At 42.8% G+C, this 57429-nt stretch carries 56 protein-coding genes (2 of these 56 only partly in view); 33 read left to right on the top strand and 23 right to left on the bottom strand.

From position 1 onward, the window contains the following. From J7384_RS02370 to J7384_RS02335, 8 genes are all read left to right on the top strand, one after another. Positions 1-1531 carry the 3' portion of an RluA family pseudouridine synthase gene (locus J7384_RS02370; RefSeq protein WP_209110915.1) on the top strand. It extends 212 nt beyond the left edge of the window, so the window shows 1531 of its 1743 coding nt (coding positions 213-1743); the start codon falls outside the window, past its left edge; the stop codon is at positions 1529-1531. Between the two features lie 23 nt (positions 1532-1554). Then, on the top strand, positions 1555-2040 hold the full coding sequence (locus tag J7384_RS02365; protein WP_209110913.1) for a GNAT family N-acetyltransferase: 486 nt from the start codon (positions 1555-1557) through the stop codon (positions 2038-2040). A 50-nt stretch (positions 2041-2090) separates the two neighbouring features. Beyond that, positions 2091-2537 (top strand): GFA family protein, encoded by a 447-nt coding sequence (locus J7384_RS02360; protein WP_209110911.1) that lies wholly within the window; start codon positions 2091-2093, stop codon positions 2535-2537. Between the two features lie 99 nt (positions 2538-2636). Next, on the top strand, positions 2637-3665 hold the full coding sequence (gene msrP, locus J7384_RS02355) for a protein-methionine-sulfoxide reductase catalytic subunit MsrP (protein ID WP_209110905.1): 1029 nt from the start codon (positions 2637-2639) through the stop codon (positions 3663-3665). A 3-nt stretch (positions 3666-3668) separates the two neighbouring features. After that, a complete protein-coding gene (msrQ, locus tag J7384_RS02350; RefSeq protein ID WP_209110903.1) occupies positions 3669-4262 on the top strand; it encodes a protein-methionine-sulfoxide reductase heme-binding subunit MsrQ in 594 nt (197 codons plus the stop codon). A gap of 268 nt (positions 4263-4530) precedes the next feature. After that, positions 4531-5913, top strand: coding sequence for an amidohydrolase (locus tag J7384_RS02345; RefSeq protein ID WP_209110901.1), 1383 nt, complete (start codon positions 4531-4533; stop codon positions 5911-5913). A 10-nt stretch (positions 5914-5923) separates the two neighbouring features. Next, complete coding sequence (locus J7384_RS02340; RefSeq protein ID WP_209110899.1) at positions 5924-7198, top strand: amidohydrolase family protein; 1275 nt, start codon at positions 5924-5926, stop codon at positions 7196-7198. 163 nt (positions 7199-7361) lie between these two features. After that, positions 7362-8207 (top strand): D-hexose-6-phosphate mutarotase, encoded by an 846-nt coding sequence (locus J7384_RS02335; protein WP_209110897.1) that lies wholly within the window; start codon positions 7362-7364, stop codon positions 8205-8207. A gap of 106 nt (positions 8208-8313) precedes the next feature. Here J7384_RS02335 and J7384_RS02330 read toward each other — a convergent pair whose 3' ends face one another. Together J7384_RS02330 and mutH are read right to left on the bottom strand one after the other, a co-directional pair. After that, on the bottom strand, positions 8314-9747 hold the full coding sequence (locus J7384_RS02330) for a diguanylate cyclase (RefSeq protein WP_209110895.1): 1434 nt from the start codon (positions 9745-9747) through the stop codon (positions 8314-8316). A 161-nt stretch (positions 9748-9908) separates the two neighbouring features. Next, the gene (gene mutH, locus J7384_RS02325) at positions 9909-10598 is read right to left on the bottom strand and encodes a DNA mismatch repair endonuclease MutH (RefSeq protein ID WP_209110894.1); all 690 of its coding nucleotides are present in this window, start codon (positions 10596-10598) and stop codon (positions 9909-9911) included. A 127-nt stretch (positions 10599-10725) separates the two neighbouring features. Here mutH and rppH point away from each other — a divergent pair, with 127 nt between their 5' ends. From rppH to J7384_RS02290, 7 genes are all read left to right on the top strand, one after another. Next, entirely contained in the window at positions 10726-11232 is a 507-nt protein-coding gene (gene rppH / locus J7384_RS02320) for an RNA pyrophosphohydrolase (RefSeq protein WP_209110892.1), read from the top strand. Between the two features lie 78 nt (positions 11233-11310). Then, entirely contained in the window at positions 11311-13575 is a 2265-nt protein-coding gene (ptsP, locus tag J7384_RS02315; RefSeq protein ID WP_209110890.1) for a phosphoenolpyruvate--protein phosphotransferase, read from the top strand. Positions 13576-13608: 33 nt separating this feature from the next. Further along, positions 13609-14406 carry a sulfite exporter TauE/SafE family protein gene (locus J7384_RS02310; protein WP_209110888.1) on the top strand — a complete coding sequence of 266 codons (798 nt, stop codon included), beginning with the start codon at positions 13609-13611 and terminating at the stop codon, positions 14404-14406. A gap of 112 nt (positions 14407-14518) precedes the next feature. After that, the gene (lgt, locus tag J7384_RS02305; RefSeq protein WP_209110886.1) at positions 14519-15340 is read left to right on the top strand and encodes a prolipoprotein diacylglyceryl transferase; all 822 of its coding nucleotides are present in this window, start codon (positions 14519-14521) and stop codon (positions 15338-15340) included. 59 nt (positions 15341-15399) lie between these two features. Next, positions 15400-16233, top strand: a complete 834-nt coding sequence (locus tag J7384_RS02300; RefSeq protein ID WP_209110884.1) for a thymidylate synthase — start codon at positions 15400-15402, stop codon at positions 16231-16233. A 190-nt stretch (positions 16234-16423) separates the two neighbouring features. Beyond that, positions 16424-17023 (top strand): GTP cyclohydrolase II, encoded by a 600-nt coding sequence (gene ribA / locus J7384_RS02295; RefSeq protein WP_209110883.1) that lies wholly within the window; start codon positions 16424-16426, stop codon positions 17021-17023. Positions 17024-17201: 178 nt separating this feature from the next. Then, positions 17202-19217 carry a BACON domain-containing protein gene (locus J7384_RS02290; protein WP_209110881.1) on the top strand — a complete coding sequence of 672 codons (2016 nt, stop codon included), beginning with the start codon at positions 17202-17204 and terminating at the stop codon, positions 19215-19217. Positions 19218-19306: 89 nt separating this feature from the next. Here J7384_RS02290 and J7384_RS02285 read toward each other — a convergent pair whose 3' ends face one another. Together J7384_RS02285 and yegQ are read right to left on the bottom strand one after the other, a co-directional pair. Then, on the bottom strand, positions 19307-19552 hold the full coding sequence (locus J7384_RS02285; RefSeq protein WP_209110879.1) for a YfhL family 4Fe-4S dicluster ferredoxin: 246 nt from the start codon (positions 19550-19552) through the stop codon (positions 19307-19309). A 27-nt stretch (positions 19553-19579) separates the two neighbouring features. Continuing rightward, on the bottom strand, positions 19580-20953 hold the full coding sequence (gene yegQ / locus J7384_RS02280) for a tRNA 5-hydroxyuridine modification protein YegQ (protein ID WP_209110877.1): 1374 nt from the start codon (positions 20951-20953) through the stop codon (positions 19580-19582). A 184-nt stretch (positions 20954-21137) separates the two neighbouring features. On the opposite strand from yegQ, the gene J7384_RS02275 reads away from it, so the two are divergent. After that, on the top strand, positions 21138-21980 hold the full coding sequence (locus tag J7384_RS02275; RefSeq protein ID WP_209110876.1) for an HDOD domain-containing protein: 843 nt from the start codon (positions 21138-21140) through the stop codon (positions 21978-21980). Between the two features lie 130 nt (positions 21981-22110). Here J7384_RS02275 and rdgC read toward each other — a convergent pair whose 3' ends face one another. Together rdgC and J7384_RS02265 are read right to left on the bottom strand one after the other, a co-directional pair. Then, complete coding sequence (gene rdgC, locus J7384_RS02270) at positions 22111-23034, bottom strand: recombination-associated protein RdgC (protein WP_209110874.1); 924 nt, start codon at positions 23032-23034, stop codon at positions 22111-22113. Between the two features lie 164 nt (positions 23035-23198). Then, positions 23199-24929 carry an ATP-binding protein gene (locus tag J7384_RS02265; protein ID WP_209110872.1) on the bottom strand — a complete coding sequence of 577 codons (1731 nt, stop codon included), beginning with the start codon at positions 24927-24929 and terminating at the stop codon, positions 23199-23201. A 343-nt stretch (positions 24930-25272) separates the two neighbouring features. Here J7384_RS02265 and phoB point away from each other — a divergent pair, with 343 nt between their 5' ends. Then, a complete protein-coding gene (phoB, locus tag J7384_RS02260) occupies positions 25273-25965 on the top strand; it encodes a phosphate regulon transcriptional regulator PhoB (RefSeq protein WP_209110870.1) in 693 nt (230 codons plus the stop codon). A 61-nt stretch (positions 25966-26026) separates the two neighbouring features. Here the strand turns inward: phoB and J7384_RS02255 are convergent, their stop codons facing one another. Continuing rightward, a complete protein-coding gene (locus J7384_RS02255; protein WP_209110868.1) occupies positions 26027-27238 on the bottom strand; it encodes an HDOD domain-containing protein in 1212 nt (403 codons plus the stop codon). A 126-nt stretch (positions 27239-27364) separates the two neighbouring features. Further along, positions 27365-28207, bottom strand: coding sequence for a PPK2 family polyphosphate kinase (locus J7384_RS02250; protein WP_209110867.1), 843 nt, complete (start codon positions 28205-28207; stop codon positions 27365-27367). Between the two features lie 205 nt (positions 28208-28412). Between J7384_RS02250 and J7384_RS02245 the strand changes: the two genes are divergently transcribed. Beyond that, positions 28413-29216 (top strand): DUF2884 family protein, encoded by an 804-nt coding sequence (locus tag J7384_RS02245; RefSeq protein WP_209110865.1) that lies wholly within the window; start codon positions 28413-28415, stop codon positions 29214-29216. Between the two features lie 92 nt (positions 29217-29308). Here J7384_RS02245 and J7384_RS02240 read toward each other — a convergent pair whose 3' ends face one another. After that, positions 29309-29581, bottom strand: coding sequence for an antibiotic biosynthesis monooxygenase (locus J7384_RS02240; protein WP_209110863.1), 273 nt, complete (start codon positions 29579-29581; stop codon positions 29309-29311). Positions 29582-29640: 59 nt separating this feature from the next. Further along, positions 29641-30177 (bottom strand): GNAT family N-acetyltransferase, encoded by a 537-nt coding sequence (locus J7384_RS02235; RefSeq protein WP_209110861.1) that lies wholly within the window; start codon positions 30175-30177, stop codon positions 29641-29643. Between the two features lie 100 nt (positions 30178-30277). Between J7384_RS02235 and J7384_RS02230 the strand changes: the two genes are divergently transcribed. Next, complete coding sequence (locus J7384_RS02230) at positions 30278-31177, top strand: LysR family transcriptional regulator (RefSeq protein WP_209110859.1); 900 nt, start codon at positions 30278-30280, stop codon at positions 31175-31177. Positions 31178-31228: 51 nt separating this feature from the next. Here J7384_RS02230 and J7384_RS02225 read toward each other — a convergent pair whose 3' ends face one another. From J7384_RS02225 to J7384_RS02210, 4 genes are all read right to left on the bottom strand, one after another. Further along, a complete protein-coding gene (locus J7384_RS02225) occupies positions 31229-32023 on the bottom strand; it encodes a response regulator (RefSeq protein ID WP_209110857.1) in 795 nt (264 codons plus the stop codon). Positions 32024-32030: 7 nt separating this feature from the next. Further along, positions 32031-32354 carry a stress response translation initiation inhibitor YciH gene (locus J7384_RS02220; protein ID WP_209110855.1) on the bottom strand — a complete coding sequence of 108 codons (324 nt, stop codon included), beginning with the start codon at positions 32352-32354 and terminating at the stop codon, positions 32031-32033. Between the two features lie 367 nt (positions 32355-32721). Then, positions 32722-33648 carry an FAD-binding protein gene (locus J7384_RS02215; RefSeq protein ID WP_209110853.1) on the bottom strand — a complete coding sequence of 309 codons (927 nt, stop codon included), beginning with the start codon at positions 33646-33648 and terminating at the stop codon, positions 32722-32724. Continuing rightward, on the bottom strand, positions 33645-34397 hold the full coding sequence (locus J7384_RS02210; protein ID WP_209110851.1) for an electron transfer flavoprotein subunit beta/FixA family protein: 753 nt from the start codon (positions 34395-34397) through the stop codon (positions 33645-33647). The genes J7384_RS02215 and J7384_RS02210 overlap by 4 nt, the downstream gene beginning before the upstream one ends. A gap of 343 nt (positions 34398-34740) precedes the next feature. Between J7384_RS02210 and J7384_RS02205 the strand changes: the two genes are divergently transcribed. Beyond that, positions 34741-36390 carry an electron transfer flavoprotein-ubiquinone oxidoreductase gene (locus J7384_RS02205; RefSeq protein ID WP_209110849.1) on the top strand — a complete coding sequence of 550 codons (1650 nt, stop codon included), beginning with the start codon at positions 34741-34743 and terminating at the stop codon, positions 36388-36390. A 72-nt stretch (positions 36391-36462) separates the two neighbouring features. Here the strand turns inward: J7384_RS02205 and J7384_RS02200 are convergent, their stop codons facing one another. From J7384_RS02200 to J7384_RS02185, 4 genes are all read right to left on the bottom strand, one after another. Continuing rightward, positions 36463-37275, bottom strand: a complete 813-nt coding sequence (locus J7384_RS02200; protein ID WP_209110847.1) for a DUF2884 family protein — start codon at positions 37273-37275, stop codon at positions 36463-36465. A 146-nt stretch (positions 37276-37421) separates the two neighbouring features. Next, positions 37422-39110 carry a FapA family protein gene (locus tag J7384_RS02195; protein WP_209110845.1) on the bottom strand — a complete coding sequence of 563 codons (1689 nt, stop codon included), beginning with the start codon at positions 39108-39110 and terminating at the stop codon, positions 37422-37424. A gap of 31 nt (positions 39111-39141) precedes the next feature. Beyond that, a complete protein-coding gene (locus tag J7384_RS02190; RefSeq protein WP_209110843.1) occupies positions 39142-39468 on the bottom strand; it encodes a hypothetical protein in 327 nt (108 codons plus the stop codon). A 156-nt stretch (positions 39469-39624) separates the two neighbouring features. Then, positions 39625-40923: a CinA family nicotinamide mononucleotide deamidase-related protein gene (locus J7384_RS02185; RefSeq protein ID WP_209110841.1), complete on the bottom strand. Its 1299-nt coding sequence runs from the start codon at positions 40921-40923 to the stop codon at positions 39625-39627. Between the two features lie 150 nt (positions 40924-41073). On the opposite strand from J7384_RS02185, the gene J7384_RS02180 reads away from it, so the two are divergent. The 6 genes from J7384_RS02180 (at position 41074) to dapA (ending at position 44871) form a co-directional block, all read left to right on the top strand. Beyond that, complete coding sequence (locus J7384_RS02180) at positions 41074-41868, top strand: DUF4097 family beta strand repeat-containing protein (protein ID WP_209110834.1); 795 nt, start codon at positions 41074-41076, stop codon at positions 41866-41868. 108 nt (positions 41869-41976) lie between these two features. Further along, entirely contained in the window at positions 41977-42318 is a 342-nt protein-coding gene (locus J7384_RS02175; RefSeq protein WP_209110833.1) for a hypothetical protein, read from the top strand. A gap of 140 nt (positions 42319-42458) precedes the next feature. Further along, positions 42459-42920, top strand: coding sequence for a hypothetical protein (locus J7384_RS02170; RefSeq protein ID WP_209110831.1), 462 nt, complete (start codon positions 42459-42461; stop codon positions 42918-42920). Beyond that, positions 42910-43263, top strand: coding sequence for a cupin domain-containing protein (locus J7384_RS19640; protein WP_209110829.1), 354 nt, complete (start codon positions 42910-42912; stop codon positions 43261-43263). Before J7384_RS02170 ends, J7384_RS19640 begins: the two co-directional genes overlap by 11 nt. Before the next feature lie 288 nt (positions 43264-43551). Then, positions 43552-43935, top strand: coding sequence for a hypothetical protein (locus J7384_RS02160; protein ID WP_209110827.1), 384 nt, complete (start codon positions 43552-43554; stop codon positions 43933-43935). An 18-nt stretch (positions 43936-43953) separates the two neighbouring features. Further along, entirely contained in the window at positions 43954-44871 is a 918-nt protein-coding gene (dapA, locus tag J7384_RS02155) for a 4-hydroxy-tetrahydrodipicolinate synthase (RefSeq protein ID WP_209110825.1), read from the top strand. Positions 44872-45020: 149 nt separating this feature from the next. Here the strand turns inward: dapA and J7384_RS02150 are convergent, their stop codons facing one another. Then, positions 45021-45932, bottom strand: coding sequence for an RNA pseudouridine synthase (locus J7384_RS02150; protein ID WP_209110824.1), 912 nt, complete (start codon positions 45930-45932; stop codon positions 45021-45023). Positions 45933-46043: 111 nt separating this feature from the next. On the opposite strand from J7384_RS02150, the gene J7384_RS02145 reads away from it, so the two are divergent. From J7384_RS02145 to J7384_RS02135, 3 genes are read left to right on the top strand one after another with little or no spacing between them, the layout of a single operon-like run. Further along, positions 46044-46379, top strand: coding sequence for a ribonuclease E inhibitor RraB (locus tag J7384_RS02145; protein ID WP_209110822.1), 336 nt, complete (start codon positions 46044-46046; stop codon positions 46377-46379). A gap of 38 nt (positions 46380-46417) precedes the next feature. Continuing rightward, entirely contained in the window at positions 46418-46657 is a 240-nt protein-coding gene (locus tag J7384_RS02140) for a hypothetical protein (RefSeq protein WP_209110820.1), read from the top strand. A 12-nt stretch (positions 46658-46669) separates the two neighbouring features. Further along, complete coding sequence (locus tag J7384_RS02135; RefSeq protein WP_209110818.1) at positions 46670-47287, top strand: ACP phosphodiesterase; 618 nt, start codon at positions 46670-46672, stop codon at positions 47285-47287. Position 47288: 1 nt separating this feature from the next. On the opposite strand, the gene J7384_RS02130 is transcribed toward J7384_RS02135, so the two are convergent. Then, positions 47289-47963 carry a nitroreductase family protein gene (locus J7384_RS02130; RefSeq protein ID WP_209110816.1) on the bottom strand — a complete coding sequence of 225 codons (675 nt, stop codon included), beginning with the start codon at positions 47961-47963 and terminating at the stop codon, positions 47289-47291. A gap of 436 nt (positions 47964-48399) precedes the next feature. Between J7384_RS02130 and J7384_RS02125 the strand changes: the two genes are divergently transcribed. Together J7384_RS02125 and J7384_RS02120 are read left to right on the top strand one after the other, a co-directional pair. Further along, positions 48400-48924: an SRPBCC family protein gene (locus tag J7384_RS02125; protein ID WP_209110814.1), complete on the top strand. Its 525-nt coding sequence runs from the start codon at positions 48400-48402 to the stop codon at positions 48922-48924. Positions 48925-48982: 58 nt separating this feature from the next. Continuing rightward, positions 48983-49360 (top strand): PH domain-containing protein, encoded by a 378-nt coding sequence (locus J7384_RS02120; protein WP_209110812.1) that lies wholly within the window; start codon positions 48983-48985, stop codon positions 49358-49360. 121 nt (positions 49361-49481) lie between these two features. Here the strand turns inward: J7384_RS02120 and purL are convergent, their stop codons facing one another. Next, a complete protein-coding gene (purL, locus tag J7384_RS02115; RefSeq protein ID WP_209111288.1) occupies positions 49482-53441 on the bottom strand; it encodes a phosphoribosylformylglycinamidine synthase in 3960 nt (1319 codons plus the stop codon). 208 nt (positions 53442-53649) lie between these two features. Here purL and mltF point away from each other — a divergent pair, with 208 nt between their 5' ends. Next, positions 53650-55227 (top strand): membrane-bound lytic murein transglycosylase MltF, encoded by a 1578-nt coding sequence (mltF, locus tag J7384_RS02110; protein ID WP_209110805.1) that lies wholly within the window; start codon positions 53650-53652, stop codon positions 55225-55227. A gap of 80 nt (positions 55228-55307) precedes the next feature. On the opposite strand, the gene J7384_RS02105 is transcribed toward mltF, so the two are convergent. Beyond that, positions 55308-56522, bottom strand: coding sequence for a PQQ-dependent sugar dehydrogenase (locus J7384_RS02105; protein WP_209110798.1), 1215 nt, complete (start codon positions 56520-56522; stop codon positions 55308-55310). Here J7384_RS02105 and J7384_RS02100 point away from each other — a divergent pair. After that, positions 56507-56998, top strand: coding sequence for a hypothetical protein (locus tag J7384_RS02100; protein WP_209110796.1), 492 nt, complete (start codon positions 56507-56509; stop codon positions 56996-56998). The two genes, J7384_RS02105 and J7384_RS02100, sit on opposite strands and share 16 nt — an antisense overlap. Before the next feature lie 109 nt (positions 56999-57107). On the opposite strand, the gene J7384_RS02095 is transcribed toward J7384_RS02100, so the two are convergent. Beyond that, positions 57108-57429 carry the final stretch of a TonB-dependent siderophore receptor gene (locus J7384_RS02095; protein ID WP_209110794.1) on the bottom strand. It continues 1898 nt past the right edge of the window, so only the last 322 of its 2220 coding nucleotides appear in the window; the start codon falls outside the window, past its right edge; it ends in the stop codon at positions 57108-57110.

Below are 57429 nucleotides of genomic sequence, written 5' to 3'. Positions count from 1 at the left end.
AATGTTTGGTGTTTTGGTGGTAAAAAACTCAGATGGCGAACTTGGCTATCTCTTGGCATTTTCGGGTAAGCTAGCAGATAGCAGTGATGTACCTGGCTTTGTGCCGCCTGTTTTTGATATCTATCAGGATAAGGAATTAATCGCTGAGCAAAACCTTATTAATCAGTTAAATAGTGAAATAGCGTCATTGTCGGCTGCACCAGAGTTGGCCGCCCTAACTGCACGTTTATCAGAACAAAACCACAGCGCTGAGCAAGAAATATCAGAGCAGCAAGCGCATATGGTTGAACGCCGTAAGCAGCGCAAAGCCGCGCGCGCCCGTGCCAAAGGTGAATTGGCGTGTGGTGAATTAAGCTCAGATCAATTAACTAAGCTTGAAATTAGTCTAGCAGGGCAAAGTGTTAGTGATAAAAAACAGCTGTTATCTTTGAAAGAGCTGTGGCGGGAACAAATATCAACGACAAGTCAGCAATTAGACAGCCTTGTCGACGCCATTGATTCATTAAAACAGCAGCGTAAACAGCGCTCTAATCAACTACAGCAGCAATTTTTTAGTCGATATCAGTTTTTAAATGCACAGTCCGAAAGCCGAGATTTGGCAGATGTTTTTCGCGAATATGCTAACCATCCGCCACCGGCAGGTGCTGGCGATTGTGCGGCGCCTAAATTATTACAATACGCCTATTTACATCAATTGACACCGATTGCGCTGGCTGAATTTTGGTGGGGAAAGAGCCCTAGCTCTGAAATCCGTCGCCATCGACAGTTTTATCCCTCTTGTCAGGGCAAATGCTTTCCTATTTTGACGCACATGCTGAAAGGATTAGCGGTAGATGATAATCCTTTATTAGCCAATAGTGCTCAAGATAAAGAGCTAGAGATTGTCTACCAAGACGACGATATTCTGGTGGTTAATAAGCCGGCTGAGCTGCTTTCTGTACCGGGTAAAAATATTCAAGACTCGGTGTATAGCCGTATTAAACAGACATTCCCCGATGCGACTGGGTCTTTGATTGTTCATCGTTTAGATATGTCGACCTCGGGCTTGATGGTGTTGGCGTTAAACCCAAGAGCGCATAAGCACTTACAAAAGCAGTTTATTAATCGCGTCGTACAAAAGCGTTATCTTGCCTTGCTTGATGGTGTTTTGAATGTTGATGAGTACGGCCGAGAAGGAACGATTAACCTGCCCCTTATTGTCGATTTCGACGATCGACCAAGACAAAAAGTCTGCCAACAAACAGGCAAAAATGCAGAAACCTATTGGCAATTAATTGAGGTTAATCAGCAACAATCACGGGTGCACTTATACCCTAAAACAGGGCGTACTCATCAACTTAGAGTTCACTGCGCGCACCCGAAAGGGCTCAATTTACCCATGATTGGCGACGATTTATATGGTAAAAATAGCGCCGGTAAAACGCTAAACGGGATACGCGAGCAACGCTTGCATTTACACGCCGAGCACTTGAGCTTTATTCACCCTATTAGCCAGCAGCCGTTAACCTTTGAAGTAAGCAGTGATTTTTAGACATACCTAGGCAGGAGATTATTTTGGCCAACATTAACATTCGACCAGCAAATATTGATGATACTGCAACCATTTTGCACTTTATCAAAGAACTGGCTATTTATGAAAAGGCAGAGCATGAAGTGCTGGCAACAGAACAAACCATCAGGTCGACGATTTTCGCCGACGATGGTCACGTTGATGCGCTTATCTGTGAGCTCGACGGCCAAGCCATTGGTATTGCCGTTTACTTTTTTAATTATTCAACTTGGTTGGCAAAGCCCGGACTTTACTTGGAAGATTTATATGTCTCCCAAGAGCACCGCGGCTTGGGAGCAGGTACTTTGATGCTAAAAAAGCTGGCTAAAATTGCACTTGATAAAGGTTGTGGTCGTTTTGAGTGGAGCTGCTTAGATTGGAATAAGCCATCGCGAGACTTTTATCAGTCAATTGGTGCTGAAGCGCAACCCGAGTGGATTGGCTATCGCATGTCTGGGCAAACACTGACCGACTTTGCTAGTGACAAATAGCGGACTTCGAGCTAGATTGACGGTTTAGTGTCGCAGGAGAGCCCTAAAATATGTCAATTGAAACTGCTTGCCAATGCAAAAAATCGAGTTTGGCGGTCAATGGTCAGGTCCTGACTCGATTTATTTGCCACTGTAAAATTTGTCAAAAGGTCTACAAACAACCGTTTGCTGATGTCGTAGTGGTTAAATCACAAGATCTCGCTCAAGTGGACCAATCATCGCTTACTTTTGCCAAACACAGATTGCCGCCAGCGGTCAACCGAGGCGTTTGTATGCATTGCTCACAACCTGTGTTAGCGACCTTAAATTTCCTACCAAACTGGGGTTATAGTTTTATTCCCGCCAGTAATTTTGACTCAGCAGAGTTACCTGAACCTAGCATGCACCTGTTTTATCACCGCCGCGTACAAGATAAACAAGACTCGCTGCCGAAACACTCTGGCTATTGGCAAAGTCAATTGGCGTTGGTCAACAAGCTGGTTTTTACAAGTAACTAGCGTGTTGAAATATCAAGGCTAATTGCTTTTAGGTGAAATAATCTGGCTCGTTCAAGGTCTTATTGACTATGAATTTTGCAATGAGTTAGGTACAGGTTTATGTTGATCAAGTTTAAGTCGTCAGATCACATCGGAGAAAATCAGGTTACAGACGAGTCGGTTTATCACAATCGTCGTGATATGTTGAAAAAAATGGGCTTTGTTGGTACCGGTGCATTAATGGCTGCTACAACCCCTAGCCGAGCGGCAAGTCTGAGTTTATTTGGTGGTGATCAAGCACAAGGTGCCGTTAACCCTAACTTAAAAGCACTCGACTTTAGCGCTGAAAAATCAGCACAAGCGCTGGGGCAAGTGCAAACGCCAGAATTAAAAGCAACGACTCACAACAACTTCTACGAGTTTGGGACGCAAAAAAATCAACCGTCAGAGCTTGCACAAAACTTTAAAGTTAATCCTTGGCAGTTGAAAATCTCTGGTCATGTTGAAAACGAATTGACTTTAGATTATGACGATTTGTTCAACAAATTTGCCTTGCAAGAGCGCATTTATCGCCTGCGCTGTGTTGAAGCTTGGTCGATGGTGATTCCGTGGATTGGCTTCCCGTTAGCAGAATTAATTAAGTTAGCAAAACCAACTTCTGACGCTAAATATGTTGCCTTTAAAACCTTATACGACCCTGAGCAAATGCCTGGACAGGCGAGTCGACGCATTGGCGGTGGTATCAAGTATCCGTATATTGAAGGCCTGCGCCTTGATGAAGCAATGAACGACCTTACCTTGATGTCGGTGGGAATGTACGGCAAAGCGTTACCAAACCAAAATGGCGCGCCAGTGCGATTAGTGGTGCCTTGGAAATACGGCTTTAAGAGCATTAAGTCAATTGTCTCTATCGAATTAACCAAGCGTCGTCCAAAAACTACCTGGAATATTCTGGCGCCAAATGAGTATGGCTTTTACGCCAATGTTAACCCTGATGTTTCGCATCCGCGTTGGAGTCAAGCCAGTGAAAGACGTATCACAACTGGTGGCTTGTTTGCTCGTAACCGCATTGAAACCTTGCCGTTTAATGGCTATGGCGAGCAAGTAGCGCACCTATATAAAGGTATGAATCTGCGGAAAAATTACTAGCTTATGGCGACTAAAACCAAAGTCTGGTTATTGAAAACGGTTATTCATTTAGCGGCACTTATTCCACTAGTTTATACCTATTACTTAGCGATTATTGATCAGCTTGGCGGCGACCCAGTCGAGGCTATTTTGCACTTCACTGGTATTGGCGCCCTCAATATTTTGTTGTTGAGTTTGTTGATTAGCCCGTTGGCAAAACGCTTTAAACAAGCATATATACTGCAAACAAGGCGCTTAGTCGGTTTGTATGCATTTGCTTATGCCTTGTTCCATATCCTGAGCTTTTTGTTCTTCGAAGTGCAGTTTAACTGGCAACTGTTTGTTGATGAAATAATTCAACGTCCTTATATCACGGTTGGTATGCTGGCGTTTACCGTTTTGTTACTGCTTGCGGTTACGTCTGTGAGCGCGTTAAAGCGCAAAATGGGCAAGCGTTGGCAGCAATTACACAACTGGGTTTATCCAGCGGCAATACTTGCGGCAGTTCACTTTTACTGGTCCGTAAAGTCTGAGCTAATTGAGCCGTCAATTTATCTGGTTATGGTCGCAGTGCTACTGGCGCTTAGAGCCGATAAGTTTAAACGTTGGTTTCGCTGAGTAAACAGTGGTCTTAATTTTGGTGGAGTTTGTGATTAACACAATCCGCCACCGCTCTTTTTCTCCTTTCGAACTTTTTCCTTTCGAACTGTATTAATGGTTTCCGCCGTTGGTCTGATTTATTGGTTACTTATCTCGTAGGTGCTTGTTGTTTCTAATTTGTTATAATAATGTATCTCGTCATTGTCTTGTTTAGCTAGCGCCAAATTGTTAGCTAAAACTACTAAATTATATTTTAATAAAATTTAAAAAAAACAGGAACTTAACTATGCAAAAATTGGCACCATCGCTATTGGTTGCTGCTGTTGCAATTGGCCTGACTGGTTGCGGCCAGCAAGAGCGCCAAGACGCTAAAGTTACGGTTAACAAAGACCCGTATCCGAGCACCTATCAACCATTGCCAGCGGCAAAAACGCTTATTACTAATGCAACAGTACTGACGGGTACTGGCGAGCGCATCGATAACGCCGATGTCTTGTTTGCCGATGGTAAAGTAGTCAGTGTTGGTCAATCGCTAAGTGATGCCGATGCGACAGTTATTGACGCCAAAGGCAAGTGGTTAACACCGGGAATTATTGATGTTCACTCGCACTTAGGTGTTTATCCAAGCCCGAGCGTTGAGTCCCATGCCGACGGTAACGAAATGACCGCGCCAGTGACTGCTGAAGTGTGGTCTGAGCACAGTGTTTGGCCACAAGATCCTGGTTTTCAAGCAGCTCGCGCTGGCGGTGTGACAACCTTACAGATTTTACCGGGTTCAGCGAACTTAATTGGTGGTCGCGGCGTGACTTTGCGCAACGTGCCAGGTCACACCATGCAAAGTATGAAGTTTCCAAATGCGCCTTACGGTTTGAAAATGGCTTGTGGTGAAAATCCAAAACGAGTTTATGGCAGCCGCACTGAGGCACCACAAACTCGTATGGGTAACATGGCAGGTTACCGCGAAGCTTGGCATTTAGCGACAGAATACAAGCGCGCGTGGGACAAATATGAAGCGGATTACGCTGCGGGCTTAAACCCTGAAGCGCCAGAGCGCAATGTTCAGTTAGACACGTTAAAAGGTGTACTCGACGGTGAAATTCTGATTCACAACCACTGTTACAAAGCCGAAGAAATGGCGATGATGATTGATTTAGGCAAAGAGTTTAACTACCACGCCGGTACTTTCCATCACGCAGTTGAGGCATACAAAATTGCTGACTTATTAGCTGATAATGGTAATTGTGCAGCGATGTGGCCAGATTGGTGGGGCTTCAAAATGGAAGCTTACGATATGGTATTGGAAAATGTAGCTATTGTTGATGCGATGAAAAACTCGTGTGCAGTTGTTCACTCTGATTCATCTTCAACCATTCAACGATTAAACCAAGAAGCGGGTAAAGTGTTATATCGCGCTCAAGATGCTGGCTTTGAATTAACGGAACAAGATGCCATTGTTTGGATTACTTCAAATGCCGCTAAATCGCTGGGTATTGAAGACGTGACGGGTAGTTTGGAAACAGGTAAAAAAGCCGATGTTGTGCTTTGGAACATGAACCCGTTTAGCGTATACGCGCAAGCAGAACAAGTGTTTGTCGATGGCGCTAAAGTATACGACCGCTTTGATCCTAAATATCAAGCGAAAAGCGATTTTCTACTAGGCCAACCATAGGGAGTGAGTCATGACAATGTTTAAAAAATCACTATTAGCACTTGCTCTAGCACCGAGTTTAGCGGCATTTTCGAGTTTGGCAGCAAGCTTGGCAATTACTAATGCCAAAGTCTATAGCGCCACTGAGCAGGGAGTCCTTGAAGGGGCAACCGTTATTGTTGATAACGGTGTGATTAGTGCAATTAACCCTGCGTCAGTAGAAGCGGATCAAGTTGTTGACGCCAAGGGCAAGGTATTAACACCGGGCTTTATTGGTAGCATGAATCAATTGGGCTTAGTCGAGGTTGGCGCAGTTGCTAACAGTCGCGATGCCCGAGATAAAAAGGCTGACATCACCTTTGATGCCAGTTTGGCCTTTAACCCTAAAACGAGTGTGATTCCATATACGCGTAAGGGTGGTATTACTACTAACGTTTCAGTGCCTCAAGGCGGTGATAGTATCTTTAAAGGCCAAGCTTTTGTTACTGAGCTGACTGGTGACTTTGACAGTGTGATTGCGACAGATAAAGCGGTAATCGTCAGCTTAGGTGCTAAGAGTAAAGGCTCACGCGCGATGGATTTACAAAATCTAATCGACGAGTTAGAAAGTGCTGAAAAAGCTCACAGCAAGATGGCTAAAAGCCAATCCTCAAAAAAAGCTGATAAGAAAAAGTCGAGTGAGTCGGACAAGGAACCAAGCAAAAAAGAACAGCTAATGGCGAAAGTTATCACGGGGCAATTACCTGTGATTGTTTATGCTGATCGCGCCATTGACTTAGTCCAGTTGATCAAGCTAAAAGACAAGTTTGGCATTAACTTAGTTATCGCTGGTGCAGAAGACGGTGCAGTGGTTGCAGATAAATTGGCGAAGGCGGAAATCCCTGTCATTATTAACCCAATTAGCAATTTGCCGGGCGGTTTTGATAGCTTGCACAACTCGTTGAAAAACGCTGAACTACTGACGAGTGCAGGTGTGAAAATTGCCTTAACTGTTGGCGGTGATACCCATAACTTGTATCAACTTAGATACAACGCGGGTAACGCAGTTGCCAATGGCTTGACCAAAGAGCAAGCTATTGCTGCTATTAGTGCTAATGTTGCCGATATTTTTGGCTTGGATACCGGACGCGTAGCTGTTGGTCAAAAAGCTGACTTAGTGCTTTGGAGTGCAGATCCTTTAGACTTAAATAGTCACGTTGAGCAAATGTGGATTTCAGGCCAAGAGTACGGTACCGAAAGTCGCCAAGATGCCCTGCGCAAGCGTTATACTGCAGATACCGATATGCCTCGCGCTTATACCAAGTAACGCTTTACTTATGCGTTGTAGTCACCTAAAAAGCTGCTGATATAATATCAGCAGCTTTTTTGTACAGGGAAGTACTTATCCAGCGATGCCATGGAAGGCAAAGAGCGGATTTGTACAGGGATTTTATTATTAAGTTGATTTAGAACTCTCAGAGGAATTTGCTTTGTCTCATACTAGTTCAGTAAGTTGGCGCCAGATAAATGGTTTGCCAATTTTAGATATTGTTCACCCTAATTTTGTTGCCAGTGTCAGTTTATATGGTGGCCAAGTGCTGACCTGGCAGCCTAAAGATCAGGAGCAAGTATTTTGGCTTAGCAAAGCGGCATACTTTAACAAGGGCAAAGCTATTCGGGGCGGTGTACCAATCTGCTGGCCTTGGTTTGGGCCGTATCAAGACGGTGGTAATCACGGTTTTGCTCGTAACCAGTTATGGAAAGTTGCTTCAATTACCACGACTGATGATGTGGTTGATATTAGGCTAGTTTGGCAGGGTCAAAATACGCATGCGCTTTGGCCAGCAGCGGCTAAATTAGAGCAGCATTTGAGCTTTGGTGTCGAGTTCAGCCAACAGTTGCTTATTACCAATTTAGCTGAACATGCCGTTGAGTTTAGCGGTGCGTTACACAGTTATTTTACTGTAAGCCACCCGGAAAATTGTCAGATCCCTGAACTGAGTCAGGTTGATTACTACGACCAGTTGACCGAACAAGAGCAACCAGCGGGTGAGGTCAATAGTTGTATGGGGGCGATAGATCGCATTTATCACAGCGGCCAATCAATGAGATTGATTGATAAAGGCTTAAAACGCGTTATTGCGATTGAGCCAACTAACATCAGCCAATGGGTACTTTGGAATCCTGATGCAACGATTGCCGCCAGAATGAAGGATATTAGCGAAAATGGCCAATTGGAGTACGTTTGTTTAGAGGCCGCGCGCACTGAACTAACGACAATTGATGCTGGCCAATCATTTAGCTTAGGACAAAGAGTTTCCGTTTTATCACTCTAATATTTGTGCTCTCTAGTATCTATGTTCAAGTATCGACGCTTAAGTCTCGATACTGAAGTCTAGATACACAGGCAAGTTAAGCGCTGATTAAAATACGATTGAAATTTTAGTCAGCGCTTGGCTGGCAAATCACTTGATTACGGCCTGCTTTTTTCGCTTGATAAAGGGCGTTGTCGGCATTTTCGATTAATGATTCAATATCAGTATTGGCTAAATTGCCATGGCTGACACCAAAGCTGACCGTGGTAGAAAAGCTTTGGTTGTTGAGTTTGTTTTTAAATGGCAATTGCTCAATATTGTGTCTGATCCTTTCAGTGACTTCGATCACTTGATCTATTTCAGTGTCAGGAAATAGTAAGATAAACTCTTCGCCACCCCAGCGACCAACAATATCCATTTTACGAACATTACTGCTCAGCGTTTCTGCAACTGATTTTAAAACATCGTCACCGATTAAGTGGCCATGAGTGTCATTGATGGATTTAAAGTGGTCAATGTCGGCCATTACTATACTCAGACTAGTATGCTCGGTCTTGATACTATCAAACCACCAGTTAATGTATGTCCGGTTTGGTAATTTGGTTAAAAAGTCAATTTCGGCGTCGGCAACCAGGCGTTTTTGGTATGCCTTAAGTGATTTTAGAAATAACCAATATAAGATTGTTGCTACTACAACGAAAATACTAAAGCGGCTGAAAAATATCTGCCAGTAAGCATTTTGTTCGCTCGCCGGTGGCGCAGTAATATAGACTTGCCAGTTAAGCTCTTTCACCGGGAGCACAGAGACCGATAAGCTTTCAGTGCCAGTGTCGATGACAGTGCCTTGTGATTTATCTGTTTGCTTTTGATAGTGCTGAAACCATTCGAGCTCATTTAAGTTAACTATTTGTTCGCGTCGGTGGTGACTTTCGGTTTTCATTATCGCATCAGAAGACAGTGTTACTTCATTATTTTCGTCGACAAAGTAAAGGTTAAAACCGTATTGCTGCTTTAGGTTGGCAAAGGTATCGGCAAAATAATTCAAATCTAAGCCAACGCCAGCAAAACCAATAAACTTGTCGGCATTATACATTTTGACATCGAAGTACAGGTGTGGGTCTTCAGCGTTGCCGATATCGGCAAATTGATCTTTATCTTGCGCTTTTAACCTGTGATACCACTCAGAATCCTCAACGCTTAAACTGTGTACTTGATTACCTGAGTCAAGTCTAAAGTTGTGTTTATCGATGGCGATAAACGTAAGCATGCCGTATTCGTTTGATAAGCGTTTTAGGTAGGTCAGTAACTTCTTTTTATCGACGCTGTCTTGCTCAATGTGGTCAATCAAAAATTCATCATTGGCCATGTAGTGCGATGCAATCAGCGGACGTACTATTTCAGCAGTCACTAAAGAGTACAGCGGTAGCATTATTTCTTGTTGCTGTTTGTAATGAACGCCTAAAACCGCCTTAAAAGCGAAATATGAGGTCGCAATTAGGGTGACGACGGTAAGAAAAAATATACCGGTAATGTAGCGATCAAATTTAGCGAATGCTGTCATGTAAAATACTAGTTATCTCGATTGTTTGGCCGTTACGATAATGATGCTTATTTTATCTGGTTTATCCGATAAGTAAAAAACAAATGTGGCATGACTTGTGGTGAGGACTTACTAACCTCTAATACAACAAATAAAAGTAAACTTGTAAAGTGACTTATTTATCAATTGATACGCAAATGAGCGTTTAAAAGTTGTTGGGTGAATTGAGTTTTTAAGTAAAAACCACGGGGCAGTGTCATAAATGGGCGTCCGTGTTGGTCAAAAGCCTGTGTTTTTACTTGGCTGTTGGCGGCTTTTGGGCGCAGTTGTAGCACTTGACCAATACGACCGTTTATTTGTTCAACTTGACCAAGGGCGATCATATCGGTGAGTTCTTGCCAGTCCTGTTTTAAAAGTTGTTCTTCCTGTGGTGATGGTGTCCATAAAAAGCTGGTTGCTATGGTGCGATCAGCCACAGCAAGTGTTTTATCGGCGATTATCGGTACCCATAGCACTCGCTTTAGTTTTCGGTAGATATGGCTCGTGTGCCAAGTTTCACCATTGATGCCAGTGAGTGGCGCAACACTGACAAAAGTGGTTTCAAGCGGTTTGCCCGTGTAGCTGATAGGTAGCGTTTTCAATTCGATGCCAAGCTCAGTAAAGTCAGGTTCAGCCTTGGTACCGGCATCAGCGCCGAGCAAGGTTTCTAACAGCAAGCCTATCCAGCCTTTTTCTTTGACTAGGCTTTTAGGCACCTTGACCTTAGCAAGCTCAGCAGCTTCAGCTAGGGTCATACCTGCGAGTTGTTGGGCCCTGTCGACTAATTCAGTAGCAGAGCTTGGTGTTGGAAATTTATTTGTCACGTCGGTCATTAGCACAGCGATTTTGGCTATTATCCGCAGTGGCTATCCTGCGCGCAAGCAAATATTCATTTGCTCAATACCAAAAGTTGTGGAAGAATCAGTGACATATTACTGAATATTTGAGTTGGGAGTTCCTGTGATCGATGCCGAAGGCTATCGCGCCAATGTCGGCATAGTAATAATCAATGACAGGGGACAGGTTTTTTGGGCCAGACGTTTTGGGCAACATTCTTGGCAATTTCCGCAAGGTGGCGTTGACGAAGGTGAGACACCTGAGCAAACCATGTATCGCGAATTGTACGAAGAAGTCGGATTAAAACCCGAACATGTAAAAATTGTTGCATCAACTAAACACTGGCTGAGATATAAATTACCGAAGCGTTTTGTAAGACACGACAGTACACCTGTGTGTATTGGTCAAAAGCAGAAATGGTTTTTACTAAAACTTACCAGCCACGAATCAGCGGTGAACTTATTACACTGTTCACATCCTGAATTTGATGACTGGCGTTGGGTGAGTTATTGGTATCCGGTCAGACAAGTAGTCTCGTTTAAACGGGAAGTGTATCGCAAAGTGATGAAAGAGTTTGCCCCTGTGGCATTGTCTATTCACCGCTATGATCGCCGAAAACGCCGACACTGATTATTATTATGCTTCGCCCATAGCGACTATGGGCGATGTTTCTTTTCTATTCGTCTTCTCTTTAACCTAAGGGGTACTATGCTCACTAAGTTGCGAAAAATTGTCTTAGGTTTCAGTCAAGAAGCTGATCTTGCTAAGGCATTACAGCAGCTAGTTGAGCAAGTAAAGTCTGCTATCAGTGCCGACTGTTGTTCGGTTTACATTGCCGACTACCAAGCGGGCCACTTTCGTTTGATGGCTTCAGACGGCTTTGCGCAAACTTCTATCGGCCAAGTTTGTGTTGGCTTTTCTGAAGGTTTGGTTGGTTTTGTCGGTCAGCGCGAAGAACCAATTAATGTCGCCGATGCACAACATCACCCTTATTTTAAATATCTGCCCGATGCCAATGAAGACGATTTTCAAGCGTTTTTAGGGACGCCAATTATACATCAACGCAAAGTACTTGGTGTTATTTCGTTGCGTCAATATCAGGTTAGGCAGTTTTCTGAACTCGAAGAAGCTTTTGTTGTCACGTTGTCGGCTCAAATTGCTGCGGTATTAGCAAATGCCGAAGCTCGCCACGCAAGTTTTACTAATCGCCAACAACAGCTCTATCATCAACCGTTGAAAGGCATTCCAGGCTCATCGGGTGTCGCCATTGCACCTGTTTGGATTTGTCAGCCAAAAGCCGAATTGAAAAATGTTGCCTTAACTCGTGACAGCAACCATAAAAAACAGCTGAAACTGCTTCGGATGGCGGCGAAAAAGACCCGAGCCGATTTCAACAAAATGAGCGCAGAGCTCAGTGGTTTGATTAGCGATCAAAGCTTAGATATTTTTGAAATGTATAAGCACATGCTCGACAGTCCAGCGTTAACTCAAGAAATTGAAAGCGAAATAAACGCCGGTTGGAATGTCGCTAGCGCGTTAAAATTGGTTTTTGAGCAGTACATTAGCAAGTTCAATAATCTCGATGATAGCTACTTGCGTGAAAGAGCGAGTGATATTCGCGACTTGGGTAATCGTTTGCTCAGTTATATTGAGCAAGCGCAAGAACAGTTGAGTTCACTACCTGAGCAATACGTGTTGGTGGCGCACGAAGTGACTGCCAGTATGTTGGCGGAGCATCAGCACCGAGGTATGAAAGCCATGGTCTCGCTAACGGGCTCGCAAAACTCACATGCCGCGATATTAGCGAGGGCTTTGGGTTTACCTGCTGTGATGGGGGTTGAACAGCTTAATTTAGCCGACTTATCACCGGTTACAACTATTGTTGACGGCTACAGTGGCGAACTCTTTATTGCGCCTGACGAGCACTTACTGAGTGCATATCAAGCATTGGTTGTCGAAGAGCACTTTTTAGCCGATAAAGTGAAACAGGTTGTTGATTTACCCGCGCAAACGCCAGATGGTCATATTGTTCAATTACAGTTAAACGCAGGCTTGGCCGTGGGGTTTGAGCACTCGAAAAACGCCGGTGCTCAAGGTATCGGTTTGTACCGCACTGAAATTCCTTTTATGAATCGCCAAAGCTTTCCTACAGAGCACGAGCAAACCAAGCTTTACAGCGAGGTTTTGTCGTCATTTGCCGAGCAAAGTGTGGTGATGAGAACCCTTGATATTGGCGGCGATAAAGCACTGCCATATTTTCCTATCGAAGAGGAAAATCCATTTTTGGGCTGGCGTGGTATCCGGATAACCTTAGATCATCCTGAGATATTTTTGGTGCAGGTTAGGGCGATGATGCGCGCTAATCAACCCTATGGCAATCTCGCTATTATGCTGCCGATGGTCGCCGGTGCTGAAGAAGTCGACGAAGCACTGCGCTTGATTAACCAAGCTTATCAAGAAGTTTCACAAGACTATCAACAGCTGTTAGCCAAACCTAAAGTCGGTGTCATGATTGAAGTTCCCGGCACTATTTTTCAGCTGGCGAGCTTAGCTGAGCGAGTAGACTTTTTCTCGGTTGGTAGTAACGATTTGACCCAGTATTTATTAGCCGTTGACCGCAATAACCCGAGAGTTTCGGCACTTTATGATTCATATCACCCGGCGGTCTTGCATGCACTCAACAGTATTTCGCAAGCAGCCAAGCGTTTATCTGTGCCATTAAGTTTATGTGGTGAACTGGCTGGAGAGCCAGCTGGTGCATTGTTATTGTTAGCGATGGGCTACGATAAGCTCAGTATGAACCCTCATAATGTGGCGCGAATAAAGTGGATTATTCGCCATGTTAACCTCACTGATGCACAAGCGCTGTTGAATTACGTCTTGAGTTTATCCAGTAGCCAACAAGTGCGAGAACACTTACATCAGACACTTGAGAACTGGCAGTTTGGCGGCTTTATTCGCGCAGGCATGTAGCGATTTTTCTTTTACTTTGAGCTTATTTGTTAAATGTTGTTAACTATTTTTGTTGTTTGTTTAGCACTTGGTGCCGTTGTTGGCGTGTTAGCGGGTTTGCTCGGCATTGGCGGCGGCTTAGTCATAGTACCTGCGTTGGTGTACTTGTTACTTGAGTTGGGTGTTGATCAAAACTTGGCAATGCCGATGGCGTTGGCAACTTCGTTGGCAACCATTATTCTGACTGCAACCTCAGCTTCTAGAGCGCATCACAAGAATGGCAATATTCCGTGGCATGTCGCCCGTCAGTTAATGGTGGGGATTGCTATTGGCGCGGCAGTTGGTGCTTTAATTGCCGACAACAGTTCAAGCGACGCGCTCACTAAGTTTTTCGCGGTTACCGTCAGCTTGTTAGCTATTTACATGATGTTGGCGGTAAAAGTTTCTGGTGAGCAGCCACTGCCAAGCAAAACTAAATTGCTGGTTATTGGTTTAGGAACAGGTATTTTATCGAGCTTAATGGGCATCGCTGGCGGCTCTATTTTAGTACCTGTTTTGACTTACTATTCATTGCCCGTTCGTCACAGTATTGGTGTTGCAACTATCTGCGGTGTCGTGGTCGCGCTATTTGGCACGCTAACTTTTGTTGTCGCTGGTATTGACCAAACAGGGCTGCCTCAGTGGAGTTTGGGCTATGTTTATTTACCTGCCTTGGTTGGCATTGTCTGTACCTCTGTTTTCTTTGCGCCAATAGGCGTGAAATTAGCTGCTAGGTTACCTGTTGCGTTACTCAAAAAGTGCTTTGCTGGCTTTTTGCTGTTAGTGGCAATAAAAATGTATTTCTCTGTTTAGGCACCAAGGTTTAATGGCTTGTTTTTCGCGATAGTATTTTCATCGCCCCGTAGTATTTTAACCCCAACTTGGGCATAATCTGAGCCTATTTTATTCTAGGACATGTGTTTTCATGACTGAGCGTTTTTTGCAGTTTCCTCAAATTGATCCGGTTATTTTTTCAATAGGCCCTATTTCATTGCACTGGTACGGCATGATGTACTTAGTTGCTTTTGTTACCGCTATGTTGCTTGCCAATAGGGCAGCTGATCGCAGCGGTGGTGTCTGGACTCGAGACCAAGTCAGTGACTTGTTATTTTTTGGTTTTTTAGGGGTTATTTTAGGTGGCCGTATTGGCTACGTATTGTTTTATCAGTTTGAACTCTTCTTGGCTGAGCCCGCTTATTTGTTTAAAATCTGGGAAGGCGGTATGTCGTTCCACGGCGGATTACTGGGTGTTATTTTAGCGATCTTTCTTTTCGCTCGAAAAACGCAAAAAGGCTTTTTACAAGTAGGTGACTTTGTTGCGCCACTCGTGCCGATTGGCCTAGGTGTAGGCCGCATTGGTAACTTTATTAACGCCGAACTTTGGGGCCGCCAAACGGATGTTTCTTGGGCAATGGTGTTTCCAACAGACCCATTACAGTTGCCGCGTCACCCTTCACAGTTATATGAGTTTTTTCTCGAAGGCTTAGTGTTATTCGCGATTGTTTATTTAGTCAGCATTAAGTCTAAGCGCTTGGGCATGGCGTCTGGTAGCTTTTTAATCGGTTATGGCATTTTTAGAATGATTGTTGAGTTGTTCCGTGAGCCGGATGCACATCTAGGTTTTATTTTCTCATATATTTCAATGGGGCAAATTTTAAGCCTGCCTATGGTATTGACTGGCGCCTTTATTATTTGGTGGGGTTACCGCCAGCCAAGCAATCAGGTTAATGGCCAAGCGGCTAACTAATTATTAGCACAACGAAAACAACAGCAGTTTACAAGAGATTTTAGGGCAGGGGATTTTACATGCAAACTTACTTAGATTTGATGCGCTATGTGCGAGATCACGGGGTTGAAAAATCAGACCGCACTGGCACAGGCACCAAGAGTATTTTTGGTTATCAAATGCGTTTTGATTTGAGTAAGGGCTTCCCTTTAGTGACAACGAAAAAATGTCACTTAAAGTCAATTATTCACGAGTTGCTCTGGTTCATTAAAGGTGAGTCTAACATTGCCTATTTGAAAGAAAACGGCGTTAAAATTTGGGACGATTGGGCAACAGAAGACGGTGAACTCGGCCCTGTTTACGGTGTTCAGTGGCGTAATTGGCCCGCCGCTAATGGCGAAACTATTGACCAGCTTGCGCAATTGATTGACGACTTGAAGACTAATCCCGATTCGAGACGCCATATTATTACTGCCTGGAACCCAGCAGTCTTACCAGATACCAGTGTTAGCCCGAATGAGAATGCTGAAAATGGCAAACAAGCATTGCCGCCGTGTCATACGCTATTTCAGTTTTACGTGTTAAACGGCAAGCTCTCTTGTCAACTGTATCAACGTAGTGCCGATATTTTCTTGGGAGTGCCATTTAATATCGCGAGTTATTCGCTGTTTACTATGATGATAGCTCAAGTTTGCGACTTGGAACTCGGCGAGTTTATTCACACCTTTGGCGATGCGCACTTGTATTTGAATCACCTTGAACAAGTAGATGAACAGCTGTCACGGCAGCCGCTATCATTGCCAACGATGGCGATTAATCCCGAGGTCAAGAGTATTTTTGACTTTACCTTTGACGATTTTGAGTTGAAAGATTATCAAGCACATCCGCATATCGCTGCCCCGATTTCGGTTTAGTTGGCAATAAACGCGTCTACTTATTCGTTTTATGGCTAAGCTAGTACTGTTAAATAGTGCTTGCTTAGCTTGAATTTCTCTTTGCCAGCCCCATTATCTTTGTATTCAATACTTTGTTACCCAGAGGTATAGGTCATCCATTTAGCGCTTGTACCTAGCCTTCATTTTTTAATCTAGTGAATTTGAGTTTATGACTGATGTAAGAGCCAGAGTGGCATTAAACGTTGGCACTAATAGTGATATTCCAGCAGAAATAGTAACTTTTAAGCAGTTTGATGTTGGCAATGAGCATATTGCGTTAGTGTTTAAACAGGCAGATTTAACTCAAGAAGCGCCACTAGTGAGAATGCACTCAGAGTGTTTAACCGGTGATGTTTTTCATTCATCTCGCTGTGATTGTGGTGAACAGCTCGACGAAACCATCAACAAAATGGCCGTTGAAGGTGGTATTATTTTGTACTTGCGCCAAGAGGGGCGAGGTATTGGTTTATACAATAAAATTGATGCCTATGTTCTGCAGTCACAAGGGATGAATACCTATGAGGCCAATCGACATTTGGGCTTTGGCGATGACGAGCGCAGTTTTGATGACGCTATCACTATGCTCAATGGCCTAGGTGTCACCAAGATTAAATTGGTCACTAATAATCCGAGAAAAATTAACGCGATTAAAGAGCATGTTGACATTGTTGAGCATGTTAAAACCAGTGCATTTGTCAAGAAGGGTAATGAAGGTTACTTGAGTACTAAAGCGCGATTTGGCGCTCATTTTATTGATCTCGACGACTAGTTTTTTACTACCTTTACTCTTTTTCTCCGCTACTAACATCGGCGTCATTAACGTCGATGTTTACTCCTTTGATTCTGACTTTATTAACAATTTTCGATAAGTTTTTACATTAGCTTAATTATCACGCAGAATAGTGTTAATGCTTTTGGTGGTTTAATAATAACGATAAAGGAACATTATGAACGCATTTAATAATAGCTCTGTGAATAAACAAGGGTATTTATTTTCATTGTTCTTATTGGTTGTGCTCTTGGTATCAGGATGTGGTGGTTCGAGTGACAACAACCCGCGATTCTCAATTTCGACAAATGTCTCAGAACTCAAGTTTAGCAATCAAGTTCTCAATAGATCCGATGACAGCTTTTCAGTCAATGTCAGTTTCCAAGGTGAAGGATTATTAGTCGGCTTTGCGCCCGGCGCTGATGTTGTGCCTTGGCTTGAGTTTTCCCTAGAAAATACAACGGACAATAGCGCCACCTTAAAAGTTGACGTTATAAACGAAGAGCGAATTGCGCCGGGGTCATTTAACACTGTAGTTCGACTTTCGACTGGCAGCGTTGCACAAAACACCTTTGAACATCAAGATATCGATGTTTCATTGCTTGTTTGGCAGTTAACACCTAATACCAACTTAGTCAGCTTTGGTGAAACATTTGGCGCCACCAGTATTGCTAGCCAGAGTTTTGAGTTGACCAGTGTCAGTGATAATCAGTGGCAGTTAAGTTCTGACTTACCTTGGTTGAGCTTTGACGCTAGCTCGGGTACAGGTACTAGCACTGTCACAGTAAACGTTGATTTGAGCGGTATAACAGCACCAGGCTTGTCACAAGGCAATATTACGATTACTGAAGTCACTTCGGGTGACACTCGTTTGTTACCAGTGGAACTAGGATTGGACAACCTCTACTTGTATGCAGAGCAGGCTCATGTTGGCCTAGTGAATACCGCTAATGTTAGTGAACTCAGCAGGCAAGTGGCGATTTTGTCTAACAATCTGACAGACTTTACTTGGCAAGCACAAACTGACGCTGATTGGCTGACGCTAACTCAAAGCAGTGATGGTCAATTTTTGACAATCACTGCCGATCCTAGCAGTGCTGAGATCAACAGTTTAAACCGGGCAACGATAACCCTCACTAGCTCTGATATCACCAATGTTCAAGCCCAGAATATCGATGTTCACTTTTATCACAGTGATCAAAGCAGTAGCGCAATTCGCCAGCAAGGGCTGACCATTAACACTAATACTTTGGTAACGGCACCTGATCAGCCGATTGTTTATTTAGCAACGGGTAATAAGTTACAGAGTTATCACTTGTATACGGGGACACAAGTCAGTGATATTGCCGTTGCGCCTGAAAATACCACATTAACCAATTTAATCGTTCACCCCAATGGGCAACTTATGCTGGCGCAAGCAACAGAAACTGTAACTGATGCTGATGGTAATGAACAAACTGAATTACGCCGTTATCAAATAAATCTAAGTGATAATAGTGTGACGACCTTAGACAATAGTGAAGTGACATTACAGGCAGCGCCATTCACGTTTGTTAATATTAAGGGGCGTTACTTTGTTGTTACACAAGCTTTAGAGCTTGGTAATGAGAATTTAGAGCGCTTGTTTGTTAATTTTGAAGATACTTTTGGCACTAACAGTGCTGATGTCAGCGCACAAAACAATGTTTTTTATGCGCTGCAAAATGCGACCAGTCAGCTGCGCCGTTATTCAACCGCAGTTAATGATTTTACAACCATTAACAAAGTTGGTTTGACCTTTATCGACCAGTATAGACCTGAAACACTCGGTGAAAACGATAATATTACGAGCTTTTTTGTTAATAACGCCGAAACCGATGTCTATTTACAAAGCCCAACCAGTAACCGTTTGAGCTATGATGGCACTACTTTTACCGATTTAGGGTTACTTGAGTTAGATACTGATAGGTTTGTTAGTTTACTCTTTAGTCCGGATAGCTCAAAACAAGCCCGTTACGCTAGATTTGATCGCACTCAAGGCTTTTTACTCGATAGTTATGATCAACAAGCAAATCTTGCTTCAAGATTTTTATTGGGTACACGGCAGCCGTTGTTTATGGCATTGGCGCAGGATCAGCAGCGGGTCGCTTACTACAGCCAAGGCGCAACAGAGGCTGAGAATAGCTTAGAAATTAATAATACCTCTGAGCCGTAATTTTGACTGAAAAACGACCTATAAAAATGCCAGCATTACGCTGGCATTTTTATACATAGGGTGCACGGTCACACTTCAATCACTAAAAGCTAAAAGTAGAGTTGCTCAAACTTTTTAGTCAAAGTCTCTTCAGTTTCTTGGTGGTTGGGATCCGGCACAATGCAATCAATCGGGCAAGCTTTAATACATTGGGGTTCATCGTAGTAACCCAAACATTCAGTGCACTTTTCGGGCTCTATTTGGTAAATAGATTTACCCATAGTAATAGCTTCATTTGGGCACTCTGGCTCACACATATCGCAATTAATACAGCTTTTTTCAATCAGTAATGCCATTTGTGCCTCAGTAACTACGCATCTGCGTTATAGCTCTTGTTTAAATGGGTGGCGGGTGGTTTGATCGTCACTCAAATAGCGCATAATAATGCCGTATTCTAAGTCGAGCTCAGTCTCAAGTGAGATAAAAACGGTATAGCCAGAGCCTTTGGCATCAAGGATTACTTCACTCTTTTTGTTTTCCATGTGAGTTAACAAAAAGGTTTGGTTGCCACTGGGTGTCATGAGTTCCAATTTGTCGCCAACTAAGAACTTATTTTTAACGGCGATTTCGACTAGGCCATTGTCTGGATTACGTCCGATAACTTCGCCGACAAATTGCTGGCTATCGCTTTTAGAGTAACCGTAATCGTAATTTTGCAGCTCACTTGGTTGTTTTTTCGGATGATGACGACGCAAAAAGCCTTCGGTGTAGCCGCGATGGGCGAGATGCTCAAGACTGTCGTTGAGCACTGGATTAAAATCTTTACCGGCTAGGGCATCATCAATTGCTTGGCGGTAAACCTGTGCGGTACGGGCGCAGTAGTAAAAAGATTTAGTGCGGCCTTCAATTTTAAGTGAGTGAACGCCAATTTTGACTAAGCGTTCGACTAACTCGATGGCGCGTAAGTCTTTTGAGTTCATAATGTAAGTACCGTGTTCATCTTCAAACGTCGGCATATACTCACCTGGGCGACCTTGCTCTTGCAGTAAGACCACGTCTTCGTTGTTTGGCGTGTAGGTCAACGGCACCTGATTTTGTACGCCAGGTAATGCGATAACATCGCCCGTTTCGGTCTCTTTGGCCTGATGGACATCGTATTTCCAGCGACAGGCGTTGGTGCATGTTCCTTGGTTCGGGTCGCGTTTATTGATGTACCCAGAGAGTAGGCAGCGACCAGAATAAGCCATACACAAAGCACCGTGCACGAACACTTCGAGCTCCATTTCCGGACAACGCATACGAATTTCTTCAATTTCATCAATGGCAAGTTCGCGGGATAAAATTACTCGCTCTACGCCTTGAGCGTGCCAGAACTTAACACTTGCCCAGTTAATGGTGTTGGCTTGTACTGATAAGTGAATTGGCATATCTGGAAATTGTTCACGTACTAACATGATCATCCCCGGATCTGACATGATCAAGGCATCCGGTTGCATAGTAATTAACGGCTTTAAATCTTCGATAAAGGTGGTTAATTTTTTATTGTGCGGGGCAATATTATTGACTAAGTAAAACTTCTTACCGAGCTGATGTGCCTCGTTAATTGCTTGTTCTGTGGTTTCTAAATTGAACTCATTATTTCTTACGCGTAATGAGTATCGAGGTGTTCCTGCATAAACAGCATCGGCACCATAAGCAAATGCATAACGCATATTTTTGAGGCTGCCTGCCGGCGAGAGAAGTTCTGGCTTAAACATTGTCAAACTATGTCGAATATATTGTCTAGTAAAAATGTTGGACATTGTATTGATGAAAATAAAGCCTGCAATCAAAGATGGTTAAAAGCACCATTTTTTCAAAGTTTTGTTGACGCAAGTCAAGTTTGTTAGTAGCGTGAAGTTATAGGTTATCAAGAATAATAAGAGCTACTAAGGAACACATATGGCAACAGAGAATGCGCTTTACACAATATTGTTAGAGAAAATTAAGCAGGACAGTTTGGTCTTACCAACATTACCTGAAATCGCGTTAAAAGTGCGTAAAGCGGCGGACGACCCAGAAGTAAATTTAAATGCAATGAGTGAAGTGATTAGTCAAGATCCGGCATTGTCTTTGGGTATGATTAAAGTAGCCAATAGCGCAATGTTGGGGCGTGCTATTAAAGTTGAAACCGTGCACCAAGCGTTGACGAGAATTGGTTTACGACAAATTAAAAGTATTGCTACGGCGATGGCGGTGAAACAGGTTTTTGTTTCACAAAACGAAATTGTTGCTATGTACTTGAAAAAATCGTGGAGCAGAACAATTGACGTTGCTTCTGTGGCAATAGCACTAATGAGCCGTTATTTACAAGATAATAAACACGCGCCATTTGCTTTAGATACACTAACGCTGGCGGCATTAGTTCACAATGTTGGTGTGTTACCTATTTTGACTGAAGCTGAAAAGCATCCTGATGTTTTTGCTAATCCAACCTTTTTACAACAAGCGATTGTCAAGCTAGCCAGTACGATTGGTGCCGAAGTGACTAAAGCGTGGGATTTTTCTGATGATTTGACTGAATTAGTTAAGAGTTGGAGTGACCTTTCTGTACTACCGGAAGAAATTCACTACGTTGACTTTATTCGAGCTGGTGCTATTTGTCATGATATTTTCAAAAGCGAGGCAACTAAAGCGACGTTAATTGCCAGTTATGTGAAAAAAGGCATATTGCCAGATGAAGAATATTTGGACAGCGACGAGTTTAAAGAGCTCGTCAGTGAAGTTAAAGCGAGTTTTGATTAAGTCTTAACACTTATGAGTATAGGAAAAGGCGCATTGTTACTATTTACAATGCGCTTTTTTGTATCTGAGTTTAATGTATTGGTAATGAAATATCGCTGCTATTGATGATCGCAGTGGCTTTTATGAGCGCTTAGCTGGCGTCTAAATAGTCAGCAGCTTTTACTGAAAACTCTGCGAGTAAATCACTGATGAAGCGATTGAGTTCACCGGCCATAAGGGCAAAGTCGGCATCGAGTTTAGCGATGACATCATCACTGTCGATATCATCGTTTTGCTCTTGAAGTACATCAAAGAATTTAATTCGTTTGATGGCCAAATCATCACATAAAACAAATGATAATGACTCATCCCATTCTAAAGCCAATTTAACTGCGTATTTGTCTGCTTCTAAGTGATGGCTAATTTCGTCGCTGGCCAAGTCTTGGTTTTTAACACGAACAATCGCCGCATCGTCGCCAAGTGCTCTGAATTCAGCTTCCATACCTATGGTGAACGAAGCTCCTAAACTGTTTTCAACCAGCCAATCGGTCATTTTTTCATCGGGAGCCATTTCTGGTGAGACACTAGTAACCGGCAAGGTACCTAACGACTTTCTCAGTAATGCCAGGAAGTCTTCCGCTTTGCCTCGACTGCTACTGTTAATGACGATGATGTTATCTTTGGCACTGATGTAACCATGAGTATCATTAATTCTAGAAAATGCGCGAGGTAATAATTCGAAGACGATATCTTCTTTAAATTGCTCTTTCTCTTTTTTAGTCGCTGAGCGACCTTGGTCTGCTTCTAAATGAGCTACTTTTTCTTCGAGTAGATCTTTAATGACCGATGCAGGTAGCATCTTCTCTTCTTTGCGAGCACACAGTAAAACGTTACCGTTGGCATTGTGCACTAAGCTTTGACCGTGCTTGCCCAATGCATTAACCCAGCCAAAATGAGCCATTTCAGTTGCACCACAAGGAGTAAACAAATTTTCGGCCAATTGTTTTTCTAAGTCTTGATCTTGCCATTCAAATGGACGAGTGAAGGCAAAGAAATAGAGATTTTTAAACCACATGAGGAAATTCCTAACTTAGGTAATTGAACAGCCAACAGGCTTGAATAACAAGTAAATATAACTGGTTGCGATTGTCGACTAGCCAGTTTTAGTGTGTTTCGTAAAAAGAGGGCAATGATAGCGCAAGAGCGGCAACAATAGCTACCGCTTGAGCTAAAATAGTATTAGCTCATGTCTTCAAATTCGATGTGGTAGTGCAGGCCTTGATTTGGCTCGCTAGTCGCTTTGACACTTCCGTTAAGGACATCGTGGACAAGGTTATAGACAATATGAGTACCCAAGCCGGAACCGCCAAGTGCTTCTTTAGTAGTGTAAAATGGGTCGAACAGTTTATCGAGCTGTTCAGGTGCCACGCCACAACCATTGTCACTGTAGTCAATGACAATTTTTTGTTGATAACGGCTAACACTTATATTGATTTCACCTCGGTTAATTTGTTCAAAGCCGTGGATGATAGAATTTATGATTAGATTACTAAATATCTGTGCAATGGCGCCGGCATGAACGTGAACGGTTAAATCAGTCGGACAGTCAATACTGATTCTATGGCTGGTTTTTTTCAGTTTGGGATGTAACGACTGAATAATTTCGTCGAGGTATTTTGCCATGCTGACTTGTCGAATTTTGTTGCTGGTTTGGTCAACGGCAATTTGCTTAAAGCTTGAGATTAGCTCCAGTGCTCTTTGCAGGTTGTTGACTAATAGTGATATCGACTGTTTGCTGTTGTCGATATATTCGCCCAGCTCTCTTTTCGACAGTGTTTGCTCGCTAACCGACAGCTCAAGCTTTTTCAACAACTCCTCAAGGTAAGAGCTTGAGGTAATACTGATGCCTATTGGAGTATTAATTTCGTGAGATATTTCTGCTGATAAGTTACCTAAACTTGCCATTTTTTCTGCGTCTAACAAACGCTCTTGAGCTTGATGCAATTCGCTAATCAGTGAGGTTAACTCCTGATTAGTTGCAATTAGTCGCGTTTCGGTTTGTTTGCGGCGATTGTTTTCCGTTTGCAGCTGTTCTTTTTGAGTTAAAAGCTCTCGCTGCTGTTGCTCCATTTCAAGCATAGTTGTACTGAGCGACGAGGTCTTACGGGCGACTTCTTGTTCAAGTAATAAATTTTGTTCATCGAGTTTTAAATTGGCGCTGACCAAATCTCCTTGAACATGAGCGAGCTTTTCTTTATGGATAACGAGTTCGTCAATAAGGTTGTTGTAGGCTGTTTCTAAAATAGTCAGCTCGTTCTTTTCGTAGCTACTTTGGTGAAGCTTGTATGCTTCAGGGTCTTCAATATCAAACTGATTGATTTGTTGGGTTAAATTGAACAAAGGTCTACTTAGAAGTTTTGAAAAAGCGAGTGAAAATAGCAAGATCAGTGCAGCCGTTTTGATCATTGCGTTGCCGATAAGAAAATAAATACCTACTTCTATACGATTAAAAACGACCTGATTACTCGATAATAACGTGACACTCCCAACTTCAGTAGTTCGCCCTGAAAATTCGAAAATGAGTGGGAAGGTATGACCAAAATAACTTTCTGAAAATGTCGAAAGGCCACCTTGTTGCGGATTAGCACTGTTTGGGTTAGTACCGTCGAATTGTTGACCAAGCTGGGCAATGATTTGCTGATTTTCATCTCGAACTGTGATGCCTTTAATCATAGGAATCGCGACTAGGCCTTCAGCGATGTCTTTGGCTTGTTGAGTGTTAAGTTCCCAAACAGCTCGGGTTAAACTGCTACTAAAGGTTTTTTCTAAGGTAAGTAATTCACTGTTAATGTGACTTTTGGTGTTGTAGTACTCGGCAAGTATTTGTAGACCTGTAACTAAGAACGTCAGGACAAAATAGAGTGATAACACCCGGGTCAATAACTTTTTCGATATGCTATTTTTATTCATTATCAGCGAAATTATCTTGTTATCTCATGATTTTACACATAAATAACGACAAAATGCGAGCCTCGTCGATAATAGCAATGATATTAGTGTAAAATCATTGACACTTTGTCTGCAAAGCTATCACTGTTTTGTCAGGTATTACTCCCCTTAGTCAGTTTGATTTTTAACTAATAAAAAGCTTTTTGTTATTGTTTTTACTACAATAATTCTAGCGGTTAGAGGTTTTAACAAGTAGACTTTATTTAGCTAACTAATTTGGTTTAATGTCATGAAACTGTCATTAAAGTGTATCACAATAGGCGCCATTACCGGACGGGTAGAATTAGGTTTCAGGAACGTTTAGATGAACAGACAGATTTTAGTTGTTGAAGACGAAGCTCCAATTCGAGAAATGATCAGCTTTGTCTTAGAGCAAAACGGCTTTAATACCATAGAAGTACAGGATTATGATGCGGCAGTTGCTGCGATAAAAGAACCTTACCCTGATCTTATCCTATTAGATTGGATGTTACCCGGGGGAACTGGGGTTAAATTAGCTAAATCCCTTAAGCAAAACGAATATACCCGCAATATTCCCATTATTATGCTAACTGCGCGTGGTGACGAAGAAGACAAAGTTAAAGGCTTTGATGCCGGCGTAGACGATTACGTTACCAAGCCGTTTTCACCAAAAGAGCTGATCGCTAGAATTAAAGCCGTTATTCGCCGCGTTTCACCGACATCTCTTGAAGAAGTGATCGAATTTCAAGGCTTAACTTTAGATCCAGTAGCGCACCGCGTGTCAATAAATGACAAGAGTTTAGATTTAGGGCCAACTGAATTTCGTTTGCTACATTTCTTTATGACGCATACCGAACGCGTTTACAGCCGTGAACAGCTACTTGATAACGTTTGGGGTACCAATGTTTATGTAGAAGATCGCACCGTAGATGTTCATATTCGACGATTGCGCAAAGCGATTACCGGTTACGGTCACGAGAACTTTATTCAAACCGTTCGTGGTTCAGGCTACCGCTTCTCAAGTAAGTTTAACTAGCAACTTGCCTGCAATATTAAGACATAAAAAAGCTCACCTGGTGAGCTTTTTGTATTGATGTTTATCTCAAAAGTTGTGTATACCAGTTAGTTGCTGCAACAAACTCTTTTTGTAACCCTTCTGTCGATAGCTCAAATTTTCCAACGCGCTCGTTAATATCTGACGTTCTACCCGTGATAAAGTCGCAGGTTAGCTGTAGGAGTTCGCCCAACAATCCTGTTTTTTCAATAAGCGCCTGCTCAATAGGTGCTGCAAGTGGCATGGTCTTTAAGATGTCTGCCATCGACATACTCAAAATTACTTCCATACTGCTCAGTAAGCCGGTAATAAAAGAGTATTCGTAAATTTCTCTAAACGGATTGCTTTTAGCAAGTGATGACATCATGCGAGCGGTAATAAGCGCTTGTTTGGAAATTTCATCTGAGTCTTCCGAACTCAGTTTAGACAGAGCAAGAATAGAGACAAACTGTCTTAATTTATCTTCACCTAAATATGCAGCAGCTTGCTTTAACGAGGTCACTTCAACCCTTGTACCCGTTGCCACATTATTGACCATTTTTAATAGGCCTAAGCTCAAGTTGACGTCTTGGCTAATGATGGTTGAAATGGCAGAAAAGTCGAGCGGCGATTTAAATGTTTCACTGATAAGGTTTAACATTTGCGTTTTAATTGGCGCTAATATTTGTCCTTCAATGATTTCAGGCTCAGCATAGAAGAAACCTTGAAAGTAATTAAAACCAATTTCTGCGAGCGCTTGACGTTGAAAACGGGTTTCAACTTTTTCAGCAACGAGCTTGATATTGAAAGGTTTGAGTTGAGTTCGAAGTGGTAACAATCGCTTAGGGTTGATCTTTTCTATATCGACTTTGATCATCGCTAAATATGGAAACAAGGCCTGCCAGTGATCTGCTACATCGTATTCAGTTAGTGCGATTTTATAGCCTTTATCGTGATAAAACTGGACTATTTTAAGCAAACCTTTCGTGGGATTTTGTTGGCCAGTTAATTCGATAACAATAGAGTCTTTGTCAAACATCAATGGAAATTTATTGACTAAACTGTGCTCAGTAAAATTAATAAATGCTGGTTTATTCATGCTTAGTGCTTGAATATCACCTAAAATATGGTTTTGCAGTATTAACTTTGATGTAGCGACGTCACCATCAATGCTGGGAAAACTGTTTTCAGGACTGTCTCTGAATAACAGCTCGTAGCCATAGGTATTTGATTTACTGTCGAAAATAGCCTGTCTTGCAATGTAAGCGCTTTGCATTGTTTGATCTTTATAGTTATTAATTAAGCAATTGTAATTATTCTAACCATAAAGTTGTGAAAATGGCAGCCGTAAATTCCTCAAACAGTTAATTTGTTGGCTGCCGATATGAACAAGCAACATGAGCTATAGCGTGAGTTTAAGGTGAGTTTTCGCCATTGCTCTAATGTCGTCAGTTAATGCCGGCGGTGTTAAATCAACATCACACTCAAGTACTTTGACGATGGTTTTTAGTACTTCAACTCGGGTGTACCATTTTCGATTGGCTTCGATCACTTGCCATGGCGAAGAGTTAGTCGATGTATATTTTAACATATCGTTGATTGCTGTTTGATAGCTTGGCCATTTATCTCGGTTGCGCAAATCTTCTTCTGTTAGCTTCCAACGCTTGTTAGGGTTTTTAATACGCTCTTGAAAACGTTTGAGTTGCTCATCTTGATCGATGTGAAGGAACAGTTTGATGATCTTGACACCGTCGTCAGTTAGTAAACGTTCAAACTCGTTAATCTCTTGATAGGCTCGCTGCCATTCACGCTCGCAAGCAAATTGTTCAACTCGTTCGACCAAAACCCGTCCATAATAAGAACGGTCGAAAATATTGATATTACCAGCAGCGGGAAGTTTAGTTTGAAATCGATATAGGTAGTGTTTACTTTGTTCTACCTGACTTGGTGCCGCAATGGGAAAAACAGTAAAGCCTCTTGGGTCGAGCTTTTCCGTCAGCCTTCTAATTGCGCCACCTTTACCACTGGCATCCCAACCTTCAAAAACAATGAGTGCTCGTAAGTTTTGGCGATAATAAGCCTGCTGTACAGTTAACATACGTTTTTGCCACTTGGTTAATAGCTTTTCATATTCAGTTTTACTGGCAAGCTTTTTATCAAGGCTCAAGGCTTCTAACTGGGTAGGAGAATCTGTCAGCTCAATCGTTGACGGTTGTGCAAAGCTATGGGGATATTGTCGAACCATATTGAGTACTTATCCTTGATTAGTGAAGGAGACTAAAAAATAGTTAATTTAACTAATAGTTACTTTTAAATTACTTTCTCTTGCTTGGTTTTTTATTTATCTTATTGAAAGATATGGCTTTTAATTTTGGCATTGGTTTTGTTAATAACAATTCAAAGCTACTCGCAACGCGGATAGTTCCATTATTTAATTAAAGGAAGACGTTATGAACAAATCAATTTTTTCAATGCTTATTGGTGCAACATTGATCGCAGGCTCTATGGCTATTCCAGTAGCCCAAGCACACAATTCTTGTAATGTTAACCTTAATGCCGATGTTAGAATATCACCAGAAAAAATTGAGTTTTTTGATAATGATCAAGCGCTTTATTATATCGAAGACGATCACAAGCTTTTTGTTAATGGTAAGCGCGTCTCGCTATCTCGTGGTCAGCAAAGTTTAGTTAATGAATTTTCAGAAAAAATTCGCGGCACTGTACCTGAAGTTAAAGCTGTCGCTATTGATGGCGTTGACTTAGCCATTGAAGGAGTTAATTTGGCCTTCAACGAGCTCTTGGGACAGGGCAACAAGGTTAGCACTGAATTGACCGAAAAACTAACTTCTATAAAGCTTAGAGTGTCAGAAAGGTTCGAGCAAAGTGCTACCTATACAATCGATAAAGACGGTAAAACCGTTGATAGTATACTGGGTGAAGATTTTGAACAAGAAGTGGAAGAAGTTGTTGAGGGAACCATCAAGCAGTCAATGGGCAGCTTACTAATTGCTGTTGGTCAGGAGTTGTTAACTGCGGGTGGTGATATGAGTTCGTTCGAGCAAAAAATGGAAGATTTTGGCCAACGCATTGAGCGAGAAATGGAGCAACGCGCAGAACACATCGAAACCAGAGCTGAAGCTTTGTGTCAAAGTGTTGTGGTAATCGATCAACTTGAAAATGAAATGTCTGACAACATTGATGAGCTATCTGGTATTAACGTAATCAGCGCATCTCACCATAGCCAAGAAATCTAAGAGTTTGGTAGCTAAAATTAAGCAAAGCGGCTGGTAGCCGCTTTTTTAATAAAGAATTTAATCCTTTAAAAAACGAGACGATGCTTATTCAATTAGTTTATGTTAAAGCTTCTCTGTACGTCTTTTGTCAATTTTCCCCAATTTGATTTTTTGATGCGTTTTTGGTGATGCTCAAAAGCTTGTTGATCAACGAACTCTTCGTAAACGTCAAATCGAGTGCTTAGCTCTTCGTTTTGAATGACGTTAAATACAATACAGCCAGCTTCTTGGCGCGTAAGTCGTATATGGTGGGCTAATTCTGCTTTTATCGTTTTTAGGTCTTGCTTTGGGACAATAATAAAGCCTGACAGTACTACTTTGCTCATTGTTTTATCCAGTATTCATTTGTTGAATTTGTTAGAGATAATCAATAAAGCCGCGAGTGTTACCTTAGTGATTTGGTATATTTGCATAAATCAACCGTTATTCCGTCAGGTTGAAGGTAATTGTTAACCAGTATCTCTTTGAATGAGAAACCCGCGCGTTCAGCCAATTTAACACTTCTTGTGTTTGATTCGTGTATACGACAAAAAGCGGTTTGTAAGTCAGTTTCAGTTGCTAGCCAGTTTAATACGTACATTAATCCTTGGTGCATGGCACCTGTGCCCTCTATGCAGCTGTCGGCAAAGTAGCCAAGTTCTGCTTCAGAGTTTTGCCAATCAATGTTTTTTACGTCGATGTAGCCAATCATATCGTTAGTTTCTAATGATGTTATCGCGAATACAAAGAATGACTTTTCAGCAGTTTTTTGAGTGATCTCGTCACAATATACTTTAGTCGATGCCAAGCTTTCTGTTTTTTTTAAGGTGGTGGTAAAAAAATTTCCCAATCTATTGCGATTTTTATCAACCAATTCAAAAAACTGTTGGTAATGATTAGTTTGGAATAAACCTATATCGCAGTGTGCTGTCATTGTTTTCATATCTAGAGCTTAGTTGTGGTCTGTGTTGGCATAATAAAGTTTGCTTATAGTTTCATAAATAGACATTATTGAAATGGTTCTTGTCTTAAATGGAAATAATGTGGACTTTGTCGATTGTTCAAAAGCTTTTTTACTGGTCTCAGAGCACAAAAATTTTAAAATTGCTGCTGAAAAAATGGGATCGTCAGCCTCTACAGTAAGTAAGAAGGTTCGCTATTTGGAAAACCAGTTAAAAACTAACTTGTTGGTAAGAACCACGAGAAGGGTAACGCTAACTGAAACTGGTGAGTTATTTGCCAAGAAAATGAAATACTTGCTCGCTGAGTTAGATGAGACCGTGGTGACGGTTAAGCAGCTGAGTAAGCAACCTCAAGGTAAACTAAAAGTAGCAGGCAACACCTTAATTGGTTCTAAAATTATTAGCCCCAGTTTGCCAAGTTTTTTGGCTAAGTACCCTGAGATTGATATTGAGTTATCGGTATTGCCAATTGGTAGCCCGCCTAGTAGTGAAAGTGATATCACAATCACGAGCAATAATTATGAGATAGACTCTCTTAGTTATCGCAGAATTCCGTTAGTCAGTTATGACATCGGGTTTTACGCGGCACCATGTTACTTAGAAGGGGTCACAAGGATAGAAAGTATTGAAGATCTCGAAGCACAGCCATTTGTATTGTCGAAAATCTATTATCAAAAGCGAGCATTTGAATTGTCTGATGGACGAAAAGTGAGGCTGAACAATGCGAGGTTTGTCTCAGATAACGTCGAAGCTTTGTTTGAAAATGTACTCGCGGGTGTCGGGATGTTTTTTGCGCCAGATATGTTTGTGAATCAATATTTGAAATCTGGGCAGTTGGTACGAGTATTACCTGAAATGAAAGGACCAAAGTCGAAGATGGTAGCGCTTTATCCTAATCTAGATTTTATCCCTCAAAAAACGCGATTGTTTTTGGACCATATAAAAGAATATACCAGTAAGGCCAAGCTCTTAGACGCGTGAAGGCAAAACCAAAAACGCTCAAAACTAATGGGTTTTGAGCGTTTTTATCAGTTATTCATTTAACAGTTTGTATAAAACTTGTTTAACAAACTTGGGTTCGAAAGGTTTATCACACAGAGCATTGACACCATCTTGTTCAATGTTGGCAAGGTGGCTCTCGTTACTTTCACTGGTGACCATTAATACCGGGATATGAGATTGCTGACTTTGTTCGCGAATGTATTTAGTCAGGCCTCGACCGTCAACTTCTGGCATGTTGAAGTCTGTTACCACTAAATCGAACATTTCTTCATTGATATACTCGATTGCTTGCTGACCATCGATTGCTTCAGTGACTTTTTCCAGTCCTAGGTTGTTGAGTACTCGGCGGATGTGGTTGCGCGCTAAGCGGCTGTCATCCACTAAGAGAACTCGAATTTCTTTAACGTCGAAATAATCTAAATCCATTTCGTCGCTAGAGAGTAGGTCGATAGTATTTTCAATAGCTGACGACAAATGCTCTGCGGTAAATGGCTTTGGTAACAGTGCGATAACACCCGATTGTTTAAACTCTTCAAGGTGTGCGGTTTTTACTTCGCTGGTCACTAACATAAATGGCGTGTCAGGATACTCACTCTTTCTCACTTGTTTGAGCAAATCCAATGCAGTGCCATTGTCGAAATACATTGCACTAGCAATTAGATCTCTAGGGTGCTTGCCGATAATGTCTTTAGCCTCTTCCATGGTGCTAGCGGTGACGATGTCAGTCAAACCCTGTTGTTTGAGTTTGTTGACGATTATTTTTTGTTGAGTGTCTGATGGTTCTACCAACAGCATGGAAAGTTCGTTAACGGCTATTTTACTCACTGGTTTACTATCCCCCGATAAATTTAACTTTAAAGCCTTCTTTTTCTAATACTTGTTTGATGGCGTCGCGTTTGTCGCCCTGGATTTCGATAGTTTCACCGACAACGCTACCACCACAGCCACAGGTTTTCTTGAGCTTGCTGGCAAGCGCTTTTAACGCTTTACTATCAAGGCCTAAGCCCGAAATAGTCATCACACCTTTACCTTTACGACCTTTAGTTTCGCGTCTTACTTTCGCAAAGCCGTCTGACGGTGTCACTTTTTCTGTTTTTTCTTGGTGAATGCGACCGCTTTCGGTTGAATAGACTAAGTTGTTGTCGTGGTTTGGCATGATAAGGTACTGACGATTATAAAACTGTGGATGCGGAAAATGCGCTATTTATCGTCATTTGTCAATCTTGTTGCTATCAGTTCTCGGTAATTTAAGACAAGGTACTGAATATATCCGCTCTTTGCCATCTGACGTATATGAATGCACTAATGTCTCGACAGCCAAGGATGGCGGTAGAGATCATGGCACCGCGTTATTGCCAACATGGATGTTGGTACTTAGACTTTGTCAGGAACAAAAAGTCTGACCGCTCTTCCTCGGCTCTGGCTTCCATGCTTCGCTTTACCTCGTAAGGTCTCTTTACTCGTGAACATAAAAAAAGGGATTGCAGTGCAATCCCTTTATCGATTCATTTATTTGTAATGAATTATAGCTTGCCTTCAAGTTCAGGTAAGGCGTCAAATAAGTCGGCTTCTAAACCGTAGTCAGCCACTTGGAAGATCGGCGCTTCTGGGTCTTTGTTGATCGCAACGATAACCTTAGAGTCTTTCATACCCGCTAAATGTTGAATTGCACCACTGATACCAACGGCAATGTACAAGTCTGGCGCAACGATCTTACCGGTTTGGCCTACTTGCATGTCGTTTGGTACAAAGCCGGCATCAACAGCGGCACGAGAAGCACCAATAGCTGCGCCAAGTTTGTCAGCAATACCTTCAAGTAACTTGAAGTTGTCGCCGTTTTGCATACCGCGACCACCAGAGATAACCACATTTGCAGCACCAAGGTCTGGGCGTTCTGATTCTGTAAATTCATCGCTCACATGGCTTGATGTTTGCGCGTCAGTCGCTTGGTCAAGATTGACTACTTCAGCACTGCCATCGGTAGCGACTGCATCAAATGCTGTTGCGCGCACAGTGATTACTTTTTTGCTGTCTTGACTTTCCACCGTAGCAATTGCATTACCAGCGTAAATAGGGCGAACAAAGGTATTGGCACTTTCTACTGCGATAATATCTGAAACCTGTGCAACGTCTAAAACTGCGGCAACGCGTGGCATAAAGTTTTTACCCGTTGTTAACGCAGTAGCTAAAATGTGGTCGTAATCGCCGGCAAGTTCAGTGACTAACAAACTAACGTTTTCCGCCAACTGGTTAGCGTAGGCAGCGTTGTCAGCGGCAAGTACTTTGCGTACACCGCTGATTTTAGCGGCTTGCTCAACAACTGCTTGGCAGTTTTCGCCCGCCACTAGCACGTCGATGTCACCACCAATTTGCTGGGCAGCAGCAACTGTTTTTAAGGTGTCAGCTTTAAGCTGATTATTGTCGTGTTCTGCGTAGACTAAAATGCTCATGAAATCACCTTGGCTTCAGTTTTTAATTTGTTAATTAATTCATCAATGCTTTCTACTTTAATGCCCGCTTCACGCTCTGCCGGTGGCGTTACTTTAAGTAGCTTAGTACGAGGAGTTAAATCAATACCAAAATCAGCTGTTGACTTTACATCTAGCGGCTTGCGCTTAGCTTTCATGATATCTGGTAATTTTGCGTAACGCGGTTCGTTTAAACGCAAATCAGTAGTCACAATAGCAGGTAAGTTTAAGGCAACTGTTTGTAAACCGCCGTCAACTTCACGAGTAACCGCAACTTTATTGTCTGCAACTTCAACTTTTGAGGCGAAAGTACCTTGAGGCATGCCGGTGAGTGCTGCTAGCATTTGACCGGTTTGGTTGTTGTCGCTGTCGATTGATTGTTTCCCTAAAATCACTAAGCCTGGTTGCTCTTCGTCAACAACTTTTTGTAGTAATTTGGCAACGTTTAACGACTCAACTTCTTGGTCGGTATCGATTTGAATCGCGCGATCAGCACCAAGTGCTAATGCTGTTCTCAATTGCTCTTGGCAGCTCTTTTCGCCAATTGAAACGGCGATAACTTCAGTCGCTACACCAGCTTCTTTTAAGCGAATAGCTTCTTCAACAGCAATTTCACAAAACGGGTTGATGGCCATTTTAACGTTAGCTAAATCAACATTTGATTGATCAGCCTTAACCCTTACTTTCACGTTATAGTCAATAACGCGTTTAATAGGAACTAATATTTTCATTACTATTTCGCCTGTATCTTTACGTTTACGTTTACGTTCAGCCTAATAAGTTGCCACAAATTAGTCAATTGTACTCAGAGTGTTAAACTCGACTCTAAGTAGGGTAAAAGTCTAGTATTAGTAAATTGTCATTTACGGTGCTATTAAAACCTAGCATTTAATCGAATAAAAAATCAAACAAGTGTTTGAATTTTTCATCGGCAACCGATATTATCAAACAAGTGTTTGAATACCAAGTTTAATCGCGATATTTTTATTTGCTAACGCTAAGTGCCTATTTTAATTAGGCTAGCGAGCTACTTTGGCAAGTAAAAGCGAGCTAAATTATTTTTAGGGGGGAATTATGGAACGTGAATCGATGGAGTTTGACGTTGTCATTGTTGGGGCTGGGCCTTCGGGTCTATCAACGGCATGTCGACTAATGCAACTTGCACAAGAAAAAGAACAAGAACTAATGATTTGCGTGGTTGAGAAGGGCTCTGAAGTCGGCGCACACATTTTATCAGGTGCTGTTTTTGAACCGACTGCATTAAGTGAGCTATTCCCTGATTGGCAAGAAAAAGGTGCGCCACTAAATACGCCAGTGAAAGGCGACGATATTTATTACTTCAACAGTGATAAAGGTGCCCACAAGTTACCCGGCTTTATGACGCCAAAAACCATGCACAATGAGGGCAACTACATTGTGAGTATGGGTAATGTATGCCGCTGGTTAGCGGAGCAAGCCGAGCAGCTAGGCGTTGAAATATTCCCGGGCTTTGCCGCGCAAGAAGTACTTTATAATGACGACGGCAGCGTTGCCGGCATTGTTACTGGTGATATGGGCTTAGACAAAGACGGCAACGAAAAAGACTCGTTTATGCCTGGCATGGAATTAAGAGCTAAATACACTGTATTTGCCGAGGGTTGTCGCGGCCATTTGGGTAAGGAGTTGATCAATAAATTCAACTTGAGCGACGGCAAATCGCCACAGCACTACGGCATTGGCTTTAAAGAAATTTGGGATATTGACCCAGAGAAACATCAAGAAGGTTTAGTCGTTCACTCTGCGGGCTGGCCGCTGGGCAATGACACTGGCGGCGGTGGCTATTTATATCACGCTGAAAACAATCAGGTTTTCGTCGGTTTAATCGTAGATTTAAGTTACTCAAATCCGCATTTAAGCCCGTTTGAAGAGTTTCAACGTTACAAACATCACCCAAAAATTAGTCAATACTTAGAAGGTGGTAAGCGCGTTTCATACGGCGCCAGAGCCTTAGCTAAAGGCGGCTTTAACTCATTGCCCAAGCAAGTTATGCCGGGTGCTATTATGGTTGGCTGTGATGCTGGCACCATGAATGCCGCTAAAATTAAGGGTAATCACGCTGCCATGAAGTCGGGCTTACTTGCCGCTGAAGCGATTGCTGAGGCATTGGTAAGCGGTGACGAGGGCGGTAAAGAGCTCACTAGCTATGAAGATAAGTTTAAGGCTTCTTGGCTTTATCAAGAGCTTTACGGGACTCGTAACTTTACTCCGGCAATGCATAAGTTAGGCACCTTTTGGGGCGGCGCTTATACCACCGTTGATCAGAACTTCTTTGGTGGTAAGTTACCGTTTAACTTTACTGACTATTCGCTAGATCACGCCCAATTGAAGCAAGTAAGTGATGCTCCAGTGATCAACTATTCAAAGCCTGATGGCAAGTTGAGTTTTGATCGACTGTCTTCGGTATTTTTGTCAAATACTAACCACGAAGAAGAGCAGCCATGTCATTTAAAACTTGCCGATGCGACGATACCGTTGTCGGTAAATATGGAAAAATACGCTGAACCTGCTCAGCGTTATTGTCCGGCTGGTGTATATGAAGTGCAAGAGACCGAAGAAGGGAAGCAGTTTGTCATTAACGCGCAAAACTGTATTCACTGTAAAACTTGTGACATCAAAGATCCGAGCCAAAATATTACTTGGGTAGCGCCTGAGGGCGCGGGTGGCCCGAACTATCCAAATATGTAAGCTATTGCTAAAGACGAAAAAGGCGCTAATTTTAGCGCCTTTTTTCTTATTAGTTTGCTTAGTCACAAATCATTATTGAGATTGGTGAGCGTCATCTTGGCCGGCATCAATTAGGTTGAAATTAGCCAGTTGAGGTATATTCATTTGAATATTGTCTTCGAGCTTGTCGAGTTCGAGTAATTTATCACAGAACATTGCCGCTCGGCTCTCAAGTGCTTTAGCTTTGTCACCTACCTCAAATTCGAGGTTTTGGCTCAAACTAGCAATGCGATCGTCAAAGGTATCAACCCTAGCTTCACTATTTTGATCTTCACTAGCGGTCATCGCTTCACCAACAGCGACCAAAATACTGCCCAGTGAACTACTGATGATTTCTTCTATTTCTTGTTCAAATTGGCCAGCAAAAATTTCGTCGAAGTCATTAAAGTCTTGTGGCGCAATATAGTAACTTTGATCGCTGTGATTAAAGCGTTTGCGCAGCCTCAAATGTAAATCATCAAACTTTTCTTGGAATTTTTGATGGGTTTGGCTGTTTTCGCCGGTTAGGCCACCGATTACTGTATTAACTGCTTTCAAGCCAATTTCGACTCCCTCAATAGCAATTGAAACAATAACTGGGACTTGGCTGCGAATACCTTGAGTGTATTGGCTGAGCTCTTTTTGTTGTAGTGTTGACAGTTGTATTTCACGACCGCTAATAAACAGCTGGTGGTCACCGTTTATTTGTACTTTGGTTTGACCGTGATCGAGAAAACGAACGTGTTTAGGGTCTATCACTACACCGTAGTTGAAGTTGACGGAGCAGTGATCGGCATAAGCACTAGAGGCCATTAAGCTAAGAGCTAAGCCCAAAATACGAGGTTTGGTAAATAAGCTGAATTTCACAACAATACCCTTAAAAACTGCGATGACGATAAACAGATATTGTTAAATTTTATCACTTATTTGCAGTGTCGTGGGTGAGCTAGTCGTAAAAAAATATGACTTGGGCGTGAAAAGTAGTCGTGTAGTTCGTTTATTCTAGAGAGTTGTTAGTCGTTAACAATAGGATCAACAATTATCTTACGGTCTTGATAACGCATTCTACTGGGGCCGTACTCTCGTTTACTGCGTTCACAAAGTTCACCTAAATGGACTTCTACGCCTTGAAATAGTTTTTCTCGGGCTTCGACAAAGGTATTGTTTAGGTAATCTTGGATACTCGCTTCTTGGGCTTGTTTTTGCAGCAATAATTCACCCATGAGCTTGGCGTGTTGTTTATAGGCGGTGACAATTTTGGTAAGTAATTCCGGCTTTGCTTTATCTTTTGGCAAGGCTTTAAGCTTTTTCACCGCGCCTTGCAGCTCTTCTACTTGGCTAGACTCAATGTGAAACTTTTCGTTGATAATCTCGAGTTCGGCGCGTAATGATGCCAGTTTGTCTTTAAATACGATGATCGTGGCGGAACCTGCGGTAGCACCTATGGTACCTGCGTAAACAGACTCGTTGGTGCTGATGTAGCCAGCGATGAGTTTACCATCTAGCTTTTCTTCTTCGCCGACCCATAAAGAGCCGTTTAGGTGAATAATGTTGTGCATCAATTGGTTTTCGATGCGCATATTTCCCTGACATTCTATTTGTGCATATTGACTGTACATCGCAAAAATATTGCCACCGGCTTTTAAGCAAGCACTCATGTGTATGTCTTCAACACTGGTGGTTTCAACGTCCTGTTTTTTACCAATAATGCCTTTCGCTATGGTGATATCACCACCTGCTTTTAACTCTGCCGATTCGACAAAACCGCCTACGGTAATATCTCCGCTAGCGCTAACACGCATGTTTTCTTTGACGTCGCCTTCGACGATAACGCTGCCTTCAAAATCAATATGACCACTGCCAACATCGACGTTTTTCGTAATAAAAACCTGATCGACTTCCATGCCGTTATTGGTAATTTTTGGTAAGCCAACTAATGTTGAAAGTAACAAGTTGTTATTTTTTGGATCGAGCTCTGTTCCTTCGCCTGGCACTAACTCTTTATCTTCACCTGGTTCTGGGTGTAAAACAGTGCCAGTTACTGTGTAGCCTTGAACACCCATTGTAAATGGGATTCGTTCGACCAGAGGGTCGCCAACCTTGACGCAAATAATGGCGCCTAAGTCGCGCATATCGACAGTGCCATCTTCTCGCTCTTGCGGTTTTAAAATTCGGTTTTGTGCGCTTTCTACCAGCGGTTTAATCCGAGTGTCTTTACCTTTTTCAGGTAGTTTACCAAAAGCGATTTCTGCGTTGACGCTAACACCTGCAGGGGAATTGTGCGCTTGCTTAGTTAAGTTGATTAGGGCTTGCTTGCGAAAGCCCTTACGAACGCCCAAGGCTTTCGCGCCGTCGAGAATTTCTTGTGCGGTGAGGTGCTTGCCGCCTTGTGCTGTTGTAATGTCAGCAATGGCGGTCATTTCGTCTTTGTCTATGGTGACAGAAAGCTTTGCAGGTAAGCGCTCGAGAATTTGGTAGACAATTTTTTTGCCTTGTTGTTCGCCTGTGAGGGTTTTAAGTTGCTCACTGAGTTCGGCAAGGGCATTTTTGATGTTATCGTCGAGGCGAGCGAGATCTTGATAGCCTTCTTGGTCAATAAGCTTGTCAATATCGGCAATAGTAATGAGCTCAGCGGTTTTAACTGGCTCTATTACTAGATCGATATTGTTTTGCTTGTTACTGACTAGGCTTACCGTGGTCATCGTTGCTGCCTCTATAATGACCTAACCTCGACTAAATGTAGCTGTCTTGGTGAATTTTGATAAAGTTAGGTGTACCTTCTTTAGTGTAGTCTACTTTGTACTCTTTGCCGTCAAGTGCTTGAACAAAAAGTAACTTTTTCTCTTCACCAAATACCTCAATCGACGCTAAATCAATGACTTCTTGATACGCTTTTTTGGCTTCAGACTTTTTAAATGGCACGTTGCCATTGTAACTACCTAAACCGCGATGGCTCACAATCACGACTTGATGACCACCGTTAACGATGAGCAAGTCGATTTTTTTTACTTTGTGAATGATCGTATTTCGACCACTTGTAATGTAATTCTTCTCGATCAAAACTGTCCCCTACCTATGGTAAATGCTGACTTAATAGTTATAGTTTACCCGAGCAAAATGGCAAACCCTCTACTCAACTTAACTAAGCAGCCTAACTTGCTGTTAGCGCACAATATATAGAGTTTTAAATATTGACGCAATGTCAATCATCTGTCGCTACTTGCTGTTGATGGCTCTTTCTTTAATATATATCGGCATTTCATTCGATTTTAATAGCCAACGACGCACCAAATCTAATGCTATGGTACTGACGCGTTGCTGAAATTGAATTCTTGGCCCAGGAATGCGCAAACACACTCGCTTGATGTCGTTTTTGTCACCCCAAGCTAGCCATACGGTGCCGACGGGTTTGTCTTCGCTGCCACCGCCTGGGCCTGCGATACCAGAGACGGCAACTGCGATATCTGCGCCTGATTGAACAAGTGCGCCTTGTGCCATGGCAACTACGGTTTGTTCGCTTACTGCGCCAAATTCAGTTAATACCTGCTCGGGAACAAACAACAACTTTTCTTTGATATTGTTGGCATAGCTGACAATACCCGCTTCAAAAACCGAAGATGAACCAGCAATTTGAGTGACTTGGCTGGCAATTAAACCACCTGTGCAAGACTCTGCTGTCGTTAGTTTGAGCTGTTGCTCTGCCAGCAAGTTATTAACAACTTGCGCAAGCTTAACTGGCTTATCCTCAACAACATTAACTAGGTGCTGGCCGACCAAGCCCAAGAGTTTCTCCAACCAGTGTTGATGTAAGTCTTTGTCAATTTGCCTGTGGCTAGTAATTTTCACTTCAAGCATAGGATGACTTGCGCGAAAACCCAGTTCCAGTGCTGCTGGCCAATCAGGACAGTGCTGGCTAATCACTTGTTGTAGCGTCGACTCTCCATAGCCAAATACTTGTAATCGTGTTGTTTTACTTTGCTGCTGAGCGGGTAACAATTGCTTAATATGAGGAATGATTTGCTCTGACAGCATAACCTCTAACTCTCTTGGCACGCCAGGCGTACAGATAACAAGGCATTGGTTAAGTGACAAGCTAAAACCTACAGCACTGCCGAGTCGGTTAGCAACTAAATCGCAGTGCTCAGGTAACATTGCTTGTTTTAAGTTGGGCTCGCTTAAGGCAATACCTCGTTGTTGGCACCAAGTTTCAAGGTGAGCCAGTGCTTGAGAATGTTCAGCCAAAGGGATTTGCGCGGCTTGCGCAAGGGCTTGAGCGGTTAAGTCATCAACTGTAGGCCCTAAACCGCCGTTAACGATGACAATATCAGCTTGTTTTGATAGGTGGATGAGCTCGTTGATTAACAGTGTTAAGTCGTCAGCGACTGCGACTCGGCGTCGCACTTCAATACCTATATCTTTGAGCTGCTGCGCGATCATCGCTGAGTTTGAATCGACAACATCGCCTGACATTATTTCGTTGCCGGTGAGTAATAACTGGACGTTCAGAGCATTCATAAGCTGTTGTTATCGTGTGTGATGGCGATAGCCTAAGCAAGTTACTGGTAATATGGAAGTAAAAAAATAAAAGAAAATTGAATCTCGGTTTAAACCCTATTTATCGGCGGTGCATCTAAGTGAGTAAATTGACTAAATGGAAAGATGACAATGACATTTTTAACATCGACTTTAACACCAATAAAAACAAGCGTGATCGCATTAACAGTAGTCGTTATGGGAGTTTCCGGCATAGCAATGGCTGACGCCGGGGTTAGCCGTGAAACAGTAAAAGATAGTTTTACCGTTGACCAAGGTAGTCAGTTTATTTTGGAAAACATCAATGGCAAGGTCACAGTGAGTAGCTGGGCCGGAAATACTATAGAAGTGGTTGCAGAAAAGGCAGCGAAAAGTCAAAAAGCACTCGAGCAAACTGAGGTGCAGATGAGTCAGCAGGGCAACAAGGTTTTTGTTAAAACTGAGTACCATAATGCTTCAAAATGGAGTGAAAGTGGTAATTACTCTAAAGTCACTTATCAAGTAAAATTGCCTCGCGGTATGGCGTTAACGGATATTGATTTAGTCAATGGTTCGCTTGTCGTCAATGGAATTGACGGTGAAATTCGCGCAGAATTAGTCAACGGCTCAATTAAAGCAAACGGTTTAACCGACAACGGTGATTTAGAGTCTGTCAATGGCAGCGTCAAAGTATCTTATGAGCAATTGAGCTCGGTAGATAAAATTAAACTCACCACGGTCAATGGCAGCATTAAGCTATCAGTACCAGATAATCTCAGTGCTGAAGTTGTTGCCGATACCAACCACGGCAGTATCAAAAATGACTTTGGTTTGGTTGCTGAAAAAGGCTTTTTTTCAGGACGTAGCTTAAAAGGTACAGTTGGCAGCGGCGATGCACGTATTATGCTAGAGAGCGTCAATGGCAGTATTAGCTTAAAAGCGGACTAGTTATTGATTCAAATTATAAAAAAACTAAGATTGAGCCAGTGTTTTATCACTGGCTTTTTTGTACACTGTTTTTTAGCTTGAAGCTTTGTTCGGGGAAGGCTGTCAGTAATGATCTACGAAGTGTTTTTAGTTATTTGTTCAGCAATCGTTTGTGCTTTAGCGACAGAACTTCACTGTAGATTGCAAATGAAACAAATCGCTAAAAGTAAAACGGCTAAAAATCTGTTTATTCATTACCTAATTGCTGTTGGTTGTTTTATCGTGACATTAGGAAGTGCACAGGTCCTTTTTCACGCTTATTCTTTAGCTGATATTCCAAACATGCAAAGAATGATATTTCTTGTTATTTCCAGTTTAGTTTTTGTCATGCCAATAGTATTTATTACTGGCTGGCGCTATCCAAATATTCTAGCAAAAATGGAGAAGTGGCGGGACTCAGAAAAGAGTTAACTACCTGAAACTCAGAACGCATGCTGTCGAAAATTACTATTTAAATAAGCTCTTAATGGTGATGTTTTTTAATAGTTTTAGTAACTAATGCACTCTAATTTTTACCAAGCTGAAGTTAAACACATGATAGGATTAAATTTATGGATGAAGTATTTGAGTTAGAATTATACTCCCGCCCAAATCGGCTACTAGATCCAGACTTTGGCAAATTATTATCTCATGATTTCGGCGACCTAGTGTTAGGTTTGTCGAATATCCCCTCTAAAGTTGATTCTGATAATTTAATCATTGCAATTGCTGAAGGGGAAATAACTGAGGCGGAATTTAATTCTTTTTGTATTATTAACAACCTTCAGTCGTCTGTTTATAACTGTGACAGTGCAGCAAAGTTTTTAGCGTTTTTATATGGTACTCCAGTGGCGTGGATACATTTACCATATGATGATTATGGTTTAGCCATGTTTAAAGATATTTTAAACTGGGCGTGCCAAAATGATTTAAACATTCAGTGCGGCAGTAATTTGCATTGTGAGTTATCAACAAACGTAAAGCCAGTTTATTGGGACAATATATCCACAGGAAGTATTACAAGTGATTCGTAATTTTTTAGAAACTGAAAAGCAAATACAACACTCTGCTCATGAGGGGGGTGGCTCTGTCGAACTATATGAAATATGGAGTAAGTCAGACTTTGTTAGCAACTGTGACTTTATTGATAGGCAAGTGATTCCGCCCAATAGCACTGTTGGCTATCACAAACATGGTAACAATGAAGAGATGTACATCATTTTGGCAGGCACTGGCACCATGACTATTGATAATCGAGAAGTGAAGGTTAAAAAAGGCGATATGATCAAAAACAAGCCTTATGGTGAGCACGGACTAATAAATGACTCAGATGCAGACATTGATTTGCTTATTATTCAGTTTAGTTTGGATAAGTAATGAGCCTTCAATTACGTAAACTTTACTTGTAGTTTGGCATTTCAAACCGAAGGTTATTAACCAACCTTCAATGAAGCCCTGAATGTAAACTCAATTTTGCGTGTTCTCAACGCATCTACTGGTGAGTTACGTTTGGGGCTATGTTATTATCGAGCCCAAGCAATCGTTAACTATCACACTGGCTGTAGCCAAATTAATATTGTGCTTTCTTCGCTTATTCTGGCGTTGTCACTAAGTCGTGTGATTTTTAAACGAAAACCACATACCTAATTACTGAAGAATTTAAAGATGATCACCTATTCACGAGACATGCTTATAGGACAATGGTATCGTACTGAATACGATGAAAATGGTTGTCAGATCAGTGAATACGCTCACATTTCTCCAGACGGCAGTTTTGAGTTTACCTTTGTCAGCCAAAACGCCAAAGGAGAAGTCGCCGAACAAATTATTGAGTTAGGGGACTGGGGCTTAGTGGGTGATATTCATTTTACCATGACCAAAAGTGAGTTTGTTGACGAGCAACACTACGCTGCTGACTTGGCAGATGAACAAAACTATCATGCGTACAAAGTTCTTGAATTGACTGGCCAAGTGTTTCGATACCAACACATTGTCACTCAAGAAATATATCAGTTGAAGAGAATTGCCGAACAAGCCGGCAACTGTTAGAAGAGAATAAACGAAATAATGAACCTAGAGCAGATCAAGCAAGCGAGTTTAATCACCGCCATCAAAACCCCTTATAATCAAAAAGGTGATATCGACTTAGCTAAATACGACTGGTTAGTTGAGCAACAAATTGCCGCAAAAGTTGATGGTATTATTGTTGGTGGCACAACAGGCGAAGGCCAGTTGATGAGCTGGGAAGAGCATCTCATGTTGATAGCTCACAGTGTCAACAAGTACGGCAAAGAGTTAATTATTGTTGGTAATACCGGCAGTAATAACACCCGTGAAGCGATTAAAGCAACGGAAAATGGTTTTGCAACAGGTATGCACGCGGCCTTGCAAATTAACCCTTATTACGGTCGCACGTCAGACGCCGGTTTAAAGCAACACTTTGAACGTGTTTTAGATATTGGCCCAGCCTTTATTTACAATGTTCCGGGTCGCACGGGGCAGGATTTAGGTCCAGATATTATCGAGCCACTCGCTGGTCATAAAAATCTCATTGGTATTAAAGAGTGTGCCGGTAACGAGCGTATTGGTCACTATGAAGCACAAGGTATTGCTTGTTGGTCAGGTAATGACGACGAGTGTTTTACTGGCCGCCATCAATACAAATCTCACGGTGTTATCTCTGTGACCTCAAACTTGGTACCGGGCCTAATGCGCACTTTAATGGATGATGCTAATGCAGATGCATTAAATAGCTCGTTAAAACCGTTGATGAACTGGTTGTTTAGTCAACCAAATCCAATTCCGCTCAATACTGTCATGGCGATGACAGATGCGGTTGCGCCTAACTTCCGTTTGCCTTATGTCGCCATGAGCCAAGCCGAGCGCGAACAAGGGTTAGCCTTGATGCAACAGCTTGCCAAAAGCGACTACCTTGGCGATAAGCTTGAACTATTAGCAGATGACGATTTTAACTATTGCGCATAATCTTACTCTTAGTTTTATTGCGTAACGCATAGTTTTACTGTTTAACGCTTAGTTAGGCGGATAAATAATTGAAAGGCACTGTACTTATCTAATACCAATACAGTGCCTTTTTTTGACTTGTTATTTCGTTCTTATTTTTGTTGGAATCGTTAGTCTGTTAGTTTGGCTAAACTAGGTTTTAGTACTTCGGGTAATTCTACAATTGTATTCTTTTGCGTTAATGGACAAGTAAACGCTAACTTCACTGCGCACAGTTGCAGATCTGGTTGGGCTTCACCAAATTCATTACTTTGAGACGCTGTTGGCTTGCCATGTAAACGATCACCAACCACTGGAAAGCCGATGCTAGCGGCGTGTTTTCTAATTTGATGCTTGCGGCCGCTATCTATTTTTACTAATAGCAAAGACATATCAAGCGCAGACTGATAACTAAGCAGTGAAAACGTACTCTTTGCTGGTTTGTCATCTATGTCGCTATCGACAACGTATTGTTCAAGCTCGGCATGTCCGTGCACAATTATCTGGTAATACTTAGCAAGTTGGCGCCGCTCGAACATTTGGCTAAGCGCTTTAGCAACGCTTTTTTTGTGGGCTATGATGATTAAGCCCGTTGCCGCTCGGTCTAACCGGTGCACGATAAACGCGGGCCGCTTTAACGAGTCATTTATCTCAATAAATCGATTTATCGTGCAATGGTCACTCCACTTTGAGCCTTGGCAAAGCATGCCATAGGGTTTATACCAAATACTGTAATCGCCAAAGTCTTCAATTAATTGCGCAGGTTCGGTTGTGCTGTTAAGAACGTCAAGGTTGTAGTAAAAGCTCAACTTATCTTTCGGCTGTAATGAGGTTTTTACTCGCCTTAGTCGACGGGTGCTGTTAGCTCGGGTTAACCACAGGGCGCCCTTGCTTATCGCGGATTTAATTTCTTGTTTACTTAATACTTGAACCGAGGCTTGTTCTTCTACTTGTTCAGATTGGTGATGCAGTTCGCGCTCTATTAATTCAATTAACCTGTCGGTGGCTTCGTTAATGTAAATGGTTAATTGAAATCGACTCATTGGTAAAAATTAGACTGTTAAATGAAGGTATATTGTAACAAATCAAAGCCGTGAAAGCTCAGCTCTTGTTGTGTTACTATGGCGTTAGATGTACTTATACAGATTTATTTTATGACCACACGTGATTTAACACTTTTTCCTGAAGATGAACTTGGCAATGCATTATGGCAACGAATGCTTGAAGGGGATGATTTAAGTTTAGAGCGAGAAGTCGAATTTTCAGTTATTTTTCCTACCGATGAACAAGCATTAAAGTTTGGCCAACTATTATTAGAAAATAATCAAAAGCTATCGTTTAGTCCATACCAAGGTAGTGATAGCCATCCGTGGGAAATTACCGCCTATCCTTTCATGGTGCCGAGTTATGAAAACATTATGGCTTATCAAAGCTTGTTAATTGAACACGCACCAACCTTTGCTGGTCAGTTTGACGGTTTTTACTTTTAACGCAATTCGATGTAACTGAAAGAAAAGGTTGAAAGCTGATGTTTGATCAAGCGCAACTGACGCAACTAAAACAGCAATTTAAAGGGCTAGAAAAAGCCAGCAGCGATACTTTTTTCAAGCAAAAAAATGTTATCAAGCAGGTGTTGGCAGGCAAGTCAGTCAATTGCTTAAACTGTCAGCAGCCCCTGGCGTTTTATCGCCAAGGTAAATCTGTTGAAGGCGGAGAAATTTGCTGTGCCAAGGGCTGCACCTCAATAGCCCTTGATTTCGAAAGTTAAGCCGTCAAAGCGATGAACTACCTCGCTCATTTGCTACTATCGCCCGCGGATACCGATGTGATGATCGGTAATTTAATGGGCGATTTTATCAAAGGACAGGCGATTGAACGTTTGCCAAATAAGATTGCTGCCGGCGTAAAGCTTCATCGCGCGATTGACAAATTCACCGATAATCACCCGCAAGTTCGAGCGCTCAAAGCATTGCTTACTCCTGAGCGTCAGCGCTTTGCGGGTATCATTAGTGATATTGTCTTTGATCATTTGATTGCGCTCAACTGGCGCGATATTAATACAAAGCATTGGTCGCTTCATCAGCAAGCGGAACTTGCCGAATTTAGTCGCCAGTGTTATTCGTTTTTTCCCGACTATTACGATGTTATGCCTAATGCTATGAATACCATGGTAAAGCGCATGGCCGCTGGCGATTGGCTGTTGGGGTATCAACATTTCGCGTCAGTTGATGGTGCGATAAACGGTGTTAGTCGAAGAATTCGATTTAAGAATCAATTGGCAGGGGCAAGTACAGAAGTCGCTGACCACTTTTCCTCGTATCAGGCGTGTTTTGAACAGTTCTTCCCTGAACTGTGTCAGTTTGTTGAGACCTATCTCAATGATTTATCTGATAGTTAGGTTACAAAAAGCTGGCGATATCATTTAGTGGCTTTTTGATTTGGGCGTGATGCGGTACGGTCGCATCTTCCGCAGGGTAGCCTGCAATGAGCAACATGTAAGCGCGATCGTTATCTGTACGTTGGCAGATTTTATTCAAAAACGACATTGGCTTTGGCGTATGGGTTAATGTCGCCAAACCAGCACTGTGTAAGGCGTTGATTAAAAAGCCGGTGGCAATGCCCACAGACTCGTGCACGTAATAGTTAGTGTTTTGCTCTTCAATGGTCAAGCCGCCTTTTTTCTGGCTAAAAATAGCAATCAACCAAGGGGCAATTTCCAAGTATGGCTTGTCGGCATCGGTGCCCAATGGTTTTAGTGCCTCTAACCATTCTTCACCAGCGCGTCCTTCATAAAAACCGCGCTCATGAGCTTCGGCTTGTTCTCTTACTTGACGCTTGATCTCTGGGCTGCTGATAGCGGCAAAGTGCCAAGGCTGGTGGTTGGCACCATTTGGTGCGGTGCCAGCGGCCTTGATACAGTTCTCAATAATCGCTCTGTCAACGGGGCGGTCACTGAATTTGCGAATACTGTGGCGGCGCTTAATGTTGTTGTAGAAATCTTCTGAACGGCGCAACATTTCATCGGCTGGGTATTCAATAAAATCTGTGAGTGGATCGCAATCGTGCTTTTGCATGTTTTTTCCTATTCTGTCTTGTATGGCTCAAGCCATTTATTATTAATGGTGATTATACCCAAACCACCTCAAAATGCATGATTCAGCGCTCTCACAGGGACTTAATATCAAGGCGCAGCTAGCAGGAATGGTCATTCCCTTTCAATTAGCTGCAACGCTGAGAGTAAGCCCCTGTGAAGCGCCCAAAGGATTGGTTTAAAAGACAATTTATTCTGCGTTATTGATTTTAACAAGGGACTAACCATTCTTTGCAATCAATGCCTTGCCTAAATTGTTTTTAATTCCAACTGAACAAGTATCTTGAGGTAGCTTGGGTATAGAACTTAGTTAGCCGTTTTTAGTTTCAGCTTTTTTTCACTTGCTAAAAATCAGTTTAACAGACTATCTTTGGCATGTAGTAAAGGCAAATAAAACAATAATTAACGAGAGGCCTAAAATGATTAAAAAGCTCATTATCATATTCTTTGGTATCGTCGCACTGTTTTTACTGGTCGGCTTTTTACTGCCGTCAGAGTTTCGCGTTGAAAGGTCAATAACCATTAATGCACCGGTTGAAAAAGTCTATCCAAAAGTTGCTGACTTAAAGCAGTGGCGGCAATGGGGCGTTTGGTTTCAACGGGATCCACAAATGACGGTAACGTATCAAGGTCGAGTTGCTGCTGTTGGCATGAAATCTAGCTGGCAAAGTGACAGTGAGGGCAGCGGTGAGATGCAAATTAAAACCCTCATACCCAATAAAATGATGGTATACAGCCTCTACTTCCCTGAGTTTGAAATGGGCTCTACTGGCGAGTTTGAGTTTATCGACCAAGGACAACAAACAAGAGTTATTTGGCTTGATTACGGCGATGTCGGCAGTAACCCCGTTAATCGCTATTTTGCGGTGATGATGGACAGCATGGTTGGGCCTGATTTTGAAACTGGGTTGGCAAATTTGAAAGTCTTAGTCGAATCGAACTAGTCGTTAATTGGTAGATGGTTTATGGTGTTAGTCATACTAGTTCTGGTAAGGATATTTAATGATTGATTTTAAAAATTCGTCGATTTTTAAGCTGAAACCGATTGAAAACGACAAAGCACGCGAAGATTTCCACAAATTTCTAATTGATGGCGAACATATATTTGCCGCTTTTAAAACAATTCGAGACCAAGTGGTGTTCACCAATAAACGGGTGATTGCGGCAAATGTTCAAGGAATAACTGGCTCTAAGGTTGACTATACGTCATTGCCATATAGCAAGATTCAGGCGTTTTCGGTTGAAACTTCCGGCACCTTTGATTTAGACAGTGAAATCGAGTTGTATATTAGTGAGCTTGGCAAAGTGCGCTTTGAAATTAGAGGCTCGTTCGATTTAGTCACGTTCAATCGATATATTAGTGAATATGTCTTGGCTTAATTGAAATTAATGTTTGTAGCTGATTGTCAGTAAAGTTAATGATTGGTCGTTAAGGTGACTGAGCGAGCAATAAAAAACCAGCACATTGTGCTGGTTTTTTTAGTTAACGAGTAAGTGTCAGTTAACCGACAAACTTACGGGCATTGCGGAACATGCGTACCCAAGGTGAGTCTTCACCCCAGTTATCCGGATGCCACGAGTTAGCGACCGTTCTAAAGACGCGCTCAGGGTGTGGCATCATAATGGTGACGCGACCATCAGTAGTAGTTAACGAGGTAATACCGTCTGGCGAGCCATTCGGGTTGGCAGGATAGGTTTCGGTAACATCACCGTAGTTGTTGACGTAACGCATTGCCACTGTGCCTGAATTGTTGGCGGCATCAACCGCTTCGTCAGAAGCAAACTCTGCGCGACCTTCACCGTGAGAAACGGCAATTGGCATTCTTGAACCAGCCATACCTTTGAAGAAGATTGACGGGCTTTCTTGAATTTCAACCAAAGAGAAACGCGCTTCAAAACGCTCAGATTCATTTTGGACGAAATGTGGCCAAGCGTCACTACCCGGAATGATTTCTTTTAGGTTTGATAGCATTTGACAGCCATTACAAACACCAAGTGAGAAGGTTTCAGGGCGTTCGAAGAAAGCCTTAAACATGGCGCGGGCATCGGCGTTGAACAAAATAGATTTCGCCCAACCTTCACCTGCACCCAATACGTCACCGTAAGAGAAACCACCACACGCAACTAAGCCAGTAAAGTTAGCTAAATCAACGCGACCAGCGAGAATATCTGACATGTGGACGTCAATGGCGTTAAAGCCGGCGCGATCAAATGCCGCTGCCATTTCAACGTGAGAGTTAACCCCTTGTTCACGCAAAATCGCAACTTTCGGGTTGGTACCCGCCTGGGCATCTTTAACAATTAAGTCAGCGACGATATCTTCGTTGATATCAAAGCTAAGCTTAGCGTTTAAGCCTGGGTCTTCAGTGTCAAACTTAACGTCGAACTCTTCTTGTGCACACTCTGGGTTGTCACGCATCGCCTGCATTTTTAATGTTGTTTCTGCCCAAACAGTGCGGAAGTAGGTACGGCTATTTTCCAATACAGTTTCACCATTACGGCTAAATGAAATCGTATCGGTATCATTTAAGCGGCCGATGTCGGTGCATAAATCGAGGATGCCATGGTTGGCAAAAACTTTGTGAACAGCGTCAACATCAGTTTCGCGAATTTGGATAACAGCACCTAGCTCTTCGTTAAACAGTACTTCTAAATCTGAGCCGCCCAGTTTGCTAAGGTCAATATCAACACCTGTGTGACCGGCAAACGCCATTTCAGCAACTGTTGTGAAGAGACCACCATCACTGCGATCGTGATAGGCAAGAAGTTTTTGCTCAGCCACTAAAGTTTGCATTGCGTTGAAGAAACCTTTTAGGGTTTCAGCGCTGTCGACGTCTGGCGTTTCGGTGCCAAGCTGTTTGTATACCTGCGCTAAACACGAGCCACCTAAGCGGTTTTTACCGCCTGATAAATCAATCGCGACAATGCGACTTTCGCCCTGGTCGGTGCGAAGCTCTGGCGTTACCGTTTTGCGAACATCTTCAACGCGACCAAAAGCGGTAATCACTAATGACAGCGGTGCTGTTACTGAACGATCTTCAAGGCCAGCTTTACCATCTTGTTGCCACTTGGTCTTCATCGACATTGAGTCTTTACCAACAGGGATGGTTAGACCTAACGCCGGACAAAGTTCTTCACCAACGGCTTTAACTGCTTCGTATAGGCCTGCGTCTTCGCCCGGATGACCAGCAGCAGCCATCCAGTTAGCTGAAAGTTTAATGCGATTTAAATCGCCAATATCAGCAGAAGCAATATTGGTTAATGATTCAGCTACCGCTAAACGGGCAGAAGCGCCATAGTTAAGCAAGGCAACCGGTGTGCGCTCACCCATAGACATGGCTTCACCGTGATAAGTATCAAGTGCTGCTGTGGTTACTGCACAGTCGGCAACGGGTACTTGCCATGGGCCAACCATTTGATCGCGTGCTACCATACCTGTGACACTGCGGTCACCTATTGTAATTAAAAAGGTCTTCTCGGCAATGGTTGGTAAACGCAGCAAGCGATCGGCAGCATCAGCGACTGAAACCTCGCTAAGCTCAAGTACTTTGCCAGTTTCGGTTTTACTCTCAACATCACGGTGCATTTTCGGCGGCTTGCCAAGTAAAATGTCTAATGAAAGATCAATTGGTTTACTTTTGGTAGGGCAGGCGTCAAAATGCGAGTCAGTGAGTGTTAAATGCTCTTCTTCAGTGGCACGGCCAACTACCGCAAATGGTGCGCGCTCACGTTGACAGATTTCAGTGAACAGTGGCAATTGCTCGTCGTTTACCGCAAGTACGTAACGCTCTTGTGATTCGTTACACCAAATTTCAAGTGGCGACATGCTGCGCTCGTCGTTTGGTACATTGCGCAGTTCAAAGTTACCGCCGCGACCACCGTCAGACACTAGCTCTGGGAAGGCGTTTGATAAGCCACCAGCGCCAACATCGTGAATAAACAGAATTGGGTTGTCGTCGCCTAGTTGCCAACAGCGATCGATCACTTCCTGACAGCGGCGCTCCATTTCTGGGTTCTCACGCTGAACTGAAGCAAAATCTAAATCTTCGGCTGATTGACCAGATGCCATTGAAGATGCCGCGCCGCCACCAAGGCCGATGTTCATCGCTGGACCACCTAAAGCAATCAGGTTAGCGCCAACGTTGATTTCACCTTTTTGCACGTGCGAGTCGCGAATATTACCCAAGCCACCAGCAAGCATGATTGGCTTGTGATAACCGCGCACTTCTTCACCGTTAAATGAGTGGACATTTTCTTCATAGGTACGGAAGTAGCCTAAAATATTTGGACGACCGAATTCGTTATTGAAAGCAGCGCCACCGAGCGGGCCTTCAATCATAATATCTAGAGCATTTACAATGCGCTCTGGCTTGCCGTAATCGGTTTCCCATGGCTGTTCAAAGCCCGGAATACGCAAGTTAGACACGGTAAAACCAACCAAGCCCGCTTTTGGCTTAGAACCAATACCCGTTGCGCCTTCATCGCGAATTTCACCACCTGAACCCGTGGCTGCACCCGGGTAAGGGGAAATAGCAGTAGGGTGGTTATGGGTTTCAACCTTCATCAAAATTTGAATATCTTCGTGGTTGTAACCGTATTCTTTGGTGTCAGGATTTGGGAAGAAACGACCGGCCTGAGAACCTACCATTACCGCAGCGTTGTCTTTGTATGCACTTAACACGTTATCGGGGTTGTGCTCATAGGTATTTTTAATCATTTTAAACAGCGACTTTGGCTGTTTTTCACCGTCGATAGTCCAATCGGCGTTAAAAATTTTGTGGCGACAGTGCTCTGAGTTCGCTTGTGCGAACATGTAAAGTTCGATGTCGTTCGGGTTGCGACCCAGCTTGGTGAAGTTCTCAACTAAATAATCAATTTCGTCATCAGCTAAGGCTAAGCCTAAATCGATATTGGCCTTAGCAAGTGCTTCGCGGCCATCCGCTAAAATATCGACTGACGTTAACTCACCGGGCTCAGCACTGGCGAATAACAATTGGCTGTCATTGCTGTCGGTTAATATCACTTCCATCATGCGATCGTGCAACAAGCCCTTTAAGGCGCTTAATTGGTTTTCGCTCAATTGGCTGGCGCGATCGCTGTCGCTGGTATCAATATCAATGTAGTAGGCTAAGCCGCGCTCTAATCTGATTACTTGGTTGAGGCCGCAGTTGTGGGCGATGTCGGTTGATTTAGAAGACCAGGGGGAAATGGTGCCGGGGCGAGGAGTGACGAGGAGAAAAAGGCCGTTGGGTTGGTGTTCTTCTATTTTCGGACCGTAGGTTAGCAGTTTGTCTAATACGGCTTGCTCGTCGGGGCCAAGGTCGGCAGATAAGTGGGCAAAATGTTGGTATTCTGCGTAGATATCACGTACCGGAAGGTCTAACTGAGCGCACTGTTTGAGTAGCTTTTCGACTCTAAAGTCAGATAAAGCCGGCGCGCCACGAAGTGTTTTAATCAACATCGACATATTGTAATTCACCAGGGTTGGATTTATACCAATAGCGTTTGCTACTAGTGTTGTTGGGTAAAAATCGCGCGTATTATAGTTGAATTCTCAGCCTTTGGTAAGCAGTAAAAACGACAATAAGTTGAAAAAATTACTTTGATAAAAGGCAAAATAACGAGACAATGAAAAATGGAATTTTATCAATCTGAGTCTCTGTATTAAGATGAGAAAAGCTTGTTTTGCGATTGTCTTTTGGTGTTTTGCTGGCTTGGCGTTATTCGCCTTATCTGGCTGCCAAGTGGAGCAGCAAACGCCAAGTATAAAAAGGATTCTCGATCGCGGTTACGTCACGGTTGGTACCTTATTTGGCCCCCATAGTTATTATATCGATGTCGAAGGCCCCGCCGGCTTTGAGTATGAACTCGCGCAAAAGTACGCCGATTATCTCGGCGTTGAACTGAAAATTGTCCCCAGTTACAGCTTGGCAGAGCTCTTTCCCAAACTCGACCGCGGTGAAGTCGACTTCCTCGCCGCCAATTTAACTGTTACCCCCAAGCGTTTAAAAAAATACAACTTTGCGCCAAGCTATAACGAAATCACCCAAAAGCTGGTGTTTAAACAAGGCAATATTCGCCCGCGCAAGTTAGCAGACTTAGCCGGTGGCAGCTTAATGGTGGTCGCAAACTCTAGCTACGAAGAACACCTCGAAACCTTAAAATTAGACAACCCTGAACTGGATTGGCAGTTGACCCACGAGCTTGATAGCGAAGAAATTTTATTAAAAGTATTGGCGGATGAGGTTAACTACACGGTTATTGATAGTCATTCGTTGGCAATTAATCGCCGCTATTATCCCGAAATCAGTATCGGTTTTACCATTAAAGAGCCTGAATCACTGGCTTGGGCGGTGTCAAAACAAGGGGATGATTCAATTTATGCCAGCTTGATTGAGTTTTACGGCAAAGTTCACCACGACGGAACCTTGCTGGCGCTCGATGATAAATACTACGGCCATGTTGAACAATTTAACTATGTTGATACCCGTACCTTTATCAAAGCCGTTGATAGCACCTTGCCTAAGTACCAAGCCCTGTTTGAACAGTACGGTCAAGATCTCGACTGGCGCTTGCTGGCGGCCATCAGTTATCAAGAGTCTCATTGGCGACCAAAAGCGCGTTCGTACACAGGTGTCCGCGGTATGATGATGTTGACTTTGGCGACCGCCAAGCAAATGGGGGTCAAAAGCCGCTTAGATGCTGAGCAAAGTATTCGCGGTGGCGCAAAATACTTTAAACAGCTCATTGACCGCATGCCCGATCGAATTCCCGAACCCGATCGCACTTGGTTTGCGCTGGCCTCGTACAATGTTGGTTTTGGCCATTTAAACGACGCCCGTATTATTACTCAGCAACAAGGCGGCGACCCCGACCGTTGGGTTGAAGTGAAAAAGCGCTTGCCGCTGTTAAAGCAAAAGAAATACTACAAAAAAACCAAATACGGCTACGCCCGTGGTGATGAACCCGTTCACTATGTAGAAAATATTCGCCGTTACTACGACACCTTAACTTGGATGGACGACAAGCGCCGTAAAGAAGCGCAGCAAGCGATGTTGGCGGAACAAGAGTTAGCCCAAGAAGCGGAAAAGCAGCGCCTGTTAGCGATTGAGCAACAAGCACAACAAGCGCAACAAAACACCCAAGTATCGCCTGAGGCTAGCCAAGAACCTACGTTGGAACAACCAGTATCAGAAGAAGTAGCTGATTCGACAGAGCAAACTGAACAAACAGCCAATGATAAGTGATTAACAGTTGACGGCTTTTGTCGTTAGCTAAAATCGCTTGCTACCGGCTTCATGGTACATCAAGTACTTTTTAATTGAACTCAGTTAGCTGTTATCACTATAAGCTCTGCCGCTTTTCCGTCGGTCAGCACTGCAACATTGCCATTTGCGGTGACAACAACATCCCTTAGCCGCCCAGTTACCTCTGGAAAGACATTGGCTTGGACAAAGTTTTCATCGTTTAAGTCAACAGCATAAAGTTTTCTATCAACTAGCGTTGTGACCAATACCTGTCCTTGTAGTGATGCAAAGCTTTGCTGATTTTTGCCGTAGTAAGCCATGCCCGAAGGTGCAATCGACGGTGTCCAGTTAACACTGGGTAGTTGCATACCCGGGTACTCGGTAAACGGCGAAATGCGCGCTTGTGAATAGTCTTTGCCATAAGTAATGACTGGCCAGCCGTAATTATTCCCGGCGCTAATGTAATTTAACTCGTCTCCACCTGCGGGACCATGTTCATGGCTGACAATTTGACCACTGTCATAATCGTAGACTAGGCCTTGTGTATTGCGATGACCGAGTGAAAATACCGCATGTGCGGCTTGATTTTGGTGTTCGATAAAAGGATTGTCATTTGGAATCGTGCCGTCGAGGTTAATCCGCAGTAGCTTACCCAACTGGCTCGTTTTTATCTGAGCTTGTTCTCGGTAGTCAAAACCGTCGCCACTTGAAAACAGCAAAGTGTTGTCGGGCAGCATTAATAGTCTGCCGGCATAGTGTTGCGGTGTACCTTTGTCGGTGGCAACTTGATAAATTACCTGCGGTTTAGAAAAGCTATTGCCATCAAAGGTTGCCTTGGCAACCACGAGGCGATTAGCGCTTAGTTGCCCTTGGGCATAAGTGAAGAAAAGCGTTTTAGACTCACTATAATCTGACGCTAATACGATATCGAGTAAGCCACCTTGGCCAGCAACAAATAAGCCTTGCAGTGCCAACTTTGTCCGCGACTGCGACTCTTCTTTTACGATCACGATATGACCATCGCGCTCGGTGATTAGCCAAGTACCATTAGGCAATTGCACTATGCTCCACGGCGAATTTAAGCCCGTTGCAACCGTTTTTACTCGGTAGTTTTCGGTTGGTAATGTCGTGCTCGATGTTTTTTGTGGCTCTGTAATCGCATGGGCAGAGTAGGGCAACAATAGTGACCACGTCAGCACAAAACTTGTTGCCAGCAATTGTTTACCCCGATTGGCTCTGATAGGGTAGTCGACAGCGCTTTTTTTGTGACGAGATAACCATGGGATTTGTAACACGCTATTTTCCTTCGTTTTTTGTTTCTTGGTTGCTGACTTTTTCTCTCGCTAGCTTGTTCCATAGCCAGTACATTGTCAATCAGTTAACCAACATCGATATTGCTGTTAGCTGGCAAGATCGCATTAGCTTGACGCTTGATGATTGGCTCGGTTTGTTGCCCACTTATGGTGTTATCATTGCGCTGGCATTACTGCTCGCTTTTTTATTTTCCGGTTGGTTGGTTAAGCAACTCAAAGGTTATTTTGTTAGTCGACAGAGCACAAAACACACGAATATAAAGCAGTACCGCACCATACTTTTTGCTGGCGCAGGCATTATCGCCTTGGTTATTGTCTTAACAGCTATTGGCTCAATCATGAATATTCATCTAATTGCTGGCGCACGAGGTTGGGGTTTTTATCTGCAGTTATTAGCTGGCGGGGTAGGAGGTCTATTATTTGGCAAAGCAACAGGCTTCAGAGAAGAGTATAACTAGTTGATCTAGTCACATGACTGAAGCAAGTATTTGCCTCGACTAAATTAACTAGTTAAGACAAACACTACGACTTCAATCAAAGATCAAATAATGTTGACCAAATGTTTGATTAGAATGAGTATGTTATGCTTGCATTCACTGTTCGGCGGACACCAGGGAAACAGTCGCCGCGGAATAAGCAACCTGTTTGATAGTCCTTATCTGCTAAGTTTCTCACGTTTAACGCAATGTCAAAGTTTTCATTAAAGCTATAGCCAATCAATAAATCAACCAAGGTGTAATCTGGCGTAACATATTCAAATGGACTAAGCCTTAGTGCTGTTGCAATACCATTATTAATGGCTGAAACACTCTCGCCAACATGACGAACACCAGTACCAACTCTAAAGCCTGGTAAAAGCTCCTCAGGTTGCCATACTACCCAAGCAGAC

Source organism: Endozoicomonas sp. G2_1, from assembly GCF_017744155.1.
Taxonomy (GTDB): domain Bacteria; phylum Pseudomonadota; class Gammaproteobacteria; order Enterobacterales; family Alteromonadaceae; genus JAGHQT01.
The sequence above is the reverse complement of the archived record's forward strand: the minus strand, read 5'-3'. Positions and strand labels throughout refer to the sequence as shown.

Excerpts from the sequence above, each read along its gene's own strand:
- J7384_RS02360 (WP_209110911.1), top strand. The coding sequence starts at position 2,091 with ATGTCAATTGAAACTGCTTGCCAATGCAAAAAATCGAGTTTGGCGGTC.
- msrP (WP_209110905.1), top strand. The coding sequence starts at position 2,637 with ATGTTGATCAAGTTTAAGTCGTCAGATCACATCGGAGAAAATCAGGTT.
- msrQ (WP_209110903.1), top strand. The coding sequence starts at position 3,669 with ATGGCGACTAAAACCAAAGTCTGGTTATTGAAAACGGTTATTCATTTA.
- J7384_RS02345 (WP_209110901.1), top strand. The coding sequence starts at position 4,531 with ATGCAAAAATTGGCACCATCGCTATTGGTTGCTGCTGTTGCAATTGGC.
- J7384_RS02340 (WP_209110899.1), top strand. The coding sequence starts at position 5,924 with ATGACAATGTTTAAAAAATCACTATTAGCACTTGCTCTAGCACCGAGT.
- J7384_RS02330 (WP_209110895.1), bottom strand. The coding sequence starts at position 9,747 with ATGACAGCATTCGCTAAATTTGATCGCTACATTACCGGTATATTTTTT.
- mutH (WP_209110894.1), bottom strand. The coding sequence starts at position 10,598 with ATGACCGACGTGACAAATAAATTTCCAACACCAAGCTCTGCTACTGAA.
- ptsP (WP_209110890.1), top strand. The coding sequence starts at position 11,311 with ATGCTCACTAAGTTGCGAAAAATTGTCTTAGGTTTCAGTCAAGAAGCT.
- J7384_RS02310 (WP_209110888.1), top strand. The coding sequence starts at position 13,609 with ATGTTGTTAACTATTTTTGTTGTTTGTTTAGCACTTGGTGCCGTTGTT.
- lgt (WP_209110886.1), top strand. The coding sequence starts at position 14,519 with ATGACTGAGCGTTTTTTGCAGTTTCCTCAAATTGATCCGGTTATTTTT.
- J7384_RS02300 (WP_209110884.1), top strand. The coding sequence starts at position 15,400 with ATGCAAACTTACTTAGATTTGATGCGCTATGTGCGAGATCACGGGGTT.
- ribA (WP_209110883.1), top strand. The coding sequence starts at position 16,424 with ATGACTGATGTAAGAGCCAGAGTGGCATTAAACGTTGGCACTAATAGT.
- J7384_RS02290 (WP_209110881.1), top strand. The coding sequence starts at position 17,202 with ATGAACGCATTTAATAATAGCTCTGTGAATAAACAAGGGTATTTATTT.
- J7384_RS02285 (WP_209110879.1), bottom strand. The coding sequence starts at position 19,552 with ATGGCATTACTGATTGAAAAAAGCTGTATTAATTGCGATATGTGTGAG.
- yegQ (WP_209110877.1), bottom strand. The coding sequence starts at position 20,953 with ATGTTTAAGCCAGAACTTCTCTCGCCGGCAGGCAGCCTCAAAAATATG.
- J7384_RS02275 (WP_209110876.1), top strand. The coding sequence starts at position 21,138 with ATGGCAACAGAGAATGCGCTTTACACAATATTGTTAGAGAAAATTAAG.
- rdgC (WP_209110874.1), bottom strand. The coding sequence starts at position 23,034 with ATGTGGTTTAAAAATCTCTATTTCTTTGCCTTCACTCGTCCATTTGAA.
- J7384_RS02265 (WP_209110872.1), bottom strand. The coding sequence starts at position 24,929 with ATGAATAAAAATAGCATATCGAAAAAGTTATTGACCCGGGTGTTATCA.
- phoB (WP_209110870.1), top strand. The coding sequence starts at position 25,273 with ATGAACAGACAGATTTTAGTTGTTGAAGACGAAGCTCCAATTCGAGAA.
- J7384_RS02255 (WP_209110868.1), bottom strand. The coding sequence starts at position 27,238 with ATGCAAAGCGCTTACATTGCAAGACAGGCTATTTTCGACAGTAAATCA.
- J7384_RS02250 (WP_209110867.1), bottom strand. The coding sequence starts at position 28,207 with ATGGTTCGACAATATCCCCATAGCTTTGCACAACCGTCAACGATTGAG.
- J7384_RS02245 (WP_209110865.1), top strand. The coding sequence starts at position 28,413 with ATGAACAAATCAATTTTTTCAATGCTTATTGGTGCAACATTGATCGCA.
- J7384_RS02240 (WP_209110863.1), bottom strand. The coding sequence starts at position 29,581 with ATGAGCAAAGTAGTACTGTCAGGCTTTATTATTGTCCCAAAGCAAGAC.
- J7384_RS02235 (WP_209110861.1), bottom strand. The coding sequence starts at position 30,177 with ATGAAAACAATGACAGCACACTGCGATATAGGTTTATTCCAAACTAAT.
- J7384_RS02220 (WP_209110855.1), bottom strand. The coding sequence starts at position 32,354 with ATGCCAAACCACGACAACAACTTAGTCTATTCAACCGAAAGCGGTCGC.
- J7384_RS02215 (WP_209110853.1), bottom strand. The coding sequence starts at position 33,648 with ATGAGCATTTTAGTCTACGCAGAACACGACAATAATCAGCTTAAAGCT.
- J7384_RS02210 (WP_209110851.1), bottom strand. The coding sequence starts at position 34,397 with ATGAAAATATTAGTTCCTATTAAACGCGTTATTGACTATAACGTGAAA.
- J7384_RS02205 (WP_209110849.1), top strand. The coding sequence starts at position 34,741 with ATGGAACGTGAATCGATGGAGTTTGACGTTGTCATTGTTGGGGCTGGG.
- J7384_RS02195 (WP_209110845.1), bottom strand. The coding sequence starts at position 39,110 with ATGACCACGGTAAGCCTAGTCAGTAACAAGCAAAACAATATCGATCTA.
- J7384_RS02185 (WP_209110841.1), bottom strand. The coding sequence starts at position 40,923 with ATGAATGCTCTGAACGTCCAGTTATTACTCACCGGCAACGAAATAATG.
- J7384_RS02180 (WP_209110834.1), top strand. The coding sequence starts at position 41,074 with ATGACATTTTTAACATCGACTTTAACACCAATAAAAACAAGCGTGATC.
- J7384_RS02175 (WP_209110833.1), top strand. The coding sequence starts at position 41,977 with ATGATCTACGAAGTGTTTTTAGTTATTTGTTCAGCAATCGTTTGTGCT.
- J7384_RS02170 (WP_209110831.1), top strand. The coding sequence starts at position 42,459 with ATGGATGAAGTATTTGAGTTAGAATTATACTCCCGCCCAAATCGGCTA.
- J7384_RS02160 (WP_209110827.1), top strand. The coding sequence starts at position 43,552 with ATGATCACCTATTCACGAGACATGCTTATAGGACAATGGTATCGTACT.
- dapA (WP_209110825.1), top strand. The coding sequence starts at position 43,954 with ATGAACCTAGAGCAGATCAAGCAAGCGAGTTTAATCACCGCCATCAAA.
- J7384_RS02150 (WP_209110824.1), bottom strand. The coding sequence starts at position 45,932 with ATGAGTCGATTTCAATTAACCATTTACATTAACGAAGCCACCGACAGG.
- J7384_RS02145 (WP_209110822.1), top strand. The coding sequence starts at position 46,044 with ATGACCACACGTGATTTAACACTTTTTCCTGAAGATGAACTTGGCAAT.
- J7384_RS02140 (WP_209110820.1), top strand. The coding sequence starts at position 46,418 with ATGTTTGATCAAGCGCAACTGACGCAACTAAAACAGCAATTTAAAGGG.
- J7384_RS02135 (WP_209110818.1), top strand. The coding sequence starts at position 46,670 with ATGAACTACCTCGCTCATTTGCTACTATCGCCCGCGGATACCGATGTG.
- J7384_RS02130 (WP_209110816.1), bottom strand. The coding sequence starts at position 47,963 with ATGCAAAAGCACGATTGCGATCCACTCACAGATTTTATTGAATACCCA.
- J7384_RS02125 (WP_209110814.1), top strand. The coding sequence starts at position 48,400 with ATGATTAAAAAGCTCATTATCATATTCTTTGGTATCGTCGCACTGTTT.
- J7384_RS02120 (WP_209110812.1), top strand. The coding sequence starts at position 48,983 with ATGATTGATTTTAAAAATTCGTCGATTTTTAAGCTGAAACCGATTGAA.
- purL (WP_209111288.1), bottom strand. The coding sequence starts at position 53,441 with ATGTTGATTAAAACACTTCGTGGCGCGCCGGCTTTATCTGACTTTAGA.
- mltF (WP_209110805.1), top strand. The coding sequence starts at position 53,650 with ATGAGAAAAGCTTGTTTTGCGATTGTCTTTTGGTGTTTTGCTGGCTTG.
- J7384_RS02100 (WP_209110796.1), top strand. The coding sequence starts at position 56,507 with ATGGGATTTGTAACACGCTATTTTCCTTCGTTTTTTGTTTCTTGGTTG.